Below are 57,671 nucleotides of genomic sequence, written 5' to 3'. Positions count from 1 at the left end.
GGTGCGACCAAGCGCCTGGCAGAGCTGATCTTGCAAGCCTGTTCACGCCGCCAGCAACACACCCGTTTTTGCATGGTGCGCTTTGGTAATGTACTGGGATCATCCGGCTCGGTTGTGCCTTTGTTCCGCAAGCAGATCATGGCAGGTGGCCCCATCACCCTGACCCATCCCGAGATCACCCGCTACTTCATGACCATACCTGAAGCCGCGCAACTGGTCTTGCAGGCCGGGGCCATGGGCGAAGGTGGCGATGTGTTTGTACTCGACATGGGCGAACCGGTACGTATCATTGACCTGGCACGCCGCATGGTGCATCTGAGTGGCCTGGAAGTGAAAAGCGAAAGCACGCCAGATGGCACGATAGAAATCCAGCATGTCGGCTTGCGCCCTGGCGAAAAACTCTATGAAGAATTGCTGATAGGCGACAATGTTGAAGGCACCTCCCACCCGCTGATCATGCGCGCGCAAGAAAATGAGTTGCCATGGGATCAACTGAATGCCCTGTTGCAGGAATTAAATACCGCCTGCACCGCCTTTGATTATGCGCAAATCCGCGCCCTGCTGCTGCAAATAGTGGCAGAATATGAACCACAATGCGGTATTGAAGACCTGATCTGGCAAGCCCAGCAAGTTGGCTCTGAAGAGCAGGCCAAAGAAGCCAACACGGGCCTGCTCCACTGAATCTTTTTAATATAGAAAAATAATCATGTCCCTACTCTCCCCCAGCATATTCAAAGCCTACGACATACGCGGCATCATCGATAAAACCCTGGATGCCGAAGTTGCCCACCTGATAGGCCAGGCCTTTGGCAGTGCCGCCATCGCCAAAGGTGAGAAAACCGTAGTCATAGGCCGCGATGGCCGCTTGTCCGGCCCGGACCTCATCACTGCACTGGCCAAGGGTTTGCAAGATACGGGCGTCGATGTCATCGACCTCGGCGTGGTTGTTACCCCCATGGTGTACTTTGGCACCAATGTATTGGGTGCGACATCCGGCATCATGGTCACCGGCAGCCACAACCCGCCGGACTACAATGGTTTCAAAATGGTGCTGGCAGGCGAAGCAATTTATGGCGATGCCATACAGGCGCTGTACCAGACCATCCTGAACAAGGATTTCAAACAAGGCAGTGGCAGCTACCGTACGCATGACATCAAGGCGACTTATCTTGAGCGCATCATCGGCGACGTTAAAGTTGCCCGCCCACTGAAAATTGCTGTCGATTGCGGCAATGGCGTAGCTGGTGCTTTTGCTGGTGAGTTGTATCGCGGCATGGGTTGTGAAGTCATAGAACTGTTTTGTGAAGTCGATGGCACTTTCCCTAACCACCACCCTGACCCTGCCCACCCTGAAAACCTGCAAGACCTGATACACTGCCTGCAAACCACGGATGCAGAAATAGGCCTGGCATTTGATGGCGATGGTGACCGTCTAGGTGTCGTTACCAAGGATGGCCAGATCATCTACCCTGACCGCCAGCTCATGCTGTTTGCCGAAGACGTATTGACACGCAACCCCGGCGCGCAGATTTTGTATGACGTCAAATGCACACGCCATATCGCACCCTGGGTCAAGGCACGCGGCGGTGTCCCGCTGATGTGGAAAACCGGCCATTCCCTGGTCAAGGCCAAGCTGCGCGAAACCGGCTCACCTCTCGGTGGTGAAATGAGCGGCCACGTCTTTTTCAAAGACCGCTGGTATGGTTTTGACGATGGCCTGTATGCTGGCGCACGCCTGCTGGAACTCGTCAGCCGCGTAGCCGACATGACAGCCACACTGAACAACTTGCCGCAATCTACCTCAACACCAGAACTGCAACTGCAACTGGCCGAAGGCGAAAACTTCAAGATCATCGCTGCCATGCAAGCGAACCCCAGCTTCCCTGGCTCAGACGAAATCATCACCATCGACGGCCTGCGCGTTGAATACCCTGACGGTTTCGGCCTGGCCCGTTCATCCAACACCACCCCCGTCATCGTCATGCGTTTTGAAGCAGAAAACCCGGAAGCACTGGCACGCATACAGGGTGCGATGAAACAGGCTGTGCTGGCTGTGAAGCCAGATGCGAAATTACCGTATTAATTTATATAAACCTGCAAGCTCACCACAGAGGCACGGAGACACAGAGGGGCACAGAGAAAAACTAAAGACGTGAAGAGTGCTTAGCAAACACTTTCACTCCAAAAGATTTTCTCTTGTTTTTCTCTGTGTCTCAGTGTCTCTGTGGTGAGATTTTCGGTCTTACTACTATCGTGAAAATTCTGCTTGTTCGTGTCTCGTCGCTGGGCGATGTTTTGCATAATATGCCCATCGTGGATGACTTGCGTCGCCAGTTCCCGCAGGCGCGCATAGACTGGGTGGTGGAAGAAGCCTATGTGCAACTTGTGCGCCTCAATCCCGGCGTAGACCAGGTCTTCCCCTTCGCCCTGCGCCGCTGGCGCAAGAGCCTGGGGCAGGCGGCAACGCGACATGAGATCAAGAATTTCTTTCGCCAATTACGGCAAGAACAATATGACCTGGTACTTGATACCCAGGGCTTACTCAAAACCGGCATCATCATGGGCCTGGCAAAAACCGTCAAAGGTGGCAAAAAAGTCGGCCTCGCTAATGGCACTGAGGGTTCGGGTTATGAAGGCATTTCCAGAATCTTCCACGACATCAGCGTACCAGTAGACACGCGCACCCACGCCGTCTTGCGCGGGCGCCTGGTTGCTGCTGCCGCTGGTGGATATACCGTCAATACACCTGCCAGCTTTGGCTTGCAGGCGCCGGATATACCCCCTGATCAATGTGCATGGTTGCCGGCTACGCCGTATGCAGTGTTCTTTCATGGCACCGCAGGTGCGGCAAAAAAATGGCCGCGTGAGAACTGGCAAGCTATTGCCGCCGAATTAAAAAAATACGAATTACCGATATTGCTACCGTGGGGCAGCGCTGCTGAAAAAGCCGAGGCTGAAGCCATGGCTGCCGTCATGCCTAATGCGACTGTCCTGCCTGCACTATCCATGCAGGTAGCAACTCTGCTGGCGCAAAAAGCACGCCTTGCCATCGGTGTCGATACCGGCCTGACGCATATCGCCGCAGCTTATGAAACCCCAACCATAGAAATCTATTGCGCGTCACCGCGCTGGAAGACTGAGGGTAACTGGTCAGACAGGATTATTAATCTTGGGGATAACGGGGAGCCTGCGACAGTTGAAGAAGTTCGCGATGCGATTAGCGTATTAATGAGAGCAACGGGAACATAGCAGTATTAACGATTAAGAATAAAGCCGTGCCGTTAGTAACGTCATTCCAGCGTGCTTTTGGCTGGAATCCAGCGGCGTTCTTAGCACTTCAAATGGAGTATTAATTTCAGAATTGTACTTCACAAACTCGCTTTTCAAATACCTTCGTAAGTCATTTACTCATTTTTATGCAAATAGATCAGATTGCATTGCTCCTGATCATCCCGAATGCCCTTATGCTACTTTACGGTTTAAGTGGTGTTTTCAGGCACGATTCAGGTAATATTGTGGCAGCATGCTGCCTTGCCATCAGTTTGACGATGCTGGCTTTGGTCGTCTCTGTCACCCTGACTTATTCCTGGGCACCAGCCAAAGAACTCAAGGATGATTACTTTGCGGCATATTTACCAGTCTCCGTCTTCACCCTGATTTTCATTCAGCATATTTGGAGAAGAAAGCCCGCTTTATGGCAAATACTTCTTGCAATATTCTTCAGTGCCATCATCTTTTGTATCATGGCCCCTTATGCCGCAATATTGACGGCATGTGCTTGTGGTGACTGTCTGTAAAAGCAACACAGACATCTTCATCATCGTCAGCAGATAAATAGCTGATGATGCCACAGTGAGTAACTCAAATTTGACAGGCAAATACAAATGAATTCGATCAACATAATCGCCCCCTACAAATACCGCGACAGTTGGGTATTTGATGATGAACGCGTAGGCCTGCTGCAAGAGCCTTTCGTGTGCGGCGCAGACACAATGATAGACAAGGTAGTTGCCACAATTCCTGACCCGGAATCAGGTTTTATCATGCTTTTCTCTGCGATCGCCTTCCCTGGCCACCAGATAAAACTCTCCTGGAGCAGGGAGGACTGTGACGGCAACTGGTATTTTTCAGAACAATTGGATATGGAAGGATGGCTATGCCCTGCTTTGTTTGAATATTTTGATGAAGCACCGAAAGAAATTTATGTGCAGGTCAAGGCAAGGAATAATCCCGTTATCAAACCTGTTTAAATCAAATCAGGCAAACAAACTAGTGCCTGGCAAATTTACCTTGATGCCGCAAAAGCACGGGTCTAATAAGAGGGCTGATAGAGAACATATAGTCAGGATTTTCAAGATCGGCTTCAGGCATATCAACACTGGACCAGTACCAGACAAGATAAATATGTATCTGTATATCTTGTTCAAGCAAGTCCAGAAAATGCTTCCAGCTTGCACTATTCAAAAATGCCTTGCCTTCATCCAGTGCGTCCCAAAATGACTGAAAAAGCATAGCCATCAGCGTGAATTTTTCATCTGCACTCAACTCGCCGCTATCATAGGCAGCAAGAAATTCATCTATCCTGTTTGCATCAGTAGCTTCATATTCCCAATCCTGCATATTTCTTTTGAAACGTCTTGCCAGAGCGTCGATAGCGGCTCTAGTGGGAAAGCGGTAAGATGATTGCGGTCTGCGAACATGCTCGCTTTAAACATCTTTACCGAAAAATACACTCGCCAATGATGCTGGACAATTAATTTGACCGCAGCGGCAAGAGGCGCAAGGAAATATATGATGACCGGTTTCTTTTGTTATTCATGCCTGGCTTGAATTTGCAAGAGTTGACAAGCTTCATACTCTCTTCGTCTAATTTGGGGGCAATTGACCATTCAAGATTGGTTTTATCTATAGTGCCATCCACGTTCAGGCGAACGCCTATCACGATACCACGTCCAGGTTCATCGTCTTTTGCAAAACTGACAAACTCGGATTTGATGCAAGTATCAACCAGCACTTCTGGTCTTTTTTCAGGTTGGTCTTCAAGATTCCACATGAAGGTAAATTTAACGCGATTTTTTCCTGCCTCAACGCTTTCATAGACTTTGCACCCTATCAGAGCCATCAAAACAGCGTCATCCAAAACCCGCCAGCCACTGCTACGGGATACTTCAGCCATCATCACACGCCCGGCAGAATTTATACCGAGCTCAAGCACCGTTTTACCGTCTATCCCGGAGAGCGCTATGCCTCGCGAATATTCAGGTGTTTTGCAGCGATCAAACGGAGAGGCTTTTACTGGAGCAATTCCCTGAACCTGACCAGATTTTTCATTGTTCGTGTCGGCCTTTGATTCAGCCTGCGGCTGGGCATTTGCTATTCCATAATGTACATTGAACAGTGTCAGTAAAACGAAACCGGAAGCAGAGATTTTATTTTTGAGCATTTTTTTAAAAATATCAGATCAAGACCAGGCAAGGCCAACAAAGTCCTCAAATTAACTTTGAGATCAAATCTCCAGCTTGGCAAACGACTTGACCAAATCATCCAGCGATTTCAACTGCGCCAGGAAAGGTTCCAGCTTATCCAGCGGCAAGGCACTGGGACCATCACATTTAGCCTGCGCCGGGTCAGGATGTGCTTCGAGGAACAGGCCTGCCAGGCCAGTTGCCATGCCAGCGCGGGCCAGTTCGACGATTTGTTCACGGCGGCCACCTGAGGCTGCTGCGCCAGCTTCACGTTGTTGCAGGGCGTGGGTGACGTCGAAGATGACAGGCAGGTTGTTCGTCACTTTTTTCATGACAGCAAAACCGAGCATATCGACCACCAGGTTATCGTAGCCAAAGCAAGTGCCTCGGTCGCAGAGTATCAATTGATCGTTGCCTGCTTCCCTGAATTTTTCGACGATGTTCTGTACTTGTGAAGGGCTCAAAAATTGCGGCTTCTTGATGTTGATGACACGGCCCGTTTTGGCGAGTGCGACCACGAGGTCAGTCTGGCGTGCCAGAAAGGCAGGCAGTTGCAGGACATCGACCACTTCTGCCACTTGCGCTGCTTGCCATGTCTCGTGCACGTCGGTGATCAGGGGAATGCCAAATTCTGCCTTGATGGCTTCGAATATCTTCAAGCCTTCTTCCAGGCCTGGGCCACGGTAAGAATGGATGGAAGAACGGTTGGCCTTATCAAAGCTGGCCTTGAAGACATAAGGGATGCCCAGCTTGCTGGTGACGCGCACGTATTCTTCGGCGACGCGCAAGGCCATGTCTTTGGATTCGAGTACATTCATGCCACCGAACAGGACGAAGGGGCTTTGGTTGCTGGCTTGAATTTGTGGGGTGATGGCGACGGTAGTCAAGATGATTCCAGTTCTTAAAATAATGTATAGGCTTCTGAATATGCTCAGGATACCCAGCGCAGATAGTCTTGCCACTGCGGATCAAATTCGCTGCTGATATCAAACTCCAGCGGAGCAAAGTTTTGTGCCAGTTTATGTGCCTTGGCCAAGGCAGTTTCTATATCGCTGACATGCCAGTTCATGCTGCGCACATTGCCATGCAGGGTGATCTGGCTGGTGATGCCTTCCTGGGTTTGCGCGAGCAGGGTTTCGAGCTGGTCTTCAAACTCGCGTGCGGCTTCCAGGTCATCTTTATGATCCAGCACCACATCGACCTGCACGCGCCACAACATGTCTGCCCTGCCTACCAGCGCCATGGCAGATTCATTGCGTTGTACCAGCAGCTTGTCGTCGGGGTCGGTATTGCTGACGAGCTCAAAACCTGTCCATTCATTCTCACCTGTGGGGAACAGGGCAGTATGCTTGAGTTCATCACGCCAGAAGTTATCCAGCACTGGCGGGAAAGCGGCCAGGCTGACGGTGGCCTGTTCAGGCGCATCGTCCATGAACTCTACCGGGCCTATCTTGATGGCGAAATCATATTCGCCGATGGCATGGTCAAGCAGGATGAAGGACATATGCCTTGCGTGGTCCAGCATGTCTTGCGGTATCGCTTTGGCAAACCACAATTGCAAACCCACCCTGCCCGCATCAGCATAATGCCCGACCAGGACATCAGCCGGGCTGAGGCTGAAATTATCCATGGACATGCCAAAATCGCCCATTTCTGTGCGCGCCCGGAAGGCAATCACATGCTGAAACATGGCCAGTTTGGGCGCAGATTGCGTGAGTGTCATGACATCCTGGAAATGCTCGGTAGCACCGTGCGCAGTGATGATCAAGTCATACACGCCGCCGTCCATTTTGCCTTGCAACTCTGCTGCCAGGTTGGGGAAGTGGGGTTGCAGTAATGCATTGATGGCCTCCATTGCATCGCGGGCTTCCATTTTCTGCAATTGTGGCTGTGCATTTGCCAGTGCTTGCCAAAAGATATCTGTGCTCATCTATTCATTTCCAAGATGGATGGGTGGTTCAACATGTCCTTGCATGTTGTTTAAGAAGCATAGGATATCATTTTATGGGGGTGGTTTTGTAGAAGTGCAAAGCAGCTTATTCAGCTTTGTTCACTTTTCAAGCAGTATGGTTAGCAACGAACGCCACTAGGCTCCTGCCTGCGCAGGAGCGACGATTTTAGAGTCTTGCCTATATCAAATTACTCAGTCTGCAACGTCAAAGAACTTGCATTAGAGACAAATAATTACAAAATTGAGGGGATTTCGTCCCTTGTTGATAAAAAAAACACATCCTCTGCTGTGTATTAACCTCCAGCAAGACATACACTCCTGCACACCGTTTTCAGGTATATTCCCACCTCTTCGCCCACACTCCCAAGCTTGATGTCCGCTCACCGTAAAAATCTTGATGGTTTTGCCATATCCCTGATGCTTGTACTCTGCTTGTGCTGGGGTTTGCAGCAGGTGGCGGTTAAATTGGCAGCACCAGTAATTGGTGCCAGCATGCAGCTGGGTTTGCGTTCCGGGCTGGCGGCGCTGTTAGTGCTGTTGTTGATACTTGTTAAAAAGATTCCATTTTCCCTGCGGGACAAGCATGTTTTACCCGGCATTGCGGCAGGTGTCCTGTTTGCCATAGAATTTTTATGCATATCGCTGGGTTTGAAATACACCACAGCTTCGCATATGTCGGTGTTTTTATATACTGCACCTATTTTTACTGTACTGGGCCTGCACTGGCTGATCCCGGCTGAGCGTTTGCAATCAACACAGTGGCTAGGTATCTTGTCGGCCTTTGCGGGCGTGGCAATCGCCTTCTCAGGCGCCTTCAGCAGTAGCCAGCGTGATGTGGCTGATATGCTCATCGGTGACAGCTTTGGGGTGGCGGCAGCCGTGTTGTGGGCAGCGACGACGATTACCATACGCAAATCCAGCCTGTCTGAAGCCGAACCAACAACCACGCTGTTTTACCAGTTGGTGGTGGCTGCGGTGATCTTGCTGGCTTTTGTGTTCCTGCGTGGTGAGAGCCTGCCCACGCAATGGAATGCGACCAGTATCGTCAGCCTGGTTTTCCAGACGGTGGTGATTGCCTTTGCCAGTTACCTGACCTGGTTCTGGCTGATGCGGCGTTATCTGGCATCACGTCTTTCCGTATTTTCTTTCCTGACACCCTTGTTCGGCGTGGCCGCTGGTGTCATTCTTATGCACGATCCCATTAGCCCGCGTTTTGCGCTGGGTGCCGTACTGGTGTGTGGTGGTATTGTATTGGTGAATTTCCGTCGGACATAAAGCATGCGTCTTATTTACTCCCTGGTATGGGGTCTGTCCCTGCCGTTTGCCCTGTTCCGCCTCTGGTGGCGTGGCCGCCTTGAGCCTGGCTATCGCCAGCATATAGGCGAGCGCCTGGGTTTTTATCCAGCGAATACAACTCTTGCCAGCATGCCGACGATCTGGGTGCATGCCGTCTCTGCCGGTGAAACCCGTGCGGCTGAGCCACTGATACGCGCCCTGCTGGCACGTTGCCCTGAACACCGTATCTTGCTGACGCACATGACCGCCACAGGACGTGAAACGGGCGACAAGCTGTTCGCCGATGTAGGCCCGCGTCTGCAACAGGCATTTTTACCGTATGACATCAACTGGATGATAGTGCGCTTCTTGCGTCATTTTTCTCCGCAGTTGTGCATACTGATAGAAACGGAAGTCTGGCCCAACCTGATCGCCCAGTGCGCAGCAAAGGCTATACCTGTGACACTGGTGAATGCCCGCCTGTCAGAAAAATCCCTGCGCAAGGCTCAGCGCCTGGCTTCGCTGATACTGCCTGCGGCACGTGCCATCAGCAGTGTGGCTGCGCAGTCAAATCCTGATGCCTTGCGTCTGCATGAACTGGGTATAGACCAGCCAGGCGTGACCGGCAATATGAAGTTTGATGTGACGCCGCCACCTCTGATGGCAGAACGCGGCGCGGCCCTGCGCCGCAGTTTTGGCGAACGCCAGGTAATCTTGTGTGCCAGCACCCGCGATGGCGAAGAAGAACTGATACTGCAAGCCTTTGTCGAGCAAGTGCCTTTGTTGCAAACCAACCCGTTACTGATCATCACGCCACGCCACCCGCAACGCTTTGACCATGTTGCCAGCCTGCTGGAATCGCATGGCATCAAATACCTGCGCCGCTCCAGCCTGAATCATGAAGAGATCGCCCACATAGGCGAAGACATACGGGTTGTACTGGGTGACAGCATGGGTGAGATGTATATGTATTATGCGGCTTGCGACATCGCCTTTGTTGGCGGTAGCCTTGTGCCGCTGGGCGGCCATAACCTGATCGAAGCCTGTGCCATGGGCAAGCCTGTGCTGACAGGCACGCATACCTTCAATTTTTCTGAAATCACTGACCAGGCTATTGCCAGCGGCGCGGCTTTCCGTGTTGATGGTGCACTGAGCCTGTTCCGCCAGGCTCACGCCTTGCTGACAGATAAAAAGCAATGCCAGCGCATGGGCGTAGCGGCCCATGCCTTCTTTTTGCAGCATCAGGGCGCGACTGCGCGCACCATGCAGATGCTGGAGAAATATCTATAAGGTGCTGTCTGCAGGAGCCACACTGTCGAGTATCTGCAAGGCGATTTCAAAGTCAAACACTTGCAGCGACTGTACAAACTCTTCAGCCTGCGTCCCCAGCACCCTGCGCATGCTGAGCTGATGGGTATTGAAATAATCGAGCGCCTCGCTGTCTGACTCTTCCAGATACTGGCGCAGTGTGGCAAATAGCTGGGCTGTTTCTGCTACTTCTGCAGCATCAGCATCCTTGGCTGCGGCTTTATGTGCCTCTTCATTTGCTTTCTCATTTGCTTCCTTAGTCGCTTGTTCCTGCAAAGCCTGCTTCAATGCATTGATCAGCTCGGCACTGGCGGCAGTGAATTTTTGTATCAGCGCCTCGTTCTCTTGTGACTTTTCAATTGCCAGTTCCAACTCTGTTGATACCGCCGCCAGCGTGGTCGCACCGATGTTGCCTGCGGCTCCGCGCATGGTGTGAGCTTCGCGCTCGGCAGTGCCACGGTCGCCCTTCTCCAGCGCCAGCCTGATCTTGTCTGGCGTGGATGCAGCACTGTCGACAAAGATTTGCAGCAGACGCAGGTAGAGGTCAAGATTTTGCCCGCAACGGCGCAAGGCTGGCGCGACATCGACACCGGGTATGGTCAGATCATGAACAACAACTTCTGGCTTCGCTGGTTCAGCTTTGATTGCCGCTGCGGGAGGTTTAGCTGAAGCAGGCGCAACTGCAGCAGGCGGCTGTATGCCTGCGCTGGCTGGTAGATCAGTTTGGTAACCAGGCATGCGACGACCACACCAGCGGCTCAGGGTTTCAAAGAAACTGTCCGGGTCTATCGGTTTGGCAATATGGTCATTCATGCCAGTGTCCAGGCAGCGTTGCCGCTCTTCATTCATGGCGTGAGCCGTCATGGCGATGATGGGCAAGTCCAGCCATTCGGGGTAAGAACGAATGACGGTGGTGGCGGCATAACCATCCATCTCAGGCATTTGCAAATCCATGAGCACGATGTCATAAGGGTTGCCACGATTGAGCTTGTCGATGGCAATGCGGCCATTGTCGGCCACTTCAACAATAATGCCTGCCTCAGTCATCAGTTCTGCAGCGATTTGCTGGTTGATGTGATTGTCTTCCACCAGCAAGACACGCAAGCCTTCAAAGCGGCAGTCGTTGTGCGTCTCGGTTGCGGTGCTGACCGGTGCTTCACGCGATGAAGCGCTAATGCGCAGCAATATCTCCAGCAAGCCCGCCATGCCTGTGGGCTTGGACAGATAAGCAAGCGGTGCATGGGTCCTGGCCTGCATGGTGGTTTCATCAAAACTCATGGTGGTCAGCATGATGACTTGCGGTGTCTCCTTGCCCATGCTGGCGGCAATGGCATTCATGGTGGCGGCACCATCCATGTCTGGCATATGGGCATCAAGCAAGAGCAGATCATACGGGTGACCAAGTACCCTGGCTTCGCTCAGCATATGCAGTGCCAGTTTGCCGCTGTTGGCAGCATTCACAGTCAGGCCCAGTTGCTGCCCCAGTTTTTGCAAATGCAGGCGTGCCACGTCATGGTCATCCACCACCAGCAACTTCAGGTTTTGTACTTGCGCAGGCAAGATGATTTGTGGTGCCGGGCTGGCAAAAGCGAACCAGGAAGTGAATTGGAAATTACTGCCTTTGCCTACCTGGCTTTCCACCCAGATAGAACCGCCCATGAGTTCAACCAGATGCCGCGATATCGTCAGGCCCAGGCCCGTGCCGCCATATTTGCGCGTGGTGGAACTATCCGCCTGCGTAAAGGCCTGGAACAGGTTTTCTTGCTGCTCTTCTGTCATGCCGACACCAGTATCTTGCACACTGAATTGCAATTGCACCTTGTCGACTTCAGCCTGCACCTGCTTGACCAGGATGATGACCGAGCCCCGGTCGGTAAACTTGATGGCGTTATTGACCAGGTTGGTAATGATCTGCCCCAGGCGCAAAGGGTCACCGCGCATGCTGTGGGGAACATGGGTGTCGATATCAAATACCAGCTCTATATCTTTTTCTGCGACATTATGGCTGACGATGGTGGCAACATCGTCGATGACATCGGCCAGTACAAATTCGGCAGATTCTATATCCAGCTTGCCCGCTTCTATCTTGGAAAAATCCAGGATGTCATTCACTACACCAAGCAAAGAAGTACCGGCGCTATGGATTTTATCGATGTAGTCGCGCTGCTTCAAAGTGAGGCGGGTTTTCTTGGCCAGGTGGGATAAACCGATAATGGCATTCATAGGCGTGCGGATTTCATGGCTCATGTTCGCCAGGAAATAAGACTTGGCAACAGTGGCCTGCTCTGCCTGTTCCTTGGCTTCGCGCAGTTCGTCTTTTTGCAGATAGGTTTCGGTTTCATCGATCCAGAAACCATTCCATATCCAGTCACCATTGACACGCTTGGGTGCCACGGTTTGTGAACGCAACCAGCGCACCTTGCCATCCACCATTACGCGCTGGTGGAAATTGCTGGAGGTGCGGTTATCGACAGCCCGGTTCAGGCTGGTCTCGGCAACTTCCCTGTCTTCAGGTAGCGTGGTGCGCCAGCGGGCGTCTTTGTCAGCCAGCAAGTCTGCTGCCGGCACACCCATGACGTTTTTGACATTCTCGCTGACGTAGGCGTATTCTCTTTGGCCATCTGGTCTTTCACGATACTGGTAGACCGACAGCGGCAAGACATCGGTGAGGTCTGTCAGGCGTTTGCGCTCACGGTCAGCCTCGGCAGTTCTTTGCCTGACCAGTTCTTCCAGCAGAATTTGCTGGTCAGAGAAGCGGCTGACACGCCAGCGATACACCAGATAAATAAGTCCCAGCAAGATCAGGCTGACGATAATCCTGAACCACCACTCCATCCAGAATGGCGGGGTGATAGTGATCAGCAGGCTGGCGCCTTGATCATTCCATTCACCATCCTTGGTAGCGGCGCGAGTTCTGAAGACATATTCGCCTGCGCCCAGATTGGTGTAGTTGGCGGCGCGGTGGGCGCCATCGATTTGCACCCAGTCTTCATCAAAGCCATCGAGCTTATAGGCGTAGCGATAATGCTGAGGATCAGAATAATTCAGTGCCGCAAATTCTATCGACACGACGCTGTGTTTGTAAGACAGGGTAATAGATTTGGCATCAGAAATATTGCCATCCATTTTCACACCTGCGGGTAATTTGCCACCGCGCACAGACTGGTTGAAAATCTGGAAATCCGTAATCGTCGTGACCGGCTTGGCATTATTGTCGCGTATGGCTTTGGGATAAAACCAGGCCATGCCCTGAAAGCCACCAAAGTACAAGGCACCATCGGCATCACGATGGCTGGCACCGACCGTGAAAGTGCCATCGACCAGACCATCATCGGCAGTATATTTCTTCAGCGTTTTCCTGTCTGGCCCCAGCTTGTACAAGCCACCATCGGTGCTGATCCAAAGATTGCCCGCCTCATCTTCAGCAAAGCCTGCGGTCGCATCATTGCCCAGTGCACCGCCATAGCGGATGAAACTGACCTTGCCATCAGCACCCTGTACCATTTGATTCAGGCCACTGGCCGTGCCCACCCAGATCACCCCAGATTTATCTTCATACACCGCATACACACGGCTATGACTAAGGCTATCGGTATTATCCGGTTCATGCCGGTAGTGTTCGAAGCGGCCAGTACTGCGGTCCAGCTTGTCCAGCCCACCAAAGCTGCCTACCCAAAACTGGTCGCGATGATCAAACAAGATGGACACTACCCGGCCATGACTGAGGCTGTCGCTATCTTTGGGGTTGTGCATGTAACGCTTGAATTTGCTACCCTGCATGAGATTCAAACCGTCATCGCTGGCCACCCACAGATTACCTGCCTTGTCATAGGCCAGCGAATGCACGATATTGGAACTGATGCTATCTGGCTGCTTGGGATCATTCTGGAAATGCTGGGCATGTTCAGTCGTCGTATCAAACAGATTCAAACCATCTTGCGTACCTACCCAAAGCTTGCCTTCAGGTGCCAGTTTCAAGGCCCTGATCTTGCTGTTGCTCAGGCTGCCTGGCTGCTTTTCCTGGTGCTGGTAAGCACGTATCTGGCCGCTGGCCTTGTCCAGACGGTTCAAACCTTCGCCCGTACCTATCCACACCACACCATCCTTGCTGGTTATGGCTGACACGGTATTATTGCTCAGGGTCCTGGCCTCGCCGGGCAAATGCAGCAGACGCTCAAAGCCGCCGCTGGAAAGATTGGTGCGGCTGGCCCCACCCAGCCAGGTGCCTACCCATAAAGTGCCGGTACGGTCTTGCAATAAGCGGGTGACACGGTTGTCTGCCAGGCTATGCCTGTCACTGGCATGATGGCGGTATGAAGTGAACTTGTTGTCAGCAGCATTCCAGCGCTTGAGACCATCATCCGTACCTATCCAGATGACACCATCGCTGTCTTCCAGCAGGGAAGAAACAGGGCCGGGGTCCAAGCCTTCAGCCAGACCAAGACGCCGTTTTCTGGTACGTTCTTTAGACCAGATTTCCAGACCGGCAGCAGTGGCTATCCATAGATTGCCCTGCTTGTCGCTGAGTATGCTTTGTACATTATTGTGGCGTGGGTCTGGCTTGCCGTCGCTATCGAGACGGAAATTCTCAAAAGCAGCCTTGCCCCGGTACATGACGCTCAAACCGGCATTGGTGCCCGCCCATAAATTGCCGTCTTTATCCAGGCTCAGTGCACTGACCTGATCACTGGCAATACTGGCGGCATCCTTGTCATCATGGCGCAAAATCTGGAAACGGGCAGTATCAGGGTCAAAATGCGCCAGACCATCGCCCGTGGCCAGCCACAGACCAGAACTGCTGTCACTGATAATGGCTTGTATCTGGTTACCGCCGGAGCTGCGGATATCAGCCAGGTTGCGCTTATACCTGACCATGGTTTCGGTCGCCATGTCATATCTATGCAGGCCACCATTGCGCGTACCTACCCAGATCCTGTCCTTACCATCCTGATGCAGAGCCCAGACCCAGTTATCTGCCAGACTGTCGGGCCGGGCAGGATCATGGCGAAAAAATACCACCTTGGAACCATCATACCTGTGCAGGCCACCCTGGGTACCAAACCACATATAACCCTGGCGGTCTTGCAGCATGGATTGCACGGATTCATGCTGGAAGCCCTGGTCACGCCCGACTTGCTCAAAGCGCAGGCTTTGTACACTGGCCGCCATCACAGGCTGGCAAAATAGCACTGAAGTCAGCAAGAGCGCCAGACACAATATGCTGGCGCAGGTGAACAGAAACTGAGGATAAAGATATCGCTTAGCCAAACTGTCCTGCCTCATTATGTGCCCTCTGAATTTACCGGATTTTAGTGATTCAAGTATATGTTATTCAGTCATCAAGAAATCATCGATATCCCTGTCTTTCACAGAGTTTTTTACAGTTTGTAGGGAAATCGCGAAAAAGCGGCAATATTGGCAAGACTTACTGACATCAGACCAATATCGGAAACGATGAAGTAGCTATTTTGTTTGTAAAAACATATATCTGAATAACAAGTCCCATAACGAATTTTTTTGTAGATAAACATCTGGTAATGTCATACAAACATGCTTGCCATAAAGAATAACTTCAGGCATTTATATACAAAAATCCTGCATTAATCCTGTAGCTTCCATTAACCGCAAAATCCAGTAATTTTCATGAAAATTTCAGCTTGGTAATTTTGCTATGTATTGCTTTAAGGATTGCTCTTATCTAGATCCAGCTCAAGAAAAAATGTGGCAACGGGGTTTATAATGAATGCCATCAGACGCCAGGATGCCCGGTATTTAAGTGTCTTATTTTCAATAGAGCAATACTTGTAGAGCTTGTTTTTTACAATGGGAATATCCCCCTGCGTCTTCGCCTTTCTTAAAAAGCCCCGAACGGAATAAATCAGCCTGGTATTCGCCTTACTATTTATCCTGACTGGCGAGCTTTCGGAATCATCTCTGCAACAAGTAACAAAGAAAACTTTCTCACATGAACGCAAACGAAAAAATTTTAGGATTGACAGAAATGTCTCCTCAAGAAATCTCCCTTGATGTCTTGCTGGAAAAATACGCCAAAGGTGATGAAGTCACTATCCACGATGTGCAGTCTCGTGTTGCCAAAGCACTGGCCAGCGCAGAGCAGCCAGATTTCCAGGCATACTACGAAGAAAAATTCTTGTGGGCGCAAAAAAATGGTTTCGTGCCTGCAGGCCGCATCAACTCTGCCGCTGGCATGGATTTGCATGCGACCCTCATCAACTGCTTCGTACAACCGGTAGGTGACTCTGTTTCCAGTGCCACTGATGGCAAACCCGGCATTTATACTGCATTGGCAGATGCTGCAGAAACCATGCGTCGTGGTGGTGGTGTAGGCTATGATTTTTCTACCATACGCCCCAAGGACGCACTGGTGCGCGGCACCCGTTCACGCGCCTCCGGCCCGGTGTCTTTCATGCAGGTCTTCAATGCCTCCTGCTCGACAGTGGAATCTGCCGGTGCCCGTCGCGGCGCGCAGATGGGCGTCTTGCGTGGTGATCATCCTGACATCCTCGAATTCATCCGCTCCAAAGACCAGGGTGGTTTGACCAACTTCAATATCTCCATCGGCGTCACTGATGAATTCATGGAAGCAGTGGCCAAAGATACAGATTACTGCCTGGTACATAAAGCTGAACCTGGCGAAGACAAGAAAGAAGCCGGTGCCTGGCAGCGTGAAGATGGTTTGTGGGTGTATGAAACCGTACGTGCGCGTAATCTGTGGGATGAGGTCATGAAGTCGACCTACGACCATGCAGAACCGGGCATCCTGTTTTTGTCGCGCATGAATGCCGAGAATAATCTTTACTATTGCGAAAAGATTGAAGCCACCAATCCATGTGCAGAACAACCGCTGCCTGATTATGGCTGCTGCTGCCTGGGTTCCATCAACCTGACGCGCTTCATCAAGGGTGCATTCACTGATGCAGCCGAGTTTGACTTCTCTGCTTTTGAAGCAGTAGTGACTGTTGCCACACGCATGCTCGACAATGTGCTGGATGCCACGGCCTGGCCTTTGCCACAGCAAAAAGCCGAAGCCATGTCCAAGCGCCGCGTCGGCCTGGGCTTCCTTGGCCTGGGCAGCAGCCTGGTCATGCTGGGTCAGCGTTATGATTCTGATGCTGGCCGCGCATTCGCACAAAAAGTATCTGAAGTCATGCGCGATGCCGCCTACCTGGCATCGGCAGAACTGGCGAAAGAAAAAGGCCAGTTCCCTCTGTTCGACAGTACAAAATACCTGGCCGGTGCTTTCGCCAAACGCCTGCCTAAAAACGTACGCAATGCGATTTCCAAACATGGTTTGCGCAATTCTCATTTGTTGTCCATCGCCCCTACCGGCACCATCACCCTGGCCTTTGCTGACAATGCTTCTAACGGTATAGAACCGGCGTTCTCCTGGGTGTATAACCGCAAGAAACGCATGGCGGTTGGCGATGCCAAAGTCTATGAAGTGGCAGACCATGCATGGCGTTTGTATCGCCATCAGGGCAATGATGTGTCTGACGACAGCAAGCTGCCCAAGCAGTTTGTCACGGCCCTCAATATGTCAGCCAGCGATCACATGAAGATGTTGCAGGTCGTGCAGCCATACATTGACTCTGCGATTTCCAAAACTGTTAACGTACCGTCAGATTATCCTTACGAAGATTTCCAGAACCTGTACATGGATGCCTGGCGCGCTGGCCTCAAAGGCCTGGCGACTTACCGTCCGAATAGCATACTCGGCAGCGTTTTATCTGTCTCCACTGAAGCCGCACCAGAAGTCAAACAAACACCTGACGACGACCTGCTGCGCAAGCAATTTGATGGCCGCCCGTTTGGCGACCTGGAATCTGTCACTTCCAAAGTGCAGTACATGACTTACGAGGGCAAGAAAACTGTCTACCTGACGGTGAGCTTCATCCACATAGATGGCATGGTCGGTGGCGAGCGCGCGACTATCGAACGTCCATTTGAATTCTTCATGCCTGCTGGCCAAAAGAACGACGGCCAGCAATGGATATCAGCCAGCATGCGCTTGCTGTCAATGGCAGCACGCTCAGGCGGCTCCATCGCCAAGGCACTGGCAGACATGCGTGAAGTGGTGTGGGACAAGGGTACAGTACGCTGCGGCATGATCACCAAGGACGATGGCTCACAGGCACCGCTGTTCCATGAATCCGAAGTTGCCGCCATCGGTTACTCGCTGCAACGCATACTGATGAAACGGGGCTTCCTCGACGCCGCTGGCAACCAGATCCCTATCACCGTACTGGCAGAAAAGTTCAAACAAAGAAGCCACCACTATGGCATGGATGACCTCGCCTATGAAGGCGAAACCGCGCCTATCAGCTACATCCCTACTGGCAAAAAATGCCCGGATTGCGGTGCGCATGCCTTGCAAAAAATAGATGGCTGCAGCCGTTGTGTGTCCTGTGGTTATGTAGGGGCTTGCGGCTAACTTGCAGGCCAGATATCGGTAGCAACTTGTGGGTTACAGCATAAGCTGCGACTAATTTTTTTATACTTAAATAAACAATGCCAGTGAAATTCACTGGCATTGTTTTTAGTACCTCTTAAACAAAAAAAATGCGGCTAGTTCGAGATTGTGAATTTCGCGTATGGATTGATGTTACGGCGCAACTGAAAATCCTGCTTCGCCATCAAAATGCAGTGGTGTTTTGACTGAGTTAGATAATAAGGCCCCTCCCCCCATCTGTCCTCCACCTATCCGAACACACAAATCTTCTTTATAGACCCTGCCCAGATAACTTTTGACGTCAAGTGCACCAATACCGTGAACAAGCTGAATAATTGGCTCAGCTTTAATTGGTATGTGAACCTTGTATCGGTTCGCTTTGTGTCCAGTGCTACTGATGGCAGATGCTACAGAGTTCTCTCCGGAGTCAATGAACACGCCACCGCCCCATAATTCATAACCGGACTCTGCCTGCGAGCATGGAATTAACGAGAAATACAAATGGTGGGTAAATTCAGAGGCCAATTTAGGAATATCGTCCTCAGATTCAATATATAGAACGTAGTAAGGACCAAGCTGGTCGTCCTTTTCGGGTAAGTTCGGATATTCATGAACTTGACCACTCTCCGGTATCTTGTCTGTAGTCGAAAGCCCGGTTATCGAAATTGTGACATGCCTTGTGCAACTACAGAGAGATAAGAAAGTGATGATAATCACCCCCCATTGGGATACACGCAAAATTGTCATATTTACCTAGATATAGTAATACTTTTATACATCATGCGATTGACATTGATAGATATCGTAACGCGTGAGTACGGTCAGACATCGGCAAATGTTGACCGATGACGTGTCGCACGTCGAACAAAGTCTCATTTTTTGATTTCAAGCGCTTGATTTTAATTGTAAATATTTTTCGAACGTGTAAACCGTTAGGGAAAGTGAGGAAAGTCTCACGTTGGGACACTAATGGATTTACACAAGTTCTTTGTCAAGAACAGATTAATGCACTTTGCATTTTTTATCCGACAAGTATTTGTTGAATCCGCGACTCAAATAGTCGAGCATGTGAGTATCTGAGTTGCACTCTTAAACATCACTATTTTTAAAAAGGCGCTGTGCTATTGCCAACTTCATGCCGGTTCGCTCGTGAAAGCGAGATGCACGGATAAATGAGATCAGTCCGGGCATCATCATTACGCCACCGGCCAACGATGAGCTGAATGGCCCAGATAGCAGAATGGCTGCCGTACAGGCAGCCATTCTGAGGGTTCAAGATGTGCAACGTTACAGTCTGCTAGTGATGCGCGCCATGCCCACCGGTGGAGGCACCGCCATTACCATCCGGCAGCACGACCTTGACGTTTTGCATCATGCCCTGGTCTTCGTGATCGAGGATATGGCAATGCAACACGTATTCACCGATATAACGTTGATAGCGGGTACGGGTTTTGACGGTGTAGCCTGGCGTCGCCATGATGGTGTCTTTCCAGACTCCCTGCAAACCGGCGTATTGCCCGATTGTTGGCGCTTTAGTATCCTTCAGTGCGCTGACATCAACGCCGTTTTTGTCGGTGATACTGATAATCTGGTATGGATTGACGTGGATATGAAAAGGATGCTGCACACTTCTTTCGCCGTCCTTGGTCGGGTTATAGGATTTGATATGCCATTCTTGCACCTGGCCTAAAATCAGGGTCTGCTGGACCTCGCCTGGTTTATAGGGTGCGCCATTGACATCAAAGCTTGGTTTGTCACCACGGAAATCAATACCCAGCGTCAGCTCTACCGGCTTTTGAGGATCGGTGAGTTCAGATTCTGGAATCGCCTTGTGCGGCACAAACTTTGTCAGTTTCAGGCCATCTTTCAAATCCTTGATGATGGTATCGCGCACGCTTTTCGACAACAAGCCTGCTGCACGTACCAGTTCTTTGGTGACGAACTGGGTTTGATCGCCGCTGGTTTTATTGCCAACGGCATGGATCACAGTCATCACCTTGGCATTGTCTGGCAAGGACGAGATAGAACCGGTCGCACCAGAGTCACTATAGACGCAGTAATCACCTCTTTCCGGCAGGCTGAACAGGATGTCACTGCGATAGCCAGGTTGCAGGGTATTGGTAACCTTGGCGAAAGCGCTTGGTCGGGTCAGGCCGTCGGTTGCTACTTCAAATTGCAGAACGTCAATGCCATCACAGGCATTTTTTACTTCGGCTTGCAATGCCTCTGGCGTGGCGGCAGTTGGTGTCAGTTTGCTGACATCGCCAATTTTGCGGATACGCAAGGCAATAGGTTCGCGTACACCAGCATCAACCAGACGCCAGCGGTAGAGTTTGCCAGCTTCCATCACCAAAGGCTTGGCAGGGTTACGTGCGAAACCATTGATCAGGGTATGGCGGCCAGAAGTAGTCCAGGCACCGGGGGCAAATTGTGCAGCAAAATCCTGCACCAAACCAGTGTCCCCTTTCTTGCACAGCCAGGTGCCATCGGGATTGGTCTGTATCACGTCGATCTCTTTGCCCGGGTTCTTGGGGTCAGGTCCCTTGATGAAGCAGGCATAAGGAATCTGCTGCATCAGCATTACTTCGCCATAGTTGCCAGCTGCCGGTTTGAAGGGATTGAGCAAGGTATCGAGGTCACCATTGCTAAGCACGGTAGGTTGCCTGTCGCCTTTGACGATCAGGGCACCGGCCATGCCGCTACCAACTTGTATGGCAGTAGAGCCATGCACATGCGGGTGATACCAGAAAGTACCCGCCGGGTGATCCCCCGGCACATTGTATTCGTATTCAAAATTGACCTTGGGCTTGATCGCCAGCAGCACGTTGTCGCTATTGCCCGATGGTGAAATCCACAAGCCATGCGAATGCAGATTGGTGGTGTTGTAGCAATGTGGTGTATTGACATTGTCTTTTGCGACCAGCTCACAATCTGGTTCCTTGTCGAGACGGTTACTCAAATCAAAGCGCACGGTCTGCCCTGGTTTCATGACCACCGTAGGTGCAACAAAGTCAGGGCGGAATAAATTTGGCGCGCCAGAAACATTGCGTCCATATGAGCGCAACGAGACTTTGTCATATTCTCCTGTCGAAGGATTGTAGATAAATCCCGGTGTCATTTGTATAGGCAGGAAGTAACGAATTTCACGACCTGACCTTTCCACCATCTTGCGCTGCTCACCGCTCAGCAGGTTGGCAGCGGGCTTGATCAAGTCTGCCGCTACATCGCGGTCATCAATCTGGCTTGCCAGTGGTGGCGCTTGCGGTGCTTCTTTGACTTTGGCCTCTTGCGCCAGTACTGCATGACAAAACAGGCTGGCACCAGTCATGGCGGCAGTGCCCGCAAGGAGGCGTATTTGCTTCAAATGTATGTGCATAAAATGCTCTTGAAATTGATTGAAGGGATAAATGTTAACGATGAATTCTTGTAAGCAAGTCAATATATAAAGTTGACCACCAGTTTCTTTTTATGAAGCAATATTGCCAGGCTCAAATTACCTGCTTCTGGAGCACATGGTGTCGCCATGTCAACAAAAAGCCATTTTCTGGTCATTTATTTTTTGCCAACTCAGTTTATAAAACTGACATGCAACTTGCAACAAAGTTAAGCTGTTATAAGCATAAATTTGTTGTTTTTTCGATAAATTTTTCAATTAGTTTCAAATCCTGGTTTTTACAAGGCTTTGGAGACGATCTTCAGGATGGTTAGTGCTGTCGTATTCCATCGCACCTATAGCCTGGTATCAGAATTTCAGGAGATATGCGCAATGTGCATGTCAGACACATTGGCACAATGCGAGTCGGGAATCATCGTGTTTTATTAGAGTTGGACCACCCGGCCGGAAGTGATGTTGAAGCGCTGATTAACTCTGCTCGAGAGAGAGATTTTTGTTGGGTTTGGCGAAAACGATCATGGCTTGATTCACAATTATCAACCGACACAAACCAAACTGAAGATCAATGATTTTGAATAGGGACATAGGGTATTAATTCAAATAATGAGATATAGTGACAAAAGGGAAATTTTGACCTTACGCGCATTTCCTCTGAATTGCCAGGCACTTTCAACGCATAGATTGCATCATCGATTTTTTTGCTCGATTATCAAAGGAGTCTCATGAAGCTATCTCGTTCAATCATTGCTGCTGCATCACTGGCAGTATTCAGCATGACACCAGCCTTGCTGGCACATGCCAAGACACCACAGCAGCTCAGTGCAAAAATTGATGGGAAGTTATTTGAGAGTGATGATGATGGCATTACCTATCTGATACCGACCAAGGGTGTACTGAACCTGATCGCTTCGACCAAAGGTGCATCTGCCTATCCTCCACCCAAGACACTGACAGACCGCCTGAGTATTATCTGCAGGAATTTGGACGGCAAGCCGGTCAAGTATCTAGCAAAGGATTTTAGTAATAGCGGCTGCGAAGTCAAATTTATCAAGGGTGAAAGCAAGAAACCCTTTGGCGAACCGGTGGCTGAATACATTGTGCGTGATGGCAAGAACATGCTGGAGATTACTGCCGTCAATGGCAAGCTTATCGAAGGCAAGTTTTCTTTTGAGCTTAGGGATACAAAGACCAAGGCAGTGCTAACGATCACTGAAGGTACATTCAAGGCGGAAGACCGGCAACTGTGATTGCTGCTGAAAATCACCTTCACAGCCTGGATAGCTTAGAAATTGTTGCAAAATAAAGTAACTCGACAAGCTCAGCTTCTCCCCGATGATGCAGGCAGTACCTCAGGGAGTCACAAACAAATCAAGCTTAATTTTGCGATCGCCTCTTGATAGCTTACTTAACCAGTTCAGCTAGCTGCGGCTGGAAAGGTAAAACTGCCTTTCAAAATGACTCATGTCACTGAACTGCGTAAATTCGGGGTTACCTAATTCAATGATGGGCAGCTTTTTTTTCAGCTTGCTTACCATCACCTGGAAATTCTTTTGGTAAGTGCTTGCCTCGCAGCTACTGAACTGCTTCACGTAATAGCCACCCGTGCTATGAAATTCATAGCCGTCATGATTTGCCAGCCTGATGCCTGTCGCCACTGACAGGCGATTGCGCAGATCACTCAGCTTTTTGGCCTCGGTATCGTCTATGCATTTGAGCGGGATGGCGGTCGTGATTTTTTGCCTGGGGGAGTCATCAATGACGAAGCGTAGTGGCAGCGTGACGCCCAGATCAAACTGGCGCAGGCGTTCAGCCAGGTAGCGATGGCATTCTTCCAGTGGCGCATCGAGCGGTAAGCCATGCGGCCAGTTGCCAGGCCGCCTTGCCGCATCTACCACTCCTTCAAAAATCGTCACATGATATGAAGTAGGTGGTAGCCAGGTGATATTTGTTTTGCCTGTCTGGTCTTGTAACTGTTGCCAGGCGATCGCGACTTCGGTATATGTCGGGCTGGCAGGCGGCAGGTGGCAGATGATGGTATTGCCGGGGAAGAATTGTACTTCTCCTGCCGTGCCGAATTTTTTACCCGGCCCCGTATCTGCCGGTTTGCCGGAAGGGACGGGGAATACGCCTTCGCAGGCTTGTCCTTCAACGGCACCGACCCAGGCAGGTTTGAGCAGGCTGGCACTGACGGCACTGCCCAGTCCTAACAGTAAATGTCTTCTGCTGATTTGCATGTGATTTTCTCCGTATTGCCCATGACAGCATGCAAGGGGCAGCGCTGCCATGGGTTTTCAACTGATGTGGTTCGTGGTCTTACATGGCGTAGGTCAGGCCCAGGAATAGCGCACGACCATTGTCAAATTCTTGTTGTACCAATTGCTGTTGCAAGCCGGTGGTGCGGCCCGGATGTGCATTCAACAGATTTTTTGCCTGCATCACGATGCCCAGCCGTTTTGAATACGCATATTTGATCTGGCTGTCAAAGGTGCCAAAGGCTTTGTAATACACATCTTGCGCGGCATTGGTGGTGGACAGTGTGATCAGGGTTGGCCCGGTCCAGTTATAGCTGAGTTGTGCGCTGACATTGCCATTGCCCCACAACAGCGACGCATTGGCGATGGATTTTGCCGATTCCAGCAGTGCCGGCATTTGCCTTTGCGTTTTGTTTTGCATGGTGATGGAAGAAGGATTCATGTCCATGATCGTGTAATTCAAGCTGGCACCAAACTGATTGAAGGGAGCCGGCAGGCTGCTGAATTTTGTATTCACTAACTGTAGTTCCAACCCGGTGACGCTGGCATTGCCAACATTCTGCGCCTGCGTTGTATTACTTTGGTAAATGGTGCCGGCTATCGTCAGGTTTTCGGTACGGGTGAGCTTGGCAATTTCATTGTCGATGTCTTTTCGGAAAACACCGGCCGAGATCATGCTGGTGTTGGACGGATACCATTCCAGCGATGCATTGAAATTATTGGCCGTGCGCGCCACCAGGTTGGGGTTGGCCTGTGTGATGCTGATGGTGGTGCCGCTAACACTGTTGGAATTTTGTGCCAGATCAGCATAGGTGGGACGGCCCAGTGATTTGTTGTAGGCTGTTCTTAATTTGAGACTGTCGCTGAAATCATAGATCAGATTCAGCGACGGCAGGACTTTGGCATAGGACGAATGCGTTGCGCTGGGAGCAAAGACTGCAGTCTGGTTCAGCGGTGCAGGTACATAGGTGTCGATATCGAGTTTGGTTTCTTCATAGCGCAGGCCAGCCGTGGCTGACCAGTTTTTAGCGCGGTAGGCTACCATGGCATAGGCCGCATTAACATCTTCCTTGATGTTGAAGTCTTTTTGCGTACTGTTGGTGATCATGGTGGCGCTGGACAGAATGTATTTACCCGGATTGGCGTTCAGGTAAGCCTGGGCATTGGCAGGATCAGCCAAAAGCAGGGTCTGTCCGTTGCTGGTGTAAGGTGTGATCGCTACGGTGCTGGCACCTACTGCAGACAACGGGATGCTGACGCCGGTCGCCGGAATGTATTTCAATACTTCATCGAAGTTATAGTTTTGCGTCAGCTTCCTGGATTGCAGGCCTGTTTTGTAACCCCAGCCGGTAGAGCCTTCATCCAGGTTTTTTGAAAAACTGATTTTCGCGACGACTGAGCGATTTTTGCTTTGTTCGTCATTGCGTGTGTTTTCAGTCTGCGTAAAGTTTCTGGCATCTTGCAGATAAGCGCGGTTGACCGGTGTCAGCACGGGCATCTGGCCGGGTTGGTCGCTGTAGTTGTAGGCCAGGCTGGCAGAATTGGCGCTGACGAAGGTATACAACTGCGACTCTTGCCGGTAGCTGCCCAGCGCACTGTTGACGACTGCTTCAATCACGCTGTCTTTGGCTGGCATGTAGGCAAAACCGGCCTCTACATAACTGATGCGGCGGGTTTGCGTAAAGGCAGAATAATCAGTTTGTGATTGCCCCACACCGACGCTGCCATCAGTAGCGGAAATGATATTGACAGGAGAAGTCGCGGCAGTGGCATTTTGCAACCATTGCGAGCGACGGTCTTCGGTGTTGACATGTTCAAACGCACCTGCGGTCAAGTGGGCGCTCAGGTCTTCGCGATTATCAAAATCAAAGCGGGCGAACAGACTTTTTCGCTCGCGGTTATTGTCATAAGTCAGCCATCTTTCGCGATCAGGAAAAGCGATGCTGCCATCCACGCTGGCGGTGGTCTGGTTGATTTTGGCAGCATTTGTCTGGCTGCCTGTGGCCGGGAAATAACTATAGCTATCAAGCGAAGTCAGCAAGGACGACGATTGCCGTTTGTAATAACCGACTGACATCAGTACACCAAACTGGTTATTGCTTCCAAAGGTGTTGCTGATGGTCATTTCGGCTTGCCCGGAGGGTTTGGAGTCACTCTTTTCCAACGCCCGCCATTGCGAGACATCGGCCCGGCCAGAGACATGAAAGCCACGTTTATCCAGGCCGCTACGGGTCACCAGGTTGGTGGTGCCACCGATGGCATTGCCATCCATGTCTGCATTCAGGCTTTTGTAGATATTCACCTGTTTTGAAAATGAAGAAGGTAGCACGTCCAGCGACACTGTTCTTCTGGTGGTTTCTGTGCCCGGGAAGGTGATGCCATCGATGGTCAGGGAATTGTAATCAGGGTTCAGGCCACGCAAGGTCATGAACTGCGCCTCGCCCCGGCCATTGTTCAAGATCATCGACACCCCGGCTACTCGCTGCAGCGCCTCACCCAGACCAAAGTCAGGGATGGAACCAATTTCATCGGAAGAAATGCCGTCGGAAATAGTATTACCGTCACGCTTCTGGGAGATGGCTTTGTTCAGTGCCAATGCCTTGCCGGTGACGGTAATCGTGCTGACTTTATCATCTTCGGCAGTTTGTGGAGTTTGTGCATAGGCACTGCTGACCGCCAGGGCGATCAGGCTCAGGCCGCATAACTGCGGCAGCAGGCTAGGTTTACGCTGGGGATAGTAGCGACTGCTGGAATTGTGGCCATGATGAGAATACGGTGCTGGTTTCATTTGTCGTCCTCTTGGTTAGTTCGTCTGCCCAGAAAAATGGGTCAGCTCGTCCTTTTTTATTTTATTCACTTCCTGTGACTTAATTATTACACGAAACCTAAACCATGGATGATTTTGTGGTTTTTATGTGATTTTATATTTCATTGGCAATTTTCCAAGAGAACATTTGCATCTCAAGCCAGACAAATGCAAAGCAATGGCAAGATTGAGACCTATCCATATACATGCAGGTATATTTACTCAGCGTAAGTGATTTAATTTTTATATAATTAATTCAAACTGTACCGTGGTGCTGTTGCCGCAGGCAGGTCCCTATTGCGCTTTGCATCCAGATTGAATATGCCACTTCAAAATAATCCTCATTCCAACCTGCGGTTTCATAGCAAATTTTCGCGTGAAGTCCGTGAGCCTGTCACAGTGACTGCCAATGAAAGGCAGCTACTGGACCTGGTGCGCCGCAAGGTGGCGGTGACGCGGGCAGATCTGACCAGGGTGACCGGTCTGGCGGCGCAGTCCGTCATGCGACTGGTGGATGACCTCGCAGCGCGGGGTTTGCTGGTATTTACCGATGCCCTGCCCAGCAAGACCAGGGGCAAACCCAGTCCACAGATTGCCCTGGTGGCTGACTTTGCATTTTGCATAGGCGCCTCTATTGCTACCGATGAAATCAATCTGGTGTTGATCGATTTTGCTGGCAACCTGATCGGTCAATCCACCAAACGCATGACACCTGTCACGCGGCTGGAATTGTGCAGCTACTTGCGCATCGCCATAGACCAGTTGCTGGACCTGCACCCGATGGCGCGCAATCGTCTGTTTGGCGTAGGTGTAGGCATGACGGGTTTCTTTATCGGCCAGGGAGCCCGGCTGAACCCACCTGAACCTTTGGATGACCTGGCGCTTATCGATCTTGATCTGTTGCTGGAAAAAGAAATCGGCTATCCGGTCTGGCTGGACAATGACGGCAATGCCGCAGCCATAGGTGAAAGCCTGCTGGGCGTGGGCATGCACTGCCAGAATTTTGCCTATCTGTTTTTTAGTCATGGATTTGGCGGCGGTATTGTGTACCAGGGCCAGTGCATGCGCGGTGCCCATGGCAACGCCGGTGAATTTGCCGGTTTCTTGCCGGGACAGGGGCTGGAAAGACCTACCCTGGAAATGCTACGCCTGATGTGCAATGAAGATGGCCAGTCTTTCGCCACCATCCATGACATGCTGGAACAGCTTGAACCGGCCTGGCCTTGCGTAGACCGCTGGATAGACCGTTGTCTGCCAGCGCTGACGCTGGTGACATCTGCCATCGTCGGCATACTTGATACCGAACGCATTGTCCTGGGGGGACGTTTGCCAAAGATACTGGCGGAGCGCCTGATCGCCAGACTGGTCATCGACAATATCCCCCGACGTGGGGTGCAGCGCCCACAGGCGCTCATTGTCGCTTCAGAAATAAGTAGTGACGCAACAGCCATTGGTGCAGCGTCATTACCTTTGAAGCAGCATTTTTTCTTTTGACGTACTGATAATCTCTGTCACGAAACTGTCATGGCCATATTATTGCTGGCTGCTACCATGGGAACTGAATTTCTCCTCAGGTAAAAGAAAGCGCTGATGCCCGTAAAAACAATCCAACAGATGCACCAAAGCACTTTGCTGTTTGTGCTGGTGCTGCTACTTGGCTTGCATCCTGTGGCCAGCTATCTGTATTTACCAGCATTGCCATTGTTAAAAGTGCAGTTGGGTATCTCTGACGCCGAAGCGCAAATGACTTTGTCGATACTGGTCATCAGTTTTGGCTTTGGCCAGATTATCTGGGGGCCGGTAGCCGACAGGCTGGGGCGCAGGTGGGTCTTGTTGTTTGGCCTAGGCATGCTGCTGCTTGCCAGCTTGTTCGTTACGTTCACCAGCGAGCTTGGTGTGCTGCTGGTGGGCCGCGTTTTTCAGGGGCTGGGGATTGCCGCTGCCGGTGTCTGTGCACGTGCCATCGTGCGTGACTGTTTTCAGCCGGTGGATGGGATACGCATATTGTCGCTGTCTTTTTCCTGGCTGGGCCTGATTTCACTGACCGGCCCGCTGCTTGGTGCCAGCCTGATTTATGTCGGCGGCTTTCGTGCTGCGCTGGGTACGCTGATAGTCTGTAGTGCGCTGGCCTTAGTGTTCATTGCCATCAGACTGCCGGAAACCGCTCCGGCATCGGCTACCATGGATGTTGAAGACGCTGGAAAAACGAGCATTGCCGATATCCTGAAACAGTGCATGCGCCAGTTCCGGCAAATTTTGCAACACCCGCTGTTTTTAAGTTATGCAGCGCTGACGGCATTCAGTTATTCCGGCCATTATTTTTTCCTGTCGCTGTCTCCCTTTGTTTTTACTGACCTGTATGGGATGGATGCGCTGGATCTGGGTTATCTGTTTTCCTTCAGTTCCCTGGTACATCTTGCCGGTACATTTGCCTGCCGCAAATGGCTGGCTGAGCATGGCATACGCACGACCTTAAAAATCACGGGTTTGATTACGCTGATTGGGGGCGTCAGTATCGTCATGCTGAATCAGATGGGGTGGCAATCGATCTGGGCCATCCTGCTGCCGCAATCACTGTTCCTGTTTGCGCATGCCATACACCAGTCCTGCGGCCAATCGGCAGTGTCGGCACCGTTCAGCAAACTGGCGGCGACAGCATCTTCGCTATGTGGTTTCCTGATTACCGCAGTAGCCATCGTGCTGGGTGAAATCCTGAAAGTCACGTTACCAGCAGGCCGCGAAGGCATGGTCGAAGGTATAGGCATATGCGCACTGCTGACAACCGCTGTTGCCTGGACCTGGGTGCAGCGGTATGGTGATGTTGCACGGCAGGCAGATGCATGAATGTTTGCCTGGCCTGGTAAAAAAACAGTTCATGCATGCACGCATGCACGTATCCCCACGCCTGCAGGCCAGATTTCAGTGGCACGGAAACACGTTTGTAGTCTGATACTTCATATGCATCTGCAGCTGCCAATTCTTGCGCAGTGATTTCAAAAACAGTGCCGGACACTTCATCATCAAGATTGGTGCTGGACTGAACAATGGGGTGATGCGTTTTTCCACTGGTTGCAATCACTTCCGGATCGTCTATCGCAACGAGTGACTGCATGTAACCAAGTATGGAATCAGGGCGCCCTATAAGCTCACGTCCAAAATTGGCTAACTGCACGGCTTTGTCTGGTAGCGTGCCATACGAAAATAACAGTACCTCGGTATTTTTCGATAAAGTCATATCGCTTACTTCTTTACATAATCTTGATCCATACGAGATCAATGCGGAACAATGCAGATATTGAAAATGATCCTGTCAGGCCATCATTTTTAACAAATTCAGCATGCGGGCAAATGTTTTTCCATACGGCGGATACAGCAGGCTGATGCCATTTGACCTGCTTTGGTAAAAGACCGGCTTTTCCTTGCTGAGGCCACAGAATCCCCATTCGCCGTGGTAGGCTCCCATGCCGCTGGCACCGACACCGCCGAACGGTTGTGACTCCTGGCTGAGATGCCACAGGCAATCATTGATGGTCACATCGCCAGACACGGTTTGTTCTAGTACCAGGTCACGGTTGCCATTGTCGGTGCCGTACCAGTGCAGGGCTAGTGGTCGCTCCCGGTCGTTGATGAATTCTATCGCCTCTTTGACGTCGCCCTGATAAGTGACGATGGGTAGCAAGGGACCAAAAATTTCTTCCTGCATGATGCGCATGTCTGGTGTGGCATTCAAGACCAACACAGGGGCCTGCTTGCGTCAAATTTCAAGGGGATCAAGGTATAAATGCAGGAAGGACTACTCTACATATCAAGCGTAGAAATGGAAAACCGGCCAATATCAGCGGCATCAGCCAGTATCGGTTAAGCGATACTGGCTGATACTGGTTAATATTGGCCGTTTTTTAAGCAGTTTACTCAGATACCTTTGCGCACCAGCACCGGATCGGGCCTATATACCGCTGGCATGACACGCTTGAGGTTCTCGACCTTGGGCAAGTCATTGATCGCAATATATGGCTCGTTAGGATGCAGGGTCAGGTAATTCTGATGATAGGCCTCTGCCGGGAAAAAGCCTGTATCTGCTTCCAGGGTGGTCGCCAGTTTGCTGCGGAAAGCGTGCGAGGCATTCAGTTGGGTGATGTATTTTTCAGCCACATCGCGTTGCGTCGGCGTGGCTGGGAAAATCGCTGAACGGTATTGCGTGCCGCTGTCCGGGCCCTGGCGGTTCAACTGGGTAGGGTCATGGGCGACAGAGAAAAATATCTGCAGCAGCTTGCCATAACTGATCTGGGTGGGATCATAGGTCACCTGCACTGCTTCTGCATGACCGGTTGCGCCTGAACCTACCAGTTCATAATGCGCAGTTGCTGCCTTGCCACCGGCATAGCCCGAGACTGCATTGGTAACGCCACGCACATGCTGGAATACGCCCTGCACACCCCAGAAGCAGCCTCCGGCAAACACTGCTGTCTCTGTCTTGGCGCTACCTGCCGGTGCATCCACCACTGGCGCGGCTATGACTACTGCTGCTTCGCCAGCACGTACCTGGCCATTCAAAACCAGCGCTGCTGCGACACCACCTATGCCCAGTACCAGGGCTGTGAATCTGTTTGCTATTTTCATGTCGTACTCCTCGTAGAAAGAAAATCAACCAAAAGTAAAGGCGTAAGCCTCTACTCCCGGATCAAGAAACTCTATGCTGAAAGTGTGCCCGGCGACTTTGCCGGATTGCCGTACCAGTTGGTACAAGCGCTGACCAGTCACCGTGCCAGTACCGTCGGCGGCTATGTCGCTACCATGTGCAGCACCAGGCGCAGCGCCATCGATAGTGACGCGGAAACGCACAGGCTTGCCGTCTTTGCCTGGCCCCAGCACCAGATGCAGGTCGCGAGCCTGGAAGCGGTAAGTGATGCGCCCTCCCTTTTGCGTCAGGGCGGCATGCTCTTCCTGCACCTTCCAGTTACCTGCCAGACCCCATTGATTCAGCGTCAGTTGCGTTGGCAGGCTGTAATCGGCATTGCGGTTTTGCTGTACGCCACCAGCTGAAACAAAGTTTTGTACGCGGCTATAACCAAGATAAGTTTCTGGTGATTTGACCTGGCTATCATCCGCCGCCATTTGTGCACCAGCCGCACCCGTCTCGATGACGACATCATTGGCGACATTTTTCTGGCCTGCTTCTTCCAGCAATTGCTGTATCACCTGTTCAGATTGCACATATTCGCCTTCACCAAAATGATGGTGGCGTATGCGGCCAGCGGCATCGATGAAATAATGCGCAGGCCAGTACTTGTTGCCAAAGGCACGCCAGATTGCATAGTTGTTGTCGATGGCAACCGGGTAGCTGATACCCAGGTCGCGCACAGCCTTGCTGACATTGGCAGGGTCACGCTCAAACGCAAATTCAGGCGCGTGTACACCAATCACGACCAGGCCCTGGTCGCGGTATTTCTTGGCCCATGCCTGCACATACGGCAGACTGCGCAGACAGTTGATGCAAGAGTAGGTCCAGAAATCGACGAGCACGACCTTGCCTTTGAGCTCCTGCGCAGTCAGTGGTTTGGAATTGAGCCATTGTGTTGCACCATCCAATGGCGGCATATTTCCTTCTTCTGATAAAGCGCCTGCCGTAGCTGCATTGCTACCATGCGCAGACATCATGGCATTCGATGGTGCCATGGTGTTGGATGCCATTTGCTTGTTCGATGCCATCATGGCGTTGGACGCCATCATTGCATTCGAGGCCATCATTGCCCCCTGCTGCGGGGCAGCCTGTGCTGGTGCAGGATTGGCTTGTACATCTGGTGAATTTGACGCATAGCGGTCTATCAATTGCTGTTCCAGCCCAGAGGTGGCAACAGTGGACAACCGCGTCAGCAAACCAGTATCCAGACCCAGCGCAATCGCAGCAACACCGGCTATCATGGCAGCACCCAGGATACGGCGTATCCATTCCCCAGCACCCAGCGAGCGCTTCATCGCGGCAAATACCTTGCCACCTATCAGCAAGGCCACTGCCAATGAAGTCGCGGCACCGGCAGCGTAAGCCAGCAGCAAAAAAGTTGTCTGTGCACTGGCACCGTTGAGTGCAGCACCTGTCAACAGCAGACCCAGCACAGGCCCGGCACAGGGTGCCCATAACAGTCCGGTTGCCACACCCAGCAAGAGTGATGAACCTATACCACCACCATCCGCCTGCGCTGTGTTCGACAGGCGGTCACCCGCAGCCACCAGCGGCTTGGTGAGCTTGTCAGCCAGATGCGGGAACAATAGTGTCACTCCAAAAAAAGCCAGCAAGGCCATCGCCAGCCAACGGCCATATTGATTTGTCTGCAACACCCAGTTACCGCCCACCGCAGCCAGTGTGGCAACGGCAGCAAAGGTCAGCGCCATGCCCACCAACAGGGGCAAGCCACTGCGACGGAATGGCTGGCCGGTGCGGGCAAAGACAAAGGGCAGCACCGGCAGGATGCAGGGGCTGAGTATGGTCAACACACCACCAAGATAAGAAATAAGTATCAACAACATGTTTGCTTTCTGTATGCCGCTCAGGCTCAATCAGGCTTAATTACGCTTTACCCGGTGTGAATGTCATCGCCACGCCATTCATGCAATAACGCAGGCCAGTAGGACGCGGTCCGTCATCAAATACATGGCCGAGATGACCACCACAACGGCGGCATAGTACTTCTGTACGCAGCATGCCAAAGGTGGTGTCGGTCACATTGCTGACAGCGCGCTCCAGTGGCGCATAAAAACTGGGCCAGCCAGTGCCGCTGTCGAATTTGGTTTTCGACGAAAACAGCGGCAACTGACAGCCAGCGCAACTGAACTGGCCACTGCGGTGTTCATCATTGAGCGGGCTACTGAAGGCACGCTCGGTCGCGCCACGGCGCAAGACTTCATATTGCATGCCGGTCAGCAGGCGACGCCATTCGGCATCGGTGCGTTGAACTTCAAACACATTACCCACAGGGGCGGCTGACAACATGCGGCTCATGGCCAGCATGCTGCCAGCCAGTAGAAATTGACGTCGGTTTTGCATATATCCTCCTTGGTGTATGTACAGCATCTGCGCCACGGTTCTTATTGTGCGCCTCAAGCGCTGTCCAAGTCTTCACGTAAAGTTAAACGATTTGTGATACTTTTTACCCGTAAATCCTGCACAATGACAACATTCGGTCGGCGGGGAAAAGCGTGGATACAGCAAAAAATATATTGATTGTGGAAGATGACATGCCTATCGCCGACCTGCTGCGCCTGCACATGAAGGACGAGGGTTACCAGGTCACGCACTGCGCTGATGGCAAGCAGGGGCTGGCACAATTGCGTGCCGGGAAGTGGGATGCAATGATCCTCGACATCATGTTGCCCGGTGTCGATGGGCTGGAAATCTGCCGCCAGGCACGCGCGATGGAAAATTATGTTCCGATTATCATCATCAGCGCCCGCTCCAGCGAAGTGCACCGCATCCTGGGTCTTGAACTGGGTGCAGATGATTACCTGGCCAAACCTTTCTCGGTGCTGGAACTGGTGGCGCGCGTCAAGGCTATGCTGCGCCGTGCCGATGCGATGGACAAGAGCCGCCGCACTGAAGCCGGAGATGTGGCGATAGATGGCGTGGCCTTGTCGCCAGTGACACGGGTCGCCACTGCCGATGGCAAGTTGCTGGACCTGACCCCGCGTGAATTTGACTTGTTGTACTTCTTTGTACGCCACCCTGGCCAGGTCTATTCACGCCTGGATTTGCTCAACAAGGTCTGGGGTTATGAACATGAGGGGTATGAACATACCGTTAATACCCATATCAACCGCCTGCGCGCCAAGATAGAGAGCAACCCGGCAGAACCACACCGCATACTGACGGTATGGGGCAAAGGTTACCGCTATGCACTGCCAGGAGAGGCAACGTGAAGCTGACGCTGTCGCAGCGTTTGTCGCTGGTATTTTCCGTGTTGTTGCTGGCCAGTTGCGGTTTTTCTGCCTGGTTGCAGATACGCGCCAATGACATGCGCGAAATGGAAGTGGTGCAAGGCCTGTCACGCGGCCTGGCAGGCAGCATTGCAGTCAATGCACAATTGACGGGAACAGAAGAAATGGGGCCGGATTCTGTGCGTCGCCTGTTTGACCAGTTAATGACTGTCAACCCCAGTGTGGAAGTTTATCTGCTCGATGAGACCGGCAAGATCATCGGCAATGCGGCACCACCTGGACGTCTGAAGCGCCAGCAGGTTGATCTGGCACCCATACGTAAATTCCTTGATGGCCGCATGCTGCCCATACTTGGGGACGACCCGCGCAGTGAAAACAGACGCAAGGTATTCAGCGCGGCGGCATTGCGCAGTAACAGGCCTGAGGTGCATTACATCTACGTTATTTTGCAAGGCGAAGAGCATGACCGCTATGTTGTCCATGCGGGTATCAATGCCGTATTGCGTGTCACCCTGTTGTCGATGGCACTGGTGGCATTACTGACACTGGTAGCTGGCTGGGCCGCGCTGCGCTGGGTTACCCGACCTTTGCACAGGCTGGCAGACACCATGCGCCGTTTTGATACCCAGGCTGAACAGCCCGTCGTACCGCCAGCGTTAGCACAGGCTACCAACCAGCGAGATGAAATCGCGGTGCTGGAAACCAGCTTCGGGCAAATGGCGGCGCGCATCAATGAGCAATGGCATACATTGAAGCAGATGGATCATGACCGGCGCGAAGTGGTCGCCAATATCTCCCATGACTTGCGCACGCCGTTGACATCCATCCACGGTTACCTGGAAACCCTGGCTGCCAGAGATGCGACGCTGGATGCGACTGAGCGCCAGCGCTACCTGGCGATTGCGCTGGGCCAGAGCCGCAAGGTTGGCCGCCTGGCGCAGGCACTATTTGATCTCGCACGTCTCGAGCATGGCGGCGTAGCACCTGAACTGGAAACTTTCATTCTGAATGACCTGATACAGGATGTGTTCCAGAAATTTGAGCTACAGGCACAAACCGGCCAGGTCAGGCTGGAAGCAGAACTGGATGGCAATGCCATGGTCATGGCAGACCTCGGCATGATAGAGCGGGTGCTGACCAACCTGATCGACAATGCCATACGCCATACGCCGGCAGGCGGCGCGGTGACTGTGGCGGTAGCAAAACGCCTGCGGTCCGTGGAAATCTGCATACGTGATACCGGCCCGGGCATACCCATCGAATTGCTGGACAAACTGTTCAAGCGACCATTTGCACTCAGTGGTGAAGGTCACGGTGGTGGTGGGCTGGGCTTGCTGATCGTGCACCGCATATTGCAATTGCATCACAGCAGCATAGAGTTGCGTAGTGGTGTTGGAGCAGACAGCAGTGCAAGCAATGCGGGCGCTTGTTTTTGCTTTGAATTGCCGTTGGCAGCAAGCCCAGGTGGGGCCTGACTGATTTTACTTATCTGACCTATTTCCCCGCTTTTTTCTTCACCTGACTTGAGCGAGTAACTTGCGTTGAATTACGTGCCAGTTCAACGAAGGCTTTCAAATAATCGATATCGACATCGGCTTCGCGCGCGCCCAGAAATATCTGTTTGGCGATACCCTGGCGACCCAGGCGTACTGCCACTACATCCATTTTTTCTGCATACTCTTCTGCCAGCCAGCGCGGCAAGGCGGCAACGCCACGGCCACTTTCCACCATCTGCAACATGATGTCGGTAGTCTCTATGGTCTTGTGCCGCTGCGGGCTGATCCCGGCTGGCATCAGGAACTGGTTATAGATATCCAGCCGGTCTATCGCCACGGGATAAGTGATGAGCACTTCATCACCGAGCTGTGCCGGCTGCACATAGGCGACCTTGGCCAGCGCATGTTTGCGGCTGACGACCAGCACCTGCTCGTAATCAAATACAGGTTCAAAATGCAGGCCAGGTTTGTAGAGTGGATCAGGTGTCACCAGCAAATCTATCTCATAACCAAACAGGGCACCAATGCCGCCAAACTGGAATTTTTGTTTGACATCGACATCAACATCGGGCCAGCTTGCCAGATAAGGTGACACCACCTTCAACAGCCACTGGTAACAGGGATGACATTCCATGCCTATGCGCAAGGTGCCACGCTCACCGCAGGCGTACTGGCTCATGCGCTCTTCTGCCATTGCCAGTTGCGGCAGCACGCGGTTGGCGACTGCCAGCAGATATTCACCTGCCTGTGTCAGTCGCAGGCTGCGCCCTTCACGCAGCCAGATGTCAGTACCCAGATGTTGTTCAAGCTTCTTGATGGCATGACTAAGCGCTGACTGAGTCAGGAACAGGGCAGACGCTGCAGCAGTCAGCGAGCCCTGTTTTTCTACTTCCTGGATGATGGACAGATGTATGCGTTCTAGCATGATGTATGAACAAAACTAATCGAATAATGAGAAAACATCATTTTACTTCATGATTTGCTGACTATAGCATAGGCCTCATTCAATAATCTCAATGGAATGAAGACAACATCATGGTCACTACACATAATCTGGGCTTTCCCCGCATTGGTGCCAAACGCGAACTCAAGTTTGCGCTGGAATCTTACTGGAAAGGCGAATCTTCACGCGATGCACTGAAGGGTCTGGGTGCAGAACTGCGCCAGCGCCACTGGAGTCACCAGTCGGCACTGGACCTGACACCGGTTGGAGACTTTGCTTTTTACGACCAGATGCTGGACATGAGTTTCACGCTGGGCAATTTGCCTGAACGTGTCAGCGGTTTTCATGGCGATGTACTGGATAATTATTTCCGCGTTGCTCGTGGCCGTTCTGCCAAAGGGCTGGAAGACCACAGTGCCTGCTGTGGTGCAAATGGAGGTGGAAGCGATGGTGTCGCGGCTGGCGAAATGACCAAATGGTTTGACACCAATTATCACTATATCGTCCCAGAATTTACTGCCGACACAAAGTTTGTACTTGATGCTACACGCCTGCTGGAACAACTGGCAGAAGCCAAACGCCTGGGTGTGAAAGCCAAGCCTGTCATCATTGGCCCGGTCACTTACCTGTCCCTGGGTAAAGCCAAGGACGATACTGACAAGCTGGCCCTGCTGCCACGCCTGCTGCCAGTCTATGCAGAATTGCTGAACCAGCTTGCGGCACAGGGTGTTGAATGGGTACAAATCGATGAACCCATACTGGTCACTGAATTGACAACAGAATGGCAGGATGCGATCAAGACTGCATACACAACACTAGCCAGTCATACGACGGGCAAAGTCAAACTGCTGCTGGCAACTTACTTTGGTCAATTGCAAGACAACCTGGCGCTGACATGCCAGTTACCTGTACAAGGCCTGCATCTGGATGCCATCAATGCGCGTGCAGAAGTCAACGCTGTCGTTGAACAGTTGCCACAAGACCGCGTGTTGTCACTGGGTGTCATCAATGGCCGCAATATCTGGAAAACTGATCTCAATACCGTGCTGGAATGGCTTACGCCGGTATCAAAAACCTTGGGTGACCGTCTTTGGATAGCGCCTAGTTGTTCATTGCTGCATGTGCCAGTTGATCTGGACAGCGAACAAAAACTGGATGCCGATATCCGTTCATGGCTGGCTTTTGCAATCCAGAAGCTGGATGAACTCAAGGTATTGGCAACTGCCCTGAATCAGGGTAGCGCCGCCGTCAAAAATGAGCTGGAAGCCAACCAGGCAGCGATTGCCGCACGCCGCACCTCACCAAGGGTGAACAATGCTGCCGTCAAAGCCGCGGTTGCCGCCATTACTGCAGACATGGGACAACGCCAGAGCGCCTATGCGCAGCGCGCCAGCAAGCAAGCCACATTGCTGAAGCTGCCAGCGTATCCGACGACAACTATCGGTTCTTTCCCGCAGACGGCAGAAATCCGCCATGCACGCAGTGAATTCAAGGCGGGCAGACTGGACGAAGATGGCTATAAAGTCGCCATGCAGGCGGAGATTGCCCGCAGCGTGCGTGAACAGGAGGCACTGGGTCTGGACGTGCTGGTGCATGGCGAAGCCGAGCGCAATGATATGGTTGAATATTTTGGTGAGCAACTTGACGGCTATGCCTTCAGCCAGTTTGGCTGGGTACAGTCATATGGTTCACGTTGCGTGAAACCGCCCATCCTGTTCGGTGACATCGCCCGCCCCAAAGCCATGACGGTAGAATGGAGCCGTTATGCACAGTCCCTGACTGCAAAACCGATGAAGGGTATGCTGACTGGCCCGGTCACCATCTTGAACTGGTCCTTCGTGCGTGATGACCAGCCACGTTCTGTGTCTTGCTACCAGCTTGCCCTGGCAATTCGCGAAGAAGTGCTGGACCTGGAAAAAGCAGGCGTGCGCGTGATCCAGATTGATGAGGCAGCATTGCGTGAAGGCCTGCCACCGCGTAAAGCACAATGGCAGGAATACCTGGGCTGGGCAGTAGAATCTTTCCGCATCACGGCCAATGGTGCACAGGATGAAACCCAGATTCATACCCATATGTGCTATTCAGAATTCAATGACATCATTGAATCTATCGCTGGCATGGATGCTGACGTGATTACCATAGAAACTTCACGCTCTGACATGGAGTTGCTGGATGCATTCGATCACTTTAATTATCCTAACGAGATCGGCCCTGGCGTCTATGATATCCATTCGCCGAACATTCCGACACAGGCGCATATCGAGCAATTGATGAAGAAAGCTGCTGAACGTATCCCGGCTGAACGCCTGTGGGTCAATCCGGATTGCGGCTTGAAGACACGCGCATGGGAAGAAGTGATTCCTGCGCTGACCAATATGGTGGCAGCGGCTAAAGCCCTGCGTAGTGCGGCATAAAAACGGCGACATAAAAGCGCAGCATAACAGCGCTGCAAGACCCCTGTAACGCTACATAAGAATAAGGTTTTGGCATATGGCGGTTGGCATCACTCATTGCGTGACACCAACCGCCACCGTCGTGAAACCGACAGGGAAAGGATACAGATGGGCGTGAAATTCTATGGCAAGGAAGAACTGCTTTCGGGTTTGCCTGATTCTCATCTTCCTCAAGATCAGGAAGTCTGAATAAGATAAGATAGTAGTTTTCAAGCGGCGCATTTTGCATGGCTATTCAGGACACACTATTGAAAAAAAGAGCATGGATCAGGCTGCCATCGGGCAAGCACCTGGATCTGATCAACCCCGATCCCCAGGTCTGGCTGGATAGTGACCTGGCAGACAGATTGTCCCGCACTTACCGCTGGGGCGGCGAATCCTGCTGGGCAAGGCCGCTGTCAGTCGCGCAGCATAGCCTGAATGTATTGGCCCTGCGCAGTACCATGACAGACGCTGCCTTAAGCAACGGGGCAGCGCTGCGCGAACTCCTGCACGATGGCGAAGAAGGCTTGCTGGCCTTTGATTGCATTTCACCACTCAAGGCCGTATTGGGCGCACCTTTCAAGGCAGTCAGCGACAGGTTGACAGATGCCATCGTCCAGCGTTACCAACTGCCCGCCTGGAATGACATGGATTACCGCCTGCATAAACTCGCAGATGAACTGATCGCGGCCTCAGAGGCCGTGCATTGTGCCGGTTGGCCACGCAATGAAGTACTGGATGTACTGGAAATTAAACTCCCCATACTGGAAGAAGACCCATTGGCAGAAATTTATAGTAGTCAGCCATGGGAACCATGGGCACCGGATGTGGCCTGTAAACGGTTTTTAGAAAAACTGATTTCCCTGAACTCCCTGAATTCCTTGAACAATACTGCACTGTGAATATGAAAATCAATGCCGGAAAAATCCGGCATTGATACTGCACCATTCACTCCTGCCATATCTGATACTGCCACTTCACTTACTTGGGCATCAAGACCGTATCAATGACATTGATGACGCCATTCGATTGATACACATCATAGGTGCTGATGCTGGCGACATTGCCGCTTTCATCCTTGACGCTGATGTTATGCGGGCCATTCATCATGAACCACAATTTACCACCACTGGCTGTCGCCAGTTCTACGGGGCCACCCTGCTTTTTGATTTGGGCAGAAATACTCATGAAATCATGTTTACCTGGTACTACGTGGTAAGTCAGAATCTTGGTCAGTGTCGCCTTGTTTTCTGGCTTGACCAGGGTATCAACAGTACCTGCTGGCAGCTTGGCAAACGCGGCATTGGTTGGCGCAAACACGGTGAATGGGCCTTTGCCTTTTAAAGTATCGACCAGGCCTGCAGCCTTGACAGCGGCAACCAGTGTCGTGTGGTCGGCAGAATTGACAGCGTTATCAACGATGTCTTTGGATGGCAACATGCTTTGGCCACCCACCATGACATCAGCAGCGCTGGCGATAGATGTTGCAGCCATGGCGGCAGCGAAGACAAGAGCGTAGTTAAATTTGCGCATGATCATTTCCTTTTAAGATAAGTGCGAGTTCGCATCAAGTTCTACGGGATAAAAATCATATCGGTTTCAATTATTTTAAATAATCTTCATTTAAGCAATTTCCCCAATTTCAACCCTGTTTCGCACATACGCAAAAATCATCCTGCTACTCCTGACATCATTTGAAGAAAACATGTCGATATGAAGATGATAAAAAGCTTCATACCTGCAATAGATTCTTTACTGCCATATTGATGACATTAAAATATTCAAAAATTGTGAATCCATTCTTTTGTTTCCTGCGTATTAAGAATTGCTGGCGAATGAAGCAGCGTTCGTTCTCTGGAGCAAAGTAATGCAAATACCGCAAATGAATTCAGCACAAAAGAATACTAATGGAGCAATAATGCAAAAAACCAAGATAAACCGTGCACTGCTTTCCTGCTTTGGTTTTTTGCTGCTGCAAACCTTTCAAATAGCACGGGCTGATGAGTCAGAAAAAATCGCTACCGTCCAAGTCCTGGGTAATTACGATAATGCCGTTGGCACCAGCAATGCTGCCAGCCAGGGTTCGGTGACATCCAATCTTGTCAGCAACCGCCCTGCCCTGCGTACTGGTGAACTGCTGGAATTTGTACCCGGCATGATCGTCACCCAGCATAGCGGTGACGGCAAGGCCAACCAGTATTTTTTGCGCGGCTTTAATCTTGACCATGGCACTGACTTTGCCACTTTTGTTGATGGCATGCCAGTCAATATGCGTAGCCATGCACATGGCCAGGGTTATTCGGATTTGAATTTCCTGATCCCTGAACTGGTACAGCGCATTGATTACAAGAAGGGGACTTATTTTGCCGATGAAGGTGACTTTGCCTCTGCCGGTGCGGCACACCTTCGCCTGGCTGACAAGCTCGGTGCCGGCATCGCCAGCCTGTCGTTGGGAGGCTATGGCTATCAGCGGGCAGTGCTGGCGAATTCCGTGGCGCTGACGAATGGCAATTTGCTGTATGGCCTGGAGATCAATCGCAACGATGGCCCCTGGGTCAACCCAGAGAACGTGCGCAAGTACAGTGCCGTACTGCGTTATAGCCAGGGCAGCCATGACGATGGTTACAGCGTGACAGCCATGGCCTACAAGAATAACTGGAATTCCACGGACCAGGTACCCTTGCGTGCCGTGCAGTCTGGCCAGATCAGCCGCTTTGGTGCGCTTGACCCTACGGATGGTGGACAAAGTTCGCGTTACAGCCTGTCGTATGCCATGAAGAAGCGCAGTCAGGATGGTGTGTTTGAAATGGATGCCTATGCCGTGCAATCCAGTCTTGACCTGTTCAGCAATTTTACTTATTTCCTGGCTAACCCTGATACGGGTGACCAGTTCAGCCAAAGTGAAAGGCGCCAGATGCTGGGCATGAATATCAGTCAGACCTGGCTGCTGACTGTGGCTGATCTTGAAATGCGTAACAAGTTAGGTGTACAACTGCGCTACGATAAACTGTCGCCCGTCGGCATTTATAACACCATCGCACAGCAACGCATATCAACGATACGCGAAGACAGCGTGAAAGAAGCCAGCGCTGGTTTTTATGCAGAAAATTCCATACAGTGGCACCCCAAATTCCGCAGTATCGCCGGGCTGCGTTACGATGCCTATCGCTTTGATGTCACCAGCAGCATAGACGGCAATTCAGGCAAGGTTAGTGACCATATTGTCTCGCCCAAGTTGTCATTGATCTTTGGCCCATGGGACAAGACCGAATACTTCATCAATTATGGTAGCGGCTTTCACAGCAATGACGCGCGCGGCACCACGCAAACACGCTTGCCCGATGGCGGCATCTCCACACCGGTAACACCACTGGTAAAAACCAGAGGCGCAGAATTGGGGATACGCACAGAAATCATCCCCGGCCTGCAAAGCTCGCTGGCACTGTGGCGGCTGGATATTGCCTCTGAGCTCTTGTTCGTTGGTGATGCCGGTGAAACCGAACCCAGCCGTGCCAGCCGCCGTAGCGGCATAGAATGGAACAACCATTACATCGCGAGACCATGGCTGTTGTTTGATCTTGACCTGGCAGCATCGCGGGCGCGTTATACGCAAAATGATGTGGCGGGTAACTACATCCCCGGCTCTATCGACAAGGTGGCTTCTTTTGGCGTGACAGTGACTGACCTGGGTCGCTGGTATGGTGGCTTTGAACTGCGTTATTTTGGCCCACGTCCTTTAATTGAAGACAATAGCGTGCGCTCTTCATCGACCACGCTGGCCTATGCCCGCATGGGTTATCGTATCAATGCCAGGACCAAGCTGACGATGGATGTGTTCAACCTGTTCAACAAGCAGGCCAGCGACATTGATTATTATTACCAGTCACGCCTGCCGCGTGAAAGCATGGAAGGTGCCAACGACATTCATTTCCACCCGGTTGAGCCACGCTCTGTCAGGCTGACGCTGACGCATAATTTTTAATTGCGGCACAATACTGAAAAAGCACATGCATCATCGACGCGAGAACTGGCGATGCTTACATGTAATGCAAGAGTGCCTGAAGCCTTTAGCTCGATAAAAAGTCTTAGGTTAGCAACGCAGCAGTAAGCTGGTTCCCTCGTAAACAAAGTACGCTGTCGTACAGATGCGCGCATGCATTTTGGGGATAATCAATTCAGTTTGCATCACTGCTAATATTATTCTGGCTATGGTAGCAATGAAAACATGGCGGCTAACGGCTTATTATGGGATAGATCATGGGTGATCTGGTTATCAATCGCAAGGAAGGCCTGTATTGCGTGCCGGGTGATTTCTACATCGACCCCTGGCGCCCGGTACCGCGTGCCATCATCACTCATGCGCACTCTGACCATGCCAGGATAGGGAACGACCACTATCTGACGGCAGCGGCTGGCGTCGGCGTGATGAAATCAAGGCTGGGTGATATCAGCATAGAAGGGCTGGAATACGGCGAGCAGCGCGTACACAATGGCGTGACGATCTCCCTGCACCCTGCCGGACATGTGCTGGGTTCTGCCCAGGTCAGGATGGAATACAAGGGCGAAGTATGGGTGGCCTCTGGCGACTACAAGGTAGAGGCCGATGGCACCTGCGCCCCTTTTGAATCTGTCGCCTGCCATACCTTCATTACTGAATCCACCTTTGGCCTGCCTATCTACCGCTGGCAGGCTCAGCAAAGTATTTTTGATGACATCAATCAGTGGTGGCGCAATAATGCCGCGCAGGGCAGGACCAGCGTGCTGCTCTCTTATTCATTCGGCAAGGCACAGCGCATTTTGCATGGGCTCGATGCCAGCATAGGCAGCATTATCTGCCATGGCGCAGTCGAACCACTAAACCATGCTTACCGCGAAGCCGGCATACGCTTGCCAGCGACAAAAATGGTCAGCGATGTCAGCGACAAAAACGAACTCAAACAGTCGATCGTCATCGCCCCGCCTTCTGCTGGCAATTCCCCATGGATAAAACGCTTTGGCGATTTCAGCGATGCCTTTGCCAGCGGCTGGATGCAGTTGCGTGCCGCACGGCGCAGGCGTGGCGTGGACAGGGGCTTTGTCTTGTCTGATCATGCCGACTGGCCGGGCCTGATGCAGGCGATTAATGCGACAGGTGCATCACGCATTATTGTCACCCATGGATCGATACCCGTCATGGTGCGTTATTTGCAGCAACAAGGCTTGCAGGCGTCTGGCTTTGATACTGAATATGGGGATGAAGACGAAGCCGCTGCCACAGTAGCAACGGCAGCCATAGAAGAGCCAGAAAAATCCAAAGAAGGCGATCATGCGTGAATTCGCCCAGCTTTACGCCCAACTTGATGAAACCACATCCACCAACCGCAAGCTGGATGCGCTAAAAACTTATTTCAGCCAATCACCACCTGAGGATGCGGCATGGGCAGTGTACTTTCTGGCAGGCGGCAAACCACGCCAGGCTGTGCCCAGCAAACTGTTGCGGCAGTTTGCGATGGAATATGCCAATATCGAAGAATGGCTGTTTGAAGAATGCTATCAGGCTGTAGGCGACCTGTCGGAAACCATCGCCCACGTCTTGCCACCACCTGTACGGCAAGCGCACGTCGGCCTGGCAGACTGGATGCTGGAAAGAATCGCTCCTCTGCGTGGCGCGACACCAGAGGTGATACGCAGCGCCCTGTTTTCTTTTTGGGATGAACTGACCACACCTGAACGCTTTTTACTGGGAAAACTGATAGGCGGTGGCTTTCGTGTAGGGGTATCCAAACTACTGGTGACGCGTGCACTTGGCGATGTCGCCAAAGTCGATAACAAGCTGATCGCACAAAGGCTCATGGGCTGGACAGATGGCCGTGTGGCTCCAACAGCAGACGGCTTCATGAAACTGATAGCCCCCCAGTCAGACCAGGAACATAGGTTGCGTGGCGGCCAGCCTTACCCTTTTTTCCTGGCGCATCAGTTATCCGCTGCGCCAGAATCCCTGGGCGACATCACTAACTGGCAGGCAGAATGGAAATACGATGGCATACGTGCACAACTGCTGCGCCGTGACAACCAGACTTATCTGTGGTCGCGTGGTGAAGACCTGATTACTGAACGCTTCCCGGAAATAGCCGCCGTCCCCCTGCCAAATGGCACCGCCATTGATGGCGAAATCCTGGTGTGGACTGAAGACCGCCCTGCCCCGTTTGCTGATTTACAAAAACGCATAGGCCGCAAGAGCCTCACTACAAAACTCTTGTCCGAGCTGCCAGCGGTGCTGGTAGCCTACGATTTGCTGGAACTGGAACAGGCTGACTTGCGCCATCTGCCACAGCATGAACGACGTACCCTGTTGGAAAAATTGGTCACCAGCGTCAACGACCCCATGCTCAGGATTTCTCCCGTCTTGCAAAAACCTGATTGGCAAGACTTGACCCTGCTACGCCAGAACTCTCGTGCACTGGGTGTCGAGGGCATGATGCTCAAGGCAGTCAACGCCCAATATGGCGTGGGCCGCACCAAGGATGTGGGCACATGGTGGAAATGGAAGATCGATCCTTATTCCATCGATGCAGTACTCATCTACGCCCAGAGCGGCCATGGCCGCCGTGCGTCGCTATACACCGACTATACTTTCGCAGTGTGGGATGAAGATGGCGGAGGCAAGCGCATACTAGTGCCTTTTGCCAAAGCCTATTCCGGCCTGACGGATGCAGAAATCGCCCAGGTTGATGCCGTGATCCGCAAGACCACCATAGAGAAATTTGGCCCGGTACGCAGCGTAAAACCCAGCATGGTGTTTGAAATAGGCTTTGAAGGTATCTCGCTTTCCACGCGGCACAAGGCTGGCATTGCAGTACGTTTCCCACGTATACTGCGCCGACGTGAAGACAAGCAGATAGAAGAAGCCAATACACTGGATGACTTGAAAAATTTACTGGCTACTAGCAATGCGCATGAGCTTGGCAACTAAGGCAGTCAAAGACTGGTTTGCTGCAAAGGGATGGAAAACTTTTCCCTTCCAGCGCGAAGTCTGGAAAGCAGCGCATGACGGGCAGTCCGGCATTTTGCATGCGAGTACAGGCTCAGGTAAAACTTATGCCGTCTGGTTTGCTGCGTTGTTGCGGGCCATGGAAAGAAAGCAAAATAAAAAAAGCGCAGCAGGTCTCAGGGTGTTGTGGATCACGCCCATGCGGGCACTGGCAGCAGATACCTTGCGTGCCTTGCAAGAGCCCCTGACTGAGTTACCAGATGAGTTATTGCCACAATGGAGCATAGGCACACGCACCGGTGATACCGGCTCTGCCGAACGTGCGCGTCAGGCCAGGACTTTGCCTGCGACCCTGATCACCACACCAGAAAGCCTGTCGCTGATGTTGAGCAAGAACGATGCTCAGGCCCAGTTTGCTCAGCTTGACATGATCATCGTGGATGAGTGGCATGAACTGATGGGTAACAAACGTGGCGTACAAACCCAGCTGGCCATCGCCAGACTGAAGGCATGGAATCCGCAATTGCTGGTCTGGGGTTTGTCGGCAACCCTGGGCAACCTGGAACAGGCACGCGATGCCTTGCTGGGTGTCGGCAATGGCTTGCTGGTACAGGGCCAGACCCAGAAAAAGATCAAGGTCGATACGCTGATACCAGCGAACCCCTCACGCTTCCCCTGGGCCGGTCATCTGGGCCTGCAAATGCTGCCCGCGGTCGTCGCAGAAATTGACAAACATCAAAGTACCCTGGTATTTACCAATACCCGCTCGCATGCAGAAATCTGGTACCAGAACCTGCTGGAAGCGCGCCCCGACTGGGCAGGTGTCATCGCCCTGCATCATGGTTCACTGGACAAGCAAGTGCGTGACTGGGTAGAGCAGGGCCTGAAAGCGGGACAATTAAAAGCCGTGGTATGTACCTCCAGCCTGGACCTGGGCGTAGATTTCTTGCCGGTGGAACGGGTACTGCAAATCGGCAGCGCACGCGGCGTCGCCCGCCTGATGCAAAGAGCCGGGCGCAGTGGCCATGCACCAAGGCGCGTGTCACGGGTAACCCTGGTGCCCACGCATACGCTGGAATTGCTGGAAGCTGCAGGTGCCAAGCAGGCCGTCGCCCTGCGCCAGATAGAAGCGCGCCAGGTACCTGACAAGCCACTCGACGTGCTGGTGCAGCATGTGGTGACGGTGGCGCTGGGTGGCGGCTTTCGTTCACAAGACCTGTATGCAGAAGTCAGGGCGGCATATTCCTACCGCAATCTGAGCCTGGAAGAATGGCAATGGGTGCTCGATTTTGTCGCCCGCGGTGGCCAAAGCCTGATTGCCTATCCTGAATACCATAAAGTGGTGGCAGATGAAGGTGACATCTATCGTGTGCCAGATCCCGCCATAGGCCGCAGGCACCGCATGGGCATAGGCACTATCGTTTCTGAAGCATCGATCAGCGTTAAATTCATCAGCGGCAGCCGCATAGGGACGATAGAAGAATCCTTTATCTCGCGCTTGAAAAAGGGCGATCACTTTTTGTTTGGCGGCCGCATACTGGAATTTATCCGCGTCTATGAAATGACCGCCTATGTCAAACGTGCGGTAGGTAAAAAGGGAACGATACCGCGCTGGCAAGGCGGTAAAATGCCTTTGTCTTCAGAACTGGCCCATGCAGCGCTGGAGCAACTGCGTCTCGCCGCCAGGCAGGAATTTGATAGCCCTGAAATGAAAGCCCTGAAACCCTTGCTCGACATACAGCAACGCTGGTCTGCCTTGCCAACACCAGAAATACTCTTGATAGAAACCATGCAAAGCCGCGAAGGCTTTCACCTGTTCATGTATCCGTTTGAAGGGCGCGCCGTGCATGCAGGCCTGGCTGCACTATTGGCCTACCGCATGGCAAAGCACCAGGCCAATACTTTTTCCATAGGCTTTAATGATTATGGCTTTGAGTTGCTGGCACCGCAGTCCCCTGACTGGGCTTTATTGTTTAATGCAGGCTCAGGTAAAGAGATAGCTCTGTTCAGTACTGAGATGCTGCTGGAAGATGTCTTGCTGAGCTTGAATGCGACTGAACTCTCACAGCGACGCTTTCGCGAAATTGCCCGCATCGCCGGGCTGGTATTTCAGGGCTATCCTGGCCAGCCAAAATCCAACCGTCAGTTGCAGGCTTCATCGAGTTTATTTTTTGAAGTGTTCCGCAAACATGATGCTGGTAATCTGCTGCTGACCCAGGCCCAACGTGAGGTACTGGAGCAGGAACTGGAATTGACACGCCTGCGCCAGACCTTGCAGCAACTACAGAAAAAACAAATCGTCTTACGCGAAATCGTCAGGCCCACGCCATTTTCCTTCCCGCTCATGGTGGAACTGTTCCGCGAAAAACTTAGTACAGAAAAACTCTCGGACCGTATCGCGCGCATGGTGCGTGAGCTTGAAAAGGCAGCACAGTCATGATGGCACTGGAACTTGAAGTCGCAGGTGAAATGCTCATGCTGTTGCCACAAAAAGCCATGTACTGGCCCAGCAATTCAACGCTGATCATTGCTGACATTCACTTTGGCAAGGCTGCCACATTCCGTCGCCTCGGTGTGCCAGTACCGCATGGCACGACCGTACAAAATCTTGAACTGCTGGATGAATTGATGATGCTCTACCCTACCCAGCACATTGTTTTCTTGGGGGATTTCTTGCATGCGCCGAATATTTCAGCAGCCACACTGCAGAGCCTGCTCAACTGGCGCACTACCCATCCCGCACTTGAACTGACACTGGTACGTGGCAACCATGACTTGCGGGCTGGTGACCCACCACAGGAATTAGGTATCCATATCGTCAATGAACCTTTCCGTAGTGGTCCATTCGCCTTTTGCCATTATCCCGATGTTGAAAGCGATGGCTATGTGCTGGCCGGTCATGTGCACCCGTCTTTTCATTTATATGGACGGCGTGATTCACTGCGCTTGCCCTGCTTTGTCGTCGGTGAGCGGCGAACGATATTGCCAGCATTTGGCGCTTTTACGGGAACCGGTTCCATGTCCCCGCAAGCAGGAGAGCAGATATTTATCATTGCTGACGACAGGGTCATGAAAATCGGCAATTAAATTATTGCCTTGCTATCGGAGCATACTCCTACAAGATTTTCATTCATTTCTTACATCCCCTCCGCAAAACGAAGCGCAACATGGAGCCTGAACGCGAAGCATTTTATTAGTGGCAGGAACATAATCAAGCAGGAGTCAACATGGCACATGCAATATGGAAAGGTGCGATCAGCTTTGGTCTGGTCCATATCCCTGTGGAGCTTTTTTCGGCAGTGACCGACAATGCACTTGATCTGACCATGTTGGACAAGCGTGATTTTTCACCTATCGGTTTTCGCCGCTATAACAAAGCTAGCGGCAAGGAAGTCAAATGGGAAGAGATCGTCAAAGGCTATGAGTACAAGCCGGATGAATATGTCGTACTGTCAGATGAGGACTTGAAACAGGCCAATGTGCAAGCAACGCAGACTATCGATATCCAGTCTTTTGTTGATGCCAGTGAAGTGCCACTGACTTATTATGAACAGCCTTATTTTTTGGTCCCTGACCGGGGCGGCGACAAGGTATATGCCCTGCTCCGTGAAACTCTGCGCAAGGCAGACAAGGTGGCGATTGCCGAAGTTGTGATCCGCACAAAACAGCATCTGTGCGCCTTACTGACTATAGACGATGCGATAGTCCTTAATACCTTGCGTTACAGTGATGAAATACGCGATACAGGTGAATTGAAATTGCCAGCCAAAAGCGCAAAGACCGCTGGCATTTCCGACAAGGAAATTACCATGGCAATGTCACTGGTCGATGGCATGACAGAAAAATGGAACCCTGCGCAATACCACGATACTTATCGCGAAGATGTGCTGGCGCTGGTCAAGAAAAAAGTAAAGGCCAGACAAACCAAGACCATCACCATGCCTGACACAGAAACGGAAGAAAAACCGCGCAGTGCGCAGGTGTATGACCTGGTTGGTTTGCTGCAACAAAGTCTGGGCAAAAAACCTACCCCCAAAACTGCGGCCAAGAGCAGTACTAAAACCGCAAATGATAAGGCTGTCAAACCTGTATCTATCGGTAAAAAAGCAGCCGCAAGTTCTACCGCCGCCAACAAGAGTAAGGCAAAGCCCGCCGCCAAGACCAGCAAAGCTGCGCCAGCGAAAACCAGGGCTACTGTGCCCAAACAAAGGCGCAGTGCTTGATATCAGACAAATAGAAACCACGAAACAGGTGCGGCAAAATTTAACAGCCTGGCAGGTATTGAAAATACTGCCAGGCTGTTTAAATAATTGTTGCAACCTAATGCTGCAAATGCTTTTCCACTGCAACGGCACTGGTACCCACTTCCTGCACGGCAGTGACCAGTTCATCTTTGGTACAGTCAAATTTCCTGGTCCAGTAAGCGACCTCCCAGGGCTCACTCACGTTCACCCTTGAAGCATCTTGCGGACCACGGTTTTGCAGATTGTCGGCCATGTCAGCCTCCTTTATTTGTTGTTGACAGCAACACCCTGATCAAGGTGCGGGCTGGCCTTTTACCGCATTACGGTATTTAGCCTTGGCGGCCAGCTTCTTTTCTGCTTCTGCAATGACATTGGTACGCTTGATTTCGCGTTTTTCCTGCTTGCCACGGTGTTGCGCTTCGTCTTTGTTGCCTATGCGTTTTGTCATAACTTTCTCCTGATTAATCCAGATTAACAGTATGCGATGAATATTCAATGGTCCCGGACATCCAGAACAACAGGTGCCGTGAAATGCCAGAGTAGACAATGCCCTTGACCTTGTATGTAGGACGATGAACGAAGCAAATGTAGGATAGCTAGGCTTGTTCCTACACACTTGTAATCACCCGGCTGATAGTCCATCTATCTCCATGAATTTATGCTTGATGCCTATCACTTTGATTAGTGCAAACGGATCCCCACGGCAGAAAGTTCATCATGGCAAAACCAGACGCGCTGCAAAAATATAAATCCAAGCGCGATTTTTCCATCACATCCGAACCTGCGGAAGGTGGCACGCCTAACGAACAGGCGCGGACTTTTGTTATCCAGAAACACTGGGCCAGCAGCCTGCATTATGACTTTCGCATAGAGCTCGATGGCACGATGAAAAGCTGGGCCGTACCGCGCGGCCCAAGTTTTGACACGCATGACAAGCGCATGGCTGTACATGTCGAAGATCATCCCATTTCCTACAATACTTTTGAAGGCACTATCCCGGCCAGACAGTATGGCGCGGGCAAGGTCATCATTTGGGACAAGGGTTACTGGAAACCCCTGGGCGATGCACGACAAGGCTATGCAAATGGCAATCTGAAGTTTGAACTGTTTGGCCACAAGCTGCGTGGCAAATGGGCACTCATCAAAATGCGCAACGCCAAAGGCAAGCAGGAAGCCTGGCTGCTGATCAAGGAAAAAGATGAGTTTGCACGCCTTGCCAGTGAATTCAGCGTCATCGATGAACAGGCTGACAGTGTCAAGGCGCTGGGTATGCCGTCCATCGAAGACGACGAAGGCCAAGCAGATGCAGAAGACCCGGCAGAAGAATCAGAAAAACCCGTCAGCAGTAGCAGCGGACCACCTGCACTGGCAAAAGCAGCCAAGTTACCAACGGAACTTAAGCCGCAGCTTGCCACCCTGGTGAGCAGCGCCCCGGCGAATGTGGATGACTGGCTTTTTGAAATCAAGTTTGACGGTTACCGCCTGCTAAGTCGTGTAGAAAACAGTGAGATACAGCTATTCACCCGCAACCAGAATGACTGGACAAAAAAACTGCCGCGCCTGCACAAGGAATTGCTAGGCATGGATTTGCCCGATGGCTGGTATGACGGTGAAATCGTGGTACTCAATGATGACGGCAAGCCAGACTTTGGCGCGCTGCAACTGGCCTTTGATGACAACAATACCAGGGCCATCAGTTACTTCATCTTCGACTTGCCCTACTGTGCCGGTTACGATTTGCGTGAAGTGCCCTTGTGGGAAAGGCGTCAGGTGCTGGAACGCATCATGCAAAGGCAAAAATCTGAACTAGTACGCTTTAGCAGCATATTCGACCATGACCCTGGCGAGATTGTGGCGGCGGCTTGCCGGATGGGCCTGGAAGGCGTAATAGGAAAACTTAAATCATCGACTTATGTATCACGGCGCAGCGATGACTGGATCAAGCTGAAATGCGCACAGCGCCAGGAATTTGTCATTGGCGGCTTTACCGACCCGCAAGGTTCACGCATAGGTATAGGTTCTCTATTGCTCGGTGTATATGCTAAAGATGGCAAGCTGCACTATGCCGGCAACGTAGGCACTGGCTTCAATGACAAAAGCCTCAAAGCCTTGCGTAAACAGCTAGATGGTTTAGTGACAGAAAAACGTCCGTTTGATGGCGACACAGGCATAGACAGCAAATCACACTGGATCAGACCTGAACTGGTTGCCGAGGTCAGTTTTGGTGAGTGGACCAGTGCCGGACATATCCGGCACTCGGTATTTCAGGGATTGCGAACTGACAAACCCGCCAGTGCTATCGTGCGTGAGCAAGCGGTGAGCCCTGCTCATGCTGCGCCAGCAGATAAAACCCGTTCAGGCAAGTGGCAGAGAATCAGGAATGCAAAAAAACCGGAAAAAGAACAGCAAGAACAGTCAGCAGCAAAGATGGACTCCAATGCAGATGTGCATGAGACCCCGCCGGCAGACTTCAATATCACACATCCCGAACGCATCATGGATGAAGAAAGCGGCACCACCAAGCTGCAACTGGTACGTTACTATGCCCTGATCGCCCCCTTGATGATGGAACACCTGAAAGACCGGCCACTGGCACTGGTACGTGCCCCTGCTGGCGTCAGCGGTGAATTATTTTTCCAGAAGCACGCCGATACCCGCACCCTGCCTGGCGTCAGCCAGACCCGCGATAATTTACTGCCGGGCCACCCAGGTTTGCTGGTGATTAAAAAGCCGGAAGGCCTGATTTACTCAGCCCAATGGAATACCGTAGAAGTACACACCATGAATGCTACTGCGACCTCATTCGACAAACCAGACCGCATGGTGTTTGACCTTGATCCCGGCGAAGGTGTGGACTGGAAATCAGTGCAGGAAGCTGCCAGTTTGATGCAGGCCATGCTAACAGAACTCGAACTGCTGCCATTCTTGAAAACCAGCGGTGGCAAAGGCCTGCACGTCGTCGTGCCCATCAAGAAACGTTATGACTGGGACACTGTCAAAGATTTTTCTGAAGCCATCGTCACCCATATGGCCAATACCATACCCGAACGGTTTGTCGCCAAAAGCGGCCCTAAAAACCGTGTGGGGAAAATATTCATTGATTATCTGCGCAATGGCCTGGGTGCGACCACTGCCTGCGCCTGGTCAGCGCGTGCCAGACCGGGAATGGGCATATCCGTACCAGTCACGTGGGAGGAACTGGACAAACTGCATGGTGGCAATCACTGGACCGTACACACCGCGCATAAACGCCTGGATGTAGGAAACGACCCCTGGAAGGACTATGCAGGCTCAGCAAGATCGTTAACAGACAGCATGAAAAAACTGGGATTTAAACCTGCGCGTAAATAGTATAAATATTTTTCGCACTTGTTCGCTACTCATGTAATTCTTGAATGGCTAGTGACGGCAACGATGGGAGCAACCATGGCTGCCATAGCGCTCAGACTTGGAACGACATGTTCGCGCTCTTAAAATATCATTCATACAAGAATGAGCAGGTACTTCTCTTACAAGCCCTGCTACCACAGTCCGATGGCTGTAAGACAGGCTAGCAGCTAAGATGAATTTGCATACACGATAAGTGGAGGTTAAAGTGATTATTGTCAAAAGCGTAGGTAGGGGCATTTTGCGAGCGACCGTCCGTCTCGAAACGGTAGAATATGGAAATGGCTGGACAGTAGGCGTAGAAATCAACGGCATCATGGTGCATCATCCCGACAAGGACTTATACCTCACTGAACAGGAAGCGCTGATTGCTGGGGATCAAGTTGTTGATGCCATGGTGCCGACATTGCATTGATGATGAAAAAAACAGCGTACTCCTCGAAAGAAATACGCTGTGAAAACCAGAACTTGTTCTGGGAGGGTGGAAATTGCGGTAGAAGTTATTAGTCGGCTTTTGCCATGACTGCCTTGGAATTAATTGCAGATAATGTCACTGGAGCAGAACCACGTGCTTCCCAGCCACCACCTATGGCACGTATCAAACTCACTGCCGACCTGGCACGTGCGCCATCCAGTTGTGCGGCGATGCGCTGTTGCTGCAATACCGTGCGGTCAGCATCGATCACGTTCAGGTAACTGACCGAGCCTTCGCGGTATTGCACATGCGAGAGTTTGGCTGCCCGCTCTGCCGCCTGCACAGCATTGTCTTGTGCCTGGGTCTGGTCGCGCAGTATGCGTAAGTCAGCCAGGTTGTCTTCGACTTCCCTGAAGGCATTCAGCACGGTCTGGCGATAGTTGGCCACGTCTTCTTCATAAACTGCCCCTGCCCTGTCCACACTGGCCTGGCGGCGGCCACCATCAAACAGAGGCATGGACAACAAAGGCCCCAGCAAGAAGGTGCGGCTGCTCCAATTCAGCAAATCACCCAGGCTGGCTGACGCATAACCGGCAGAGCCTGTGATATCCAGCCGGGGGAAAAAGGCTGAGCGTGCGACACCAATGCGCGCATTGGCAGCGGCCATGCTGCGCTCTGCTGCGGCAATATCTGGGCGGCGTTCCAGCAAGTCTGATGGCAAACCTGCCGGGATATTGACAGCAATGCGCGACAAGGGCCTTGGCGAGAAATTGAATTCTACCGGTGTCTTGCCCAGCAAGACAGCCAGTGCATGTTCTGCCACCGCACGGCTGCGTGCCAAGCCCAGCGATTCTGATTGCGCCGTTGCCAGTTCTGCTTTGGCGCGTGCCAGATCGAGCTCGCTGATATCGCCCTCATTAAAACGGGTTTGCACCAGCTTCAGGGTTTTTGAGCGTAGTTCTACCGTGGCAGCATACAAGGCTTGTTCTGCATCCAGTTCACGCAGCAAAAAGTAGGCTTGCGCCACGTCGGCTTGCAAGGCCAGTTGCACGGACTGGAACAGGGCCTCATTTTTTTGCGTATCTGCCGTTGCCGCATCTATGCTGGACGCGACGCGGCCAAACAGATCCAGTTCATACGAGGCACCAAGCTGGGCATTGTAAGTCGTGCTGGTAGGCATCCTGATATTGTCAGGGAGCCCCTGGGACGCCGGTGCAGCACGCCCACGGTTGGCACCCAGGCCCGCATTCACTTGCGGGAACAGGCCAGCACGTGCATCTTGCCGCAAGGCACGTGATTGCTTCAAGCGTGCGGCAGCAGCTTTCAGGTTCTGGTTGGCTGCCATGGCCTGGCTTTCCATCTCGTTGAGACTATCGTCTGCAAAGATTTTCCACCAGTCACCACGGGCGACTTCTTCTGAAGGTTGTGCTTCTTTCCAGTTGCTCGAGTTGCTGCTTGCCTGCACTTCTTTATAGGCAGCGGGAGTTGTCACTTCCGCTTTCTGGTAAGTCGGTGCGACTGAACAGCCAGCCAGCACCAGCAATAACATCAACAGGGATGAAGCAGACTTCAGGGGTTTGATTGTATTCATCATCATGCTCTCTCAAACTTTAACAGTAGCGTGCTCATGAGTGTGGTCATGTGCAACTGCTGGCGCTTCATGCACCACCGCAGAATGCAGCTTGCGGCCACCTGCAAGAGTACGCAGCAATACATAAAACACCGGTGTCAGGAACAGGCCAAACAGGGTCACACCCAGCATGCCAAAGAACACTGCCACACCCATGGCATGACGCATCTCGGAACCTGGCCCGCTGGAAATCACCAGTGGCACCACACCCATGATGAAGGCGATGGAGGTCATCAGGATAGGACGCAGACGCAAGCGGCTGGCATCTATCGCGGCCTGCAAAGGCGTGCTGCCCTGCAGTTCAAGCTCCCGCGCAAATTCCACAATCAGAATCGCATTCTTGGCCGATAACCCCACCAGTACCATGAGACCGATCTGGGTGAAGATATTGTTATCACCACCTGTCAGCCAGACGCCGGTCAGGGCCGCCAGCAAACTCATGGGCACGATCATGATGACTGCCAGTGGCAAGGTCAGGCTTTCATACTGCGCCGCCAATACCAGGAAGACCAGCAAGACACTGATAGGGAATACCCAGACACCGGCATTACCAGCCAAAATCTGTTGGTAAGTCAGATCCGTCCATTCAAACTTGATACCGGCTGGCAGGGTCTTGGCAGCGATACGCTCTGCCGCAGCCTGCGCCTGGTTCGATGAATAACCGGGGGCCGGGCCACCGTTGATATCAGCCGCGGTGTAGCCGTTGTAACGCACCACCATCTCAGGACCAAAGCTTGGTGTGACTTTGACGAGAGAAGACAGTGGCACCATTTCACCAGCTGTATTGCGGGTTTTCAGTTGCAGGATATCTTCAGGCTTGGCACGATAAGGCGCATCTGCCTGGGCACGTACCTGATACACGCGGCCAAAACGGTTGAAGTCATTCACGTACAAAGAACCAAGATAAATCTGCATGGTGTCAAACACATCGGTCACAGGCACACCGAGTTGTTTGGCCTTGACGCGGTCGAGATTGACATCCAGTTGTGGCGCATTGATCTGGTAGCTGGAAAACATGGGTCCCAGTTCTGGTGCTGTTTTGGCGGCAGCAATAAAGGCCTGTGTTGCGGCATCCAGCTCAGCATAGCCGAGCGCGCCCTTGTCTTCTATCTGCATCTTGAAGCCGCCAACTGTACCCAGACCCATGACAGGTGGTGGCGGGAAGACAGCGATGAAAGCATCCTTGATGCCGAAATACTTCTGGTTCAGCTTGCCTGCAATCGCATTGGCAGAAAGCTCGGCACTGCGGCGTTCTTCAAACGGCTTCAGCGTCACAAAAACAATACCGGCGCTGGAGCTAT

Annotated in this window: 43 protein-coding genes and 2 pseudogenes (2 of these 45 cut by a window edge); 25 read left to right on the top strand and 20 right to left on the bottom strand. The window is 52.0% G+C overall.

The window, feature by feature from the left end:
- From ACO0LD_RS20520 to ACO0LD_RS20500, 5 genes are all read left to right on the top strand, one after another.
- Nucleotides 1-681 carry the 3' end of a polysaccharide biosynthesis protein gene (locus tag ACO0LD_RS20520; RefSeq protein ID WP_423010090.1) on the top strand. 1,257 nt of this gene lie to the left of the window's left edge, so only the last 681 of its 1,938 coding nucleotides appear in the window; its start codon lies off the left edge, out of view; the stop codon is at nt 679-681.
- A gap of 25 nt (nt 682-706) precedes the next feature.
- Nucleotides 707-2,083, top strand: a complete 1,377-nt coding sequence (locus ACO0LD_RS20515) for a phosphomannomutase/phosphoglucomutase (RefSeq protein ID WP_423010034.1) — start codon at nt 707-709, stop codon at nt 2,081-2,083.
- A gap of 170 nt (nt 2,084-2,253) precedes the next feature.
- Nucleotides 2,254-3,249 (top strand): lipopolysaccharide heptosyltransferase I, encoded by a 996-nt coding sequence (gene waaC, locus ACO0LD_RS20510; protein ID WP_423010033.1) that lies wholly within the window; start codon nt 2,254-2,256, stop codon nt 3,247-3,249.
- A 167-nt stretch (nt 3,250-3,416) separates the two neighbouring features.
- Nucleotides 3,417-3,797, top strand: a complete 381-nt coding sequence (locus ACO0LD_RS20505; RefSeq protein ID WP_423010032.1) for a hypothetical protein — start codon at nt 3,417-3,419, stop codon at nt 3,795-3,797.
- A gap of 87 nt (nt 3,798-3,884) precedes the next feature.
- Nucleotides 3,885-4,250 carry a DUF6717 family protein gene (locus ACO0LD_RS20500; protein WP_422950827.1) on the top strand — a complete coding sequence of 122 codons (366 nt, stop codon included), beginning with the start codon at nt 3,885-3,887 and terminating at the stop codon, nt 4,248-4,250.
- A gap of 19 nt (nt 4,251-4,269) precedes the next feature.
- Here the strand turns inward: ACO0LD_RS20500 and ACO0LD_RS20495 are convergent, their stop codons facing one another.
- The 4 genes from ACO0LD_RS20495 to ACO0LD_RS20480 form a co-directional block, all read right to left on the bottom strand.
- On the bottom strand, nt 4,270-4,545 hold the full coding sequence (locus ACO0LD_RS20495) for a hypothetical protein (RefSeq protein WP_423010031.1): 276 nt from the start codon (nt 4,543-4,545) through the stop codon (nt 4,270-4,272).
- Nucleotides 4,546-4,753: 208 nt separating this feature from the next.
- Entirely contained in the window at nt 4,754-5,443 is a 690-nt protein-coding gene (locus tag ACO0LD_RS20490) for an energy transducer TonB (protein ID WP_423010030.1), read from the bottom strand.
- Between the two features lie 63 nt (nt 5,444-5,506).
- Nucleotides 5,507-6,352, bottom strand: coding sequence for a 3-deoxy-8-phosphooctulonate synthase (kdsA, locus tag ACO0LD_RS20485; protein WP_423010029.1), 846 nt, complete (start codon nt 6,350-6,352; stop codon nt 5,507-5,509).
- A 44-nt stretch (nt 6,353-6,396) separates the two neighbouring features.
- Nucleotides 6,397-7,395 (bottom strand): hypothetical protein, encoded by a 999-nt coding sequence (locus tag ACO0LD_RS20480; RefSeq protein ID WP_423010028.1) that lies wholly within the window; start codon nt 7,393-7,395, stop codon nt 6,397-6,399.
- A 393-nt stretch (nt 7,396-7,788) separates the two neighbouring features.
- On the opposite strand from ACO0LD_RS20480, the gene ACO0LD_RS20475 reads away from it, so the two are divergent.
- Nucleotides 7,789-8,691, top strand: coding sequence for a DMT family transporter (locus ACO0LD_RS20475; RefSeq protein ID WP_423010027.1), 903 nt, complete (start codon nt 7,789-7,791; stop codon nt 8,689-8,691).
- A 3-nt stretch (nt 8,692-8,694) separates the two neighbouring features.
- Complete coding sequence (gene waaA / locus ACO0LD_RS20470; RefSeq protein ID WP_423010026.1) at nt 8,695-9,981, top strand: lipid IV(A) 3-deoxy-D-manno-octulosonic acid transferase; 1,287 nt, start codon at nt 8,695-8,697, stop codon at nt 9,979-9,981.
- Here waaA and ACO0LD_RS20465 read toward each other — a convergent pair.
- The gene (locus tag ACO0LD_RS20465; RefSeq protein ID WP_423010025.1) at nt 9,976-15,267 is read right to left on the bottom strand and encodes a two-component regulator propeller domain-containing protein; all 5,292 of its coding nucleotides are present in this window, start codon (nt 15,265-15,267) and stop codon (nt 9,976-9,978) included. The genes waaA and ACO0LD_RS20465 overlap by 6 nt on opposite strands.
- A gap of 697 nt (nt 15,268-15,964) precedes the next feature.
- Between ACO0LD_RS20465 and ACO0LD_RS20460 the strand changes: the two genes are divergently transcribed.
- A complete protein-coding gene (locus ACO0LD_RS20460) occupies nt 15,965-18,451 on the top strand; it encodes an adenosylcobalamin-dependent ribonucleoside-diphosphate reductase (protein ID WP_423010024.1) in 2,487 nt (828 codons plus the stop codon).
- Between the two features lie 171 nt (nt 18,452-18,622).
- Here the strand turns inward: ACO0LD_RS20460 and ACO0LD_RS20455 are convergent, their stop codons facing one another.
- A complete protein-coding gene (locus ACO0LD_RS20455; protein WP_423010023.1) occupies nt 18,623-19,216 on the bottom strand; it encodes a hypothetical protein in 594 nt (197 codons plus the stop codon).
- A 406-nt stretch (nt 19,217-19,622) separates the two neighbouring features.
- Here ACO0LD_RS20455 and ACO0LD_RS20450 point away from each other — a divergent pair.
- Nucleotides 19,623-19,700 (top strand): annotated as a pseudogene (locus ACO0LD_RS20450) (short chain dehydrogenase); the annotation flags it as partial.
- Between the two features lie 66 nt (nt 19,701-19,766).
- Here the strand turns inward: ACO0LD_RS20450 and ACO0LD_RS20445 are convergent.
- Complete coding sequence (locus tag ACO0LD_RS20445) at nt 19,767-21,845, bottom strand: multicopper oxidase family protein (protein WP_423010022.1); 2,079 nt, start codon at nt 21,843-21,845, stop codon at nt 19,767-19,769.
- Nucleotides 21,846-22,585: 740 nt separating this feature from the next.
- Here ACO0LD_RS20445 and ACO0LD_RS20440 point away from each other — a divergent pair.
- Nucleotides 22,586-23,110: a hypothetical protein gene (locus ACO0LD_RS20440; protein ID WP_423010021.1), complete on the top strand. Its 525-nt coding sequence runs from the start codon at nt 22,586-22,588 to the stop codon at nt 23,108-23,110.
- A gap of 171 nt (nt 23,111-23,281) precedes the next feature.
- Here the strand turns inward: ACO0LD_RS20440 and ACO0LD_RS20435 are convergent, their stop codons facing one another.
- Both ACO0LD_RS20435 and ACO0LD_RS20430 read right to left on the bottom strand, forming a co-directional pair.
- Entirely contained in the window at nt 23,282-24,097 is an 816-nt protein-coding gene (locus ACO0LD_RS20435) for a DUF1868 domain-containing protein (protein ID WP_423010020.1), read from the bottom strand.
- Between the two features lie 79 nt (nt 24,098-24,176).
- Nucleotides 24,177-26,903, bottom strand: coding sequence for a TonB-dependent receptor (locus ACO0LD_RS20430; RefSeq protein WP_423010019.1), 2,727 nt, complete (start codon nt 26,901-26,903; stop codon nt 24,177-24,179).
- 339 nt (nt 26,904-27,242) lie between these two features.
- Here ACO0LD_RS20430 and ACO0LD_RS20425 point away from each other — a divergent pair, with 339 nt between their 5' ends.
- Both ACO0LD_RS20425 and ACO0LD_RS20420 read left to right on the top strand, forming a co-directional pair.
- A complete protein-coding gene (locus ACO0LD_RS20425; protein WP_423010018.1) occupies nt 27,243-28,415 on the top strand; it encodes an ROK family transcriptional regulator in 1,173 nt (390 codons plus the stop codon).
- Nucleotides 28,416-28,511: 96 nt separating this feature from the next.
- Nucleotides 28,512-29,765 (top strand): MFS transporter, encoded by a 1,254-nt coding sequence (locus tag ACO0LD_RS20420; RefSeq protein WP_423010017.1) that lies wholly within the window; start codon nt 28,512-28,514, stop codon nt 29,763-29,765.
- A 40-nt stretch (nt 29,766-29,805) separates the two neighbouring features.
- On the opposite strand, the pseudogene ACO0LD_RS20415 reads toward ACO0LD_RS20420, so the two are convergent.
- The 5 genes and pseudogenes from ACO0LD_RS20415 to msrB form a co-directional block, all read right to left on the bottom strand.
- Nucleotides 29,806-30,156: pseudogene (locus ACO0LD_RS20415) on the bottom strand (gamma-glutamylcyclotransferase family protein); the annotation flags it as partial.
- 75 nt (nt 30,157-30,231) lie between these two features.
- On the bottom strand, nt 30,232-30,660 hold the full coding sequence (locus ACO0LD_RS20410; RefSeq protein ID WP_423010016.1) for an aldehyde dehydrogenase family protein: 429 nt from the start codon (nt 30,658-30,660) through the stop codon (nt 30,232-30,234).
- 173 nt (nt 30,661-30,833) lie between these two features.
- Nucleotides 30,834-31,541: a peptide-methionine (S)-S-oxide reductase MsrA gene (gene msrA, locus ACO0LD_RS20405; RefSeq protein ID WP_423010015.1), complete on the bottom strand. Its 708-nt coding sequence runs from the start codon at nt 31,539-31,541 to the stop codon at nt 30,834-30,836.
- 24 nt (nt 31,542-31,565) lie between these two features.
- The gene (locus ACO0LD_RS20400; protein WP_423010014.1) at nt 31,566-33,446 is read right to left on the bottom strand and encodes a cytochrome c biogenesis protein DipZ; all 1,881 of its coding nucleotides are present in this window, start codon (nt 33,444-33,446) and stop codon (nt 31,566-31,568) included.
- Between the two features lie 40 nt (nt 33,447-33,486).
- A complete protein-coding gene (msrB, locus tag ACO0LD_RS20395) occupies nt 33,487-33,963 on the bottom strand; it encodes a peptide-methionine (R)-S-oxide reductase MsrB (protein ID WP_423010013.1) in 477 nt (158 codons plus the stop codon).
- Nucleotides 33,964-34,115: 152 nt separating this feature from the next.
- Between msrB and ACO0LD_RS20390 the strand changes: the two genes are divergently transcribed.
- Nucleotides 34,116-34,832, top strand: coding sequence for a response regulator transcription factor (locus ACO0LD_RS20390; protein ID WP_423010012.1), 717 nt, complete (start codon nt 34,116-34,118; stop codon nt 34,830-34,832).
- A complete protein-coding gene (locus tag ACO0LD_RS20385; protein ID WP_423010011.1) occupies nt 34,829-36,325 on the top strand; it encodes a HAMP domain-containing sensor histidine kinase in 1,497 nt (498 codons plus the stop codon). The genes ACO0LD_RS20390 and ACO0LD_RS20385 overlap by 4 nt, the downstream gene beginning before the upstream one ends.
- 19 nt (nt 36,326-36,344) lie before the next feature.
- Here ACO0LD_RS20385 and ACO0LD_RS20380 read toward each other — a convergent pair whose 3' ends face one another.
- A complete protein-coding gene (locus tag ACO0LD_RS20380; protein WP_423010010.1) occupies nt 36,345-37,271 on the bottom strand; it encodes a LysR family transcriptional regulator in 927 nt (308 codons plus the stop codon).
- Between the two features lie 110 nt (nt 37,272-37,381).
- Between ACO0LD_RS20380 and metE the strand changes: the two genes are divergently transcribed.
- The 3 genes from metE (at nt 37,382) to ACO0LD_RS20365 (ending at nt 40,626) form a co-directional block, all read left to right on the top strand.
- Nucleotides 37,382-39,703: a 5-methyltetrahydropteroyltriglutamate--homocysteine S-methyltransferase gene (gene metE, locus ACO0LD_RS20375; protein ID WP_423010009.1), complete on the top strand. Its 2,322-nt coding sequence runs from the start codon at nt 37,382-37,384 to the stop codon at nt 39,701-39,703.
- Nucleotides 39,704-39,772: 69 nt separating this feature from the next.
- A complete protein-coding gene (locus ACO0LD_RS20370; RefSeq protein WP_423010093.1) occupies nt 39,773-39,931 on the top strand; it encodes a hypothetical protein in 159 nt (52 codons plus the stop codon).
- 38 nt (nt 39,932-39,969) lie between these two features.
- Nucleotides 39,970-40,626, top strand: coding sequence for a phosphohydrolase (locus ACO0LD_RS20365; protein WP_423010008.1), 657 nt, complete (start codon nt 39,970-39,972; stop codon nt 40,624-40,626).
- Nucleotides 40,627-40,705: 79 nt separating this feature from the next.
- On the opposite strand, the gene ACO0LD_RS20360 is transcribed toward ACO0LD_RS20365, so the two are convergent.
- Nucleotides 40,706-41,257: a fasciclin domain-containing protein gene (locus tag ACO0LD_RS20360; RefSeq protein WP_423010007.1), complete on the bottom strand. Its 552-nt coding sequence runs from the start codon at nt 41,255-41,257 to the stop codon at nt 40,706-40,708.
- A 385-nt stretch (nt 41,258-41,642) separates the two neighbouring features.
- On the opposite strand from ACO0LD_RS20360, the gene ACO0LD_RS20355 reads away from it, so the two are divergent.
- The 6 genes from ACO0LD_RS20355 (at nt 41,643) to ACO0LD_RS20330 (ending at nt 50,917) form a co-directional block, all read left to right on the top strand.
- Nucleotides 41,643-43,706: a TonB-dependent receptor gene (locus tag ACO0LD_RS20355; RefSeq protein WP_423010006.1), complete on the top strand. Its 2,064-nt coding sequence runs from the start codon at nt 41,643-41,645 to the stop codon at nt 43,704-43,706.
- Nucleotides 43,707-43,981: 275 nt separating this feature from the next.
- On the top strand, nt 43,982-45,037 hold the full coding sequence (locus ACO0LD_RS20350) for a ligase-associated DNA damage response exonuclease (protein ID WP_423010005.1): 1,056 nt from the start codon (nt 43,982-43,984) through the stop codon (nt 45,035-45,037).
- Nucleotides 45,030-46,676, top strand: coding sequence for an ATP-dependent DNA ligase (locus ACO0LD_RS20345; RefSeq protein WP_423010004.1), 1,647 nt, complete (start codon nt 45,030-45,032; stop codon nt 46,674-46,676). Before ACO0LD_RS20350 ends, ACO0LD_RS20345 begins: the two co-directional genes overlap by 8 nt.
- Nucleotides 46,660-49,134, top strand: coding sequence for a ligase-associated DNA damage response DEXH box helicase (locus tag ACO0LD_RS20340; protein WP_423010003.1), 2,475 nt, complete (start codon nt 46,660-46,662; stop codon nt 49,132-49,134). Before ACO0LD_RS20345 ends, ACO0LD_RS20340 begins: the two co-directional genes overlap by 17 nt.
- Nucleotides 49,131-49,781, top strand: a complete 651-nt coding sequence (gene pdeM / locus ACO0LD_RS20335; protein WP_423010002.1) for a ligase-associated DNA damage response endonuclease PdeM — start codon at nt 49,131-49,133, stop codon at nt 49,779-49,781. Before ACO0LD_RS20340 ends, pdeM begins: the two co-directional genes overlap by 4 nt.
- Nucleotides 49,782-49,921: 140 nt before the next feature.
- Nucleotides 49,922-50,917, top strand: a complete 996-nt coding sequence (locus ACO0LD_RS20330) for a Ku protein (RefSeq protein ID WP_423010001.1) — start codon at nt 49,922-49,924, stop codon at nt 50,915-50,917.
- Between the two features lie 97 nt (nt 50,918-51,014).
- Here the strand turns inward: ACO0LD_RS20330 and ACO0LD_RS20325 are convergent, their stop codons facing one another.
- On the bottom strand, nt 51,015-51,191 hold the full coding sequence (locus ACO0LD_RS20325; protein ID WP_422950786.1) for a DUF3606 domain-containing protein: 177 nt from the start codon (nt 51,189-51,191) through the stop codon (nt 51,015-51,017).
- A gap of 39 nt (nt 51,192-51,230) precedes the next feature.
- Nucleotides 51,231-51,386 carry a hypothetical protein gene (locus ACO0LD_RS20320; protein ID WP_423010000.1) on the bottom strand — a complete coding sequence of 52 codons (156 nt, stop codon included), beginning with the start codon at nt 51,384-51,386 and terminating at the stop codon, nt 51,231-51,233.
- Between the two features lie 269 nt (nt 51,387-51,655).
- On the opposite strand from ACO0LD_RS20320, the gene ligD reads away from it, so the two are divergent.
- Both ligD and ACO0LD_RS20310 read left to right on the top strand, forming a co-directional pair.
- Nucleotides 51,656-54,289 carry a DNA ligase D gene (ligD, locus tag ACO0LD_RS20315; RefSeq protein ID WP_423009999.1) on the top strand — a complete coding sequence of 878 codons (2,634 nt, stop codon included), beginning with the start codon at nt 51,656-51,658 and terminating at the stop codon, nt 54,287-54,289.
- Nucleotides 54,290-54,533: 244 nt separating this feature from the next.
- Nucleotides 54,534-54,740 (top strand): hypothetical protein, encoded by a 207-nt coding sequence (locus ACO0LD_RS20310; RefSeq protein ID WP_423009998.1) that lies wholly within the window; start codon nt 54,534-54,536, stop codon nt 54,738-54,740.
- Nucleotides 54,741-54,828: 88 nt separating this feature from the next.
- On the opposite strand, the gene ACO0LD_RS20305 is transcribed toward ACO0LD_RS20310, so the two are convergent.
- Nucleotides 54,829-56,337, bottom strand: a complete 1,509-nt coding sequence (locus tag ACO0LD_RS20305) for an efflux transporter outer membrane subunit (RefSeq protein WP_423009997.1) — start codon at nt 56,335-56,337, stop codon at nt 54,829-54,831.
- A 6-nt stretch (nt 56,338-56,343) separates the two neighbouring features.
- Nucleotides 56,344-57,671, bottom strand: partial view of an efflux RND transporter permease subunit gene (locus tag ACO0LD_RS20300; protein WP_423009996.1) — the end only. It continues 1,882 nt past the right edge of the window; only the last 1,328 of its 3,210 coding nucleotides appear in the window; the start codon falls outside the window, past its right edge — the gene reads right to left on this strand; it ends in the stop codon at nt 56,344-56,346.

The organism is Undibacterium sp. Ji83W (assembly GCF_049340385.1).
GTDB lineage: Bacteria > Pseudomonadota > Gammaproteobacteria > Burkholderiales > Burkholderiaceae_D > Undibacterium.
This window is presented reverse-complemented; position numbering and strand designations above follow the sequence as displayed.

Excerpts from the sequence above, each read along its gene's own strand:
- ACO0LD_RS20365 (WP_423010008.1), top strand. The coding sequence starts at position 39,970 with ATGGCTATTCAGGACACACTATTGAAAAAAAGAGCATGGATCAGGCTG.
- ACO0LD_RS20400 (WP_423010014.1), bottom strand. The coding sequence starts at position 33,446 with ATGTTGTTGATACTTATTTCTTATCTTGGTGGTGTGTTGACCATACTC.
- ACO0LD_RS20455 (WP_423010023.1), bottom strand. The coding sequence starts at position 19,216 with ATGACAATTTTGCGTGTATCCCAATGGGGGGTGATTATCATCACTTTC.
- ACO0LD_RS20500 (WP_422950827.1), top strand. The coding sequence starts at position 3,885 with ATGAATTCGATCAACATAATCGCCCCCTACAAATACCGCGACAGTTGG.
- ligD (WP_423009999.1), top strand. The coding sequence starts at position 51,656 with ATGGCAAAACCAGACGCGCTGCAAAAATATAAATCCAAGCGCGATTTT.
- ACO0LD_RS20325 (WP_422950786.1), bottom strand. The coding sequence starts at position 51,191 with ATGGCCGACAATCTGCAAAACCGTGGTCCGCAAGATGCTTCAAGGGTG.
- ACO0LD_RS20475 (WP_423010027.1), top strand. The coding sequence starts at position 7,789 with ATGTCCGCTCACCGTAAAAATCTTGATGGTTTTGCCATATCCCTGATG.
- msrA (WP_423010015.1), bottom strand. The coding sequence starts at position 31,541 with ATGAAAATAGCAAACAGATTCACAGCCCTGGTACTGGGCATAGGTGGT.
- ACO0LD_RS20515 (WP_423010034.1), top strand. The coding sequence starts at position 707 with ATGTCCCTACTCTCCCCCAGCATATTCAAAGCCTACGACATACGCGGC.
- msrB (WP_423010013.1), bottom strand. The coding sequence starts at position 33,963 with ATGCAAAACCGACGTCAATTTCTACTGGCTGGCAGCATGCTGGCCATG.
- waaA (WP_423010026.1), top strand. The coding sequence starts at position 8,695 with ATGCGTCTTATTTACTCCCTGGTATGGGGTCTGTCCCTGCCGTTTGCC.
- ACO0LD_RS20305 (WP_423009997.1), bottom strand. The coding sequence starts at position 56,337 with ATGATGATGAATACAATCAAACCCCTGAAGTCTGCTTCATCCCTGTTG.
- metE (WP_423010009.1), top strand. The coding sequence starts at position 37,382 with ATGGTCACTACACATAATCTGGGCTTTCCCCGCATTGGTGCCAAACGC.
- ACO0LD_RS20460 (WP_423010024.1), top strand. The coding sequence starts at position 15,965 with ATGAACGCAAACGAAAAAATTTTAGGATTGACAGAAATGTCTCCTCAA.
- ACO0LD_RS20340 (WP_423010003.1), top strand. The coding sequence starts at position 46,660 with ATGAGCTTGGCAACTAAGGCAGTCAAAGACTGGTTTGCTGCAAAGGGA.
- ACO0LD_RS20440 (WP_423010021.1), top strand. The coding sequence starts at position 22,586 with ATGAAGCTATCTCGTTCAATCATTGCTGCTGCATCACTGGCAGTATTC.
- ACO0LD_RS20420 (WP_423010017.1), top strand. The coding sequence starts at position 28,512 with ATGCCCGTAAAAACAATCCAACAGATGCACCAAAGCACTTTGCTGTTT.
- ACO0LD_RS20435 (WP_423010020.1), bottom strand. The coding sequence starts at position 24,097 with ATGCAAATCAGCAGAAGACATTTACTGTTAGGACTGGGCAGTGCCGTC.
- ACO0LD_RS20505 (WP_423010032.1), top strand. The coding sequence starts at position 3,417 with ATGCAAATAGATCAGATTGCATTGCTCCTGATCATCCCGAATGCCCTT.
- pdeM (WP_423010002.1), top strand. The coding sequence starts at position 49,131 with ATGATGGCACTGGAACTTGAAGTCGCAGGTGAAATGCTCATGCTGTTG.
- ACO0LD_RS20480 (WP_423010028.1), bottom strand. The coding sequence starts at position 7,395 with ATGAGCACAGATATCTTTTGGCAAGCACTGGCAAATGCACAGCCACAA.
- ACO0LD_RS20320 (WP_423010000.1), bottom strand. The coding sequence starts at position 51,386 with ATGACAAAACGCATAGGCAACAAAGACGAAGCGCAACACCGTGGCAAG.
- ACO0LD_RS20425 (WP_423010018.1), top strand. The coding sequence starts at position 27,243 with ATGCCACTTCAAAATAATCCTCATTCCAACCTGCGGTTTCATAGCAAA.
- ACO0LD_RS20330 (WP_423010001.1), top strand. The coding sequence starts at position 49,922 with ATGGCACATGCAATATGGAAAGGTGCGATCAGCTTTGGTCTGGTCCAT.
- ACO0LD_RS20445 (WP_423010022.1), bottom strand. The coding sequence starts at position 21,845 with ATGCACATACATTTGAAGCAAATACGCCTCCTTGCGGGCACTGCCGCC.
- ACO0LD_RS20490 (WP_423010030.1), bottom strand. The coding sequence starts at position 5,443 with ATGCTCAAAAATAAAATCTCTGCTTCCGGTTTCGTTTTACTGACACTG.
- ACO0LD_RS20350 (WP_423010005.1), top strand. The coding sequence starts at position 43,982 with ATGGGTGATCTGGTTATCAATCGCAAGGAAGGCCTGTATTGCGTGCCG.
- ACO0LD_RS20380 (WP_423010010.1), bottom strand. The coding sequence starts at position 37,271 with ATGCTAGAACGCATACATCTGTCCATCATCCAGGAAGTAGAAAAACAG.
- ACO0LD_RS20345 (WP_423010004.1), top strand. The coding sequence starts at position 45,030 with ATGCGTGAATTCGCCCAGCTTTACGCCCAACTTGATGAAACCACATCC.
- ACO0LD_RS20360 (WP_423010007.1), bottom strand. The coding sequence starts at position 41,257 with ATGCGCAAATTTAACTACGCTCTTGTCTTCGCTGCCGCCATGGCTGCA.
- ACO0LD_RS20355 (WP_423010006.1), top strand. The coding sequence starts at position 41,643 with ATGCAAAAAACCAAGATAAACCGTGCACTGCTTTCCTGCTTTGGTTTT.
- ACO0LD_RS20430 (WP_423010019.1), bottom strand. The coding sequence starts at position 26,903 with ATGAAACCAGCACCGTATTCTCATCATGGCCACAATTCCAGCAGTCGC.